At 69.6% G+C, this 53,874-nt stretch carries 63 protein-coding genes (1 of these 63 cut by a window edge); 22 read left to right on the forward strand and 41 right to left on the reverse strand.

The features are described 5' to 3' along the window. A protein-coding gene (gene fahA, locus ACFY2X_RS36985) for a fumarylacetoacetase (RefSeq protein WP_389947733.1) crosses the window boundary here: on the forward strand, positions 1-1,081 show its 3' portion. It extends 128 nt beyond the left edge of the window; the window shows 1,081 of its 1,209 coding nt (coding positions 129-1,209); the start codon falls outside the window, past its left edge; the stop codon is at positions 1,079-1,081. Positions 1,082-1,124: 43 nt separating this feature from the next. Here the strand turns inward: fahA and ACFY2X_RS36990 are convergent, their stop codons facing one another. The 4 genes from ACFY2X_RS36990 to ACFY2X_RS37005 form a co-directional block, all read right to left on the reverse strand. Then, complete coding sequence (locus ACFY2X_RS36990) at positions 1,125-1,391, reverse strand: GlsB/YeaQ/YmgE family stress response membrane protein (RefSeq protein WP_389947734.1); 267 nt, start codon at positions 1,389-1,391, stop codon at positions 1,125-1,127. A gap of 225 nt (positions 1,392-1,616) precedes the next feature. Further along, on the reverse strand, positions 1,617-1,880 hold the full coding sequence (locus ACFY2X_RS36995; RefSeq protein ID WP_389947735.1) for a GlsB/YeaQ/YmgE family stress response membrane protein: 264 nt from the start codon (positions 1,878-1,880) through the stop codon (positions 1,617-1,619). A gap of 166 nt (positions 1,881-2,046) precedes the next feature. Next, the gene (gene ispF / locus ACFY2X_RS37000) at positions 2,047-2,526 is read right to left on the reverse strand and encodes a 2-C-methyl-D-erythritol 2,4-cyclodiphosphate synthase (protein WP_389947736.1); all 480 of its coding nucleotides are present in this window, start codon (positions 2,524-2,526) and stop codon (positions 2,047-2,049) included. 17 nt (positions 2,527-2,543) lie between these two features. Then, positions 2,544-3,026, reverse strand: a complete 483-nt coding sequence (locus ACFY2X_RS37005; protein WP_012887713.1) for a CarD family transcriptional regulator — start codon at positions 3,024-3,026, stop codon at positions 2,544-2,546. A 261-nt stretch (positions 3,027-3,287) separates the two neighbouring features. On the opposite strand from ACFY2X_RS37005, the gene ACFY2X_RS37010 reads away from it, so the two are divergent. Continuing rightward, positions 3,288-3,869, forward strand: coding sequence for a copper chaperone PCu(A)C (locus tag ACFY2X_RS37010; protein ID WP_389947737.1), 582 nt, complete (start codon positions 3,288-3,290; stop codon positions 3,867-3,869). A gap of 82 nt (positions 3,870-3,951) precedes the next feature. Here ACFY2X_RS37010 and ACFY2X_RS37015 read toward each other — a convergent pair whose 3' ends face one another. Both ACFY2X_RS37015 and ACFY2X_RS37020 read right to left on the reverse strand, forming a co-directional pair. After that, positions 3,952-4,641, reverse strand: coding sequence for a response regulator (locus ACFY2X_RS37015; RefSeq protein ID WP_389947738.1), 690 nt, complete (start codon positions 4,639-4,641; stop codon positions 3,952-3,954). Then, a complete protein-coding gene (locus tag ACFY2X_RS37020; protein ID WP_389947804.1) occupies positions 4,638-5,819 on the reverse strand; it encodes a sensor histidine kinase in 1,182 nt (393 codons plus the stop codon). The genes ACFY2X_RS37015 and ACFY2X_RS37020 overlap by 4 nt, the downstream gene beginning before the upstream one ends. A gap of 155 nt (positions 5,820-5,974) precedes the next feature. On the opposite strand from ACFY2X_RS37020, the gene phoU reads away from it, so the two are divergent. Next, the gene (phoU, locus tag ACFY2X_RS37025; protein WP_389947739.1) at positions 5,975-6,643 is read left to right on the forward strand and encodes a phosphate signaling complex protein PhoU; all 669 of its coding nucleotides are present in this window, start codon (positions 5,975-5,977) and stop codon (positions 6,641-6,643) included. A gap of 146 nt (positions 6,644-6,789) precedes the next feature. Here phoU and ACFY2X_RS37030 read toward each other — a convergent pair whose 3' ends face one another. From ACFY2X_RS37030 to mshA, 3 genes are all read right to left on the reverse strand, one after another. After that, positions 6,790-7,533 (reverse strand): phosphoglyceromutase, encoded by a 744-nt coding sequence (locus ACFY2X_RS37030; protein ID WP_389947740.1) that lies wholly within the window; start codon positions 7,531-7,533, stop codon positions 6,790-6,792. A gap of 24 nt (positions 7,534-7,557) precedes the next feature. Next, on the reverse strand, positions 7,558-8,037 hold the full coding sequence (locus ACFY2X_RS37035; RefSeq protein WP_389947741.1) for a YbjN domain-containing protein: 480 nt from the start codon (positions 8,035-8,037) through the stop codon (positions 7,558-7,560). A gap of 63 nt (positions 8,038-8,100) precedes the next feature. Beyond that, a complete protein-coding gene (gene mshA / locus ACFY2X_RS37040) occupies positions 8,101-9,384 on the reverse strand; it encodes a D-inositol-3-phosphate glycosyltransferase (protein ID WP_389947742.1) in 1,284 nt (427 codons plus the stop codon). Positions 9,385-9,483: 99 nt separating this feature from the next. Between mshA and ACFY2X_RS37045 the strand changes: the two genes are divergently transcribed. The 3 genes from ACFY2X_RS37045 to ACFY2X_RS37055 are packed head-to-tail and all read left to right on the forward strand — an operon-like array spanning position 9,484 to position 11,604. Further along, positions 9,484-10,221, forward strand: coding sequence for an SDR family oxidoreductase (locus ACFY2X_RS37045; RefSeq protein ID WP_389947743.1), 738 nt, complete (start codon positions 9,484-9,486; stop codon positions 10,219-10,221). Between the two features lie 2 nt (positions 10,222-10,223). Beyond that, the gene (locus ACFY2X_RS37050) at positions 10,224-11,033 is read left to right on the forward strand and encodes a class I SAM-dependent methyltransferase (protein WP_389947744.1); all 810 of its coding nucleotides are present in this window, start codon (positions 10,224-10,226) and stop codon (positions 11,031-11,033) included. Positions 11,034-11,076: 43 nt separating this feature from the next. Further along, positions 11,077-11,604 carry a GNAT family N-acetyltransferase gene (locus tag ACFY2X_RS37055; RefSeq protein WP_389947745.1) on the forward strand — a complete coding sequence of 176 codons (528 nt, stop codon included), beginning with the start codon at positions 11,077-11,079 and terminating at the stop codon, positions 11,602-11,604. Positions 11,605-11,626: 22 nt separating this feature from the next. On the opposite strand, the gene ACFY2X_RS37060 is transcribed toward ACFY2X_RS37055, so the two are convergent. Next, positions 11,627-12,139, reverse strand: coding sequence for an O-acetyl-ADP-ribose deacetylase (locus tag ACFY2X_RS37060; protein WP_389947746.1), 513 nt, complete (start codon positions 12,137-12,139; stop codon positions 11,627-11,629). Positions 12,140-12,276: 137 nt separating this feature from the next. Between ACFY2X_RS37060 and ACFY2X_RS37065 the strand changes: the two genes are divergently transcribed. The 5 genes from ACFY2X_RS37065 (at position 12,277) to ACFY2X_RS37085 (ending at position 15,310) form a co-directional block, all read left to right on the forward strand. After that, positions 12,277-12,633, forward strand: a complete 357-nt coding sequence (locus ACFY2X_RS37065; protein WP_389947747.1) for a BlaI/MecI/CopY family transcriptional regulator — start codon at positions 12,277-12,279, stop codon at positions 12,631-12,633. A 92-nt stretch (positions 12,634-12,725) separates the two neighbouring features. Then, the gene (locus tag ACFY2X_RS37070) at positions 12,726-13,559 is read left to right on the forward strand and encodes a M56 family metallopeptidase (RefSeq protein WP_389947748.1); all 834 of its coding nucleotides are present in this window, start codon (positions 12,726-12,728) and stop codon (positions 13,557-13,559) included. 74 nt (positions 13,560-13,633) lie between these two features. Beyond that, positions 13,634-14,161 carry a helix-turn-helix domain-containing protein gene (locus tag ACFY2X_RS37075; RefSeq protein WP_389947749.1) on the forward strand — a complete coding sequence of 176 codons (528 nt, stop codon included), beginning with the start codon at positions 13,634-13,636 and terminating at the stop codon, positions 14,159-14,161. 3 nt (positions 14,162-14,164) lie between these two features. Then, entirely contained in the window at positions 14,165-14,644 is a 480-nt protein-coding gene (locus tag ACFY2X_RS37080) for a hypothetical protein (RefSeq protein ID WP_389947750.1), read from the forward strand. A 327-nt stretch (positions 14,645-14,971) separates the two neighbouring features. Next, positions 14,972-15,310: a DUF2516 family protein gene (locus tag ACFY2X_RS37085; protein WP_389947751.1), complete on the forward strand. Its 339-nt coding sequence runs from the start codon at positions 14,972-14,974 to the stop codon at positions 15,308-15,310. 48 nt (positions 15,311-15,358) lie between these two features. Here the strand turns inward: ACFY2X_RS37085 and ACFY2X_RS37090 are convergent, their stop codons facing one another. Both ACFY2X_RS37090 and ACFY2X_RS37095 read right to left on the reverse strand, forming a co-directional pair. Then, on the reverse strand, positions 15,359-15,985 hold the full coding sequence (locus ACFY2X_RS37090) for an SGNH/GDSL hydrolase family protein (RefSeq protein ID WP_389947752.1): 627 nt from the start codon (positions 15,983-15,985) through the stop codon (positions 15,359-15,361). 733 nt (positions 15,986-16,718) lie between these two features. Then, entirely contained in the window at positions 16,719-17,744 is a 1,026-nt protein-coding gene (locus ACFY2X_RS37095; protein WP_389947753.1) for a neutral zinc metallopeptidase, read from the reverse strand. A gap of 172 nt (positions 17,745-17,916) precedes the next feature. On the opposite strand from ACFY2X_RS37095, the gene ACFY2X_RS37100 reads away from it, so the two are divergent. Beyond that, positions 17,917-19,548, forward strand: coding sequence for a DUF2207 domain-containing protein (locus ACFY2X_RS37100; protein ID WP_389947754.1), 1,632 nt, complete (start codon positions 17,917-17,919; stop codon positions 19,546-19,548). 148 nt (positions 19,549-19,696) lie between these two features. Here ACFY2X_RS37100 and ACFY2X_RS37105 read toward each other — a convergent pair whose 3' ends face one another. Beyond that, positions 19,697-20,320 (reverse strand): response regulator, encoded by a 624-nt coding sequence (locus ACFY2X_RS37105; RefSeq protein ID WP_389947755.1) that lies wholly within the window; start codon positions 20,318-20,320, stop codon positions 19,697-19,699. Continuing rightward, positions 20,317-21,540 (reverse strand): sensor histidine kinase, encoded by a 1,224-nt coding sequence (locus tag ACFY2X_RS37110; RefSeq protein WP_389947756.1) that lies wholly within the window; start codon positions 21,538-21,540, stop codon positions 20,317-20,319. The genes ACFY2X_RS37105 and ACFY2X_RS37110 overlap by 4 nt, the downstream gene beginning before the upstream one ends. 200 nt (positions 21,541-21,740) lie before the next feature. Here ACFY2X_RS37110 and ACFY2X_RS37115 point away from each other — a divergent pair, with 200 nt between their 5' ends. Both ACFY2X_RS37115 and ACFY2X_RS37120 read left to right on the forward strand, forming a co-directional pair. Then, positions 21,741-22,295: a heme-binding protein gene (locus ACFY2X_RS37115; RefSeq protein ID WP_389947757.1), complete on the forward strand. Its 555-nt coding sequence runs from the start codon at positions 21,741-21,743 to the stop codon at positions 22,293-22,295. A 106-nt stretch (positions 22,296-22,401) separates the two neighbouring features. Continuing rightward, entirely contained in the window at positions 22,402-22,824 is a 423-nt protein-coding gene (locus ACFY2X_RS37120) for a hypothetical protein (protein ID WP_389947758.1), read from the forward strand. 77 nt (positions 22,825-22,901) lie between these two features. On the opposite strand, the gene ACFY2X_RS37125 is transcribed toward ACFY2X_RS37120, so the two are convergent. The 3 genes from ACFY2X_RS37125 to ACFY2X_RS37135 all read right to left on the reverse strand — a co-directional run bounded on the left by ACFY2X_RS37125 (position 22,902) and on the right by ACFY2X_RS37135 (position 26,327). Then, positions 22,902-23,588 (reverse strand): L-2-amino-thiazoline-4-carboxylic acid hydrolase, encoded by a 687-nt coding sequence (locus ACFY2X_RS37125; RefSeq protein ID WP_389947759.1) that lies wholly within the window; start codon positions 23,586-23,588, stop codon positions 22,902-22,904. Positions 23,589-23,779: 191 nt separating this feature from the next. Further along, positions 23,780-24,964 carry an RNA-guided endonuclease InsQ/TnpB family protein gene (locus ACFY2X_RS37130; RefSeq protein ID WP_389947760.1) on the reverse strand — a complete coding sequence of 395 codons (1,185 nt, stop codon included), beginning with the start codon at positions 24,962-24,964 and terminating at the stop codon, positions 23,780-23,782. Between the two features lie 421 nt (positions 24,965-25,385). Next, positions 25,386-26,327 carry an asparaginase gene (locus tag ACFY2X_RS37135; RefSeq protein ID WP_389947761.1) on the reverse strand — a complete coding sequence of 314 codons (942 nt, stop codon included), beginning with the start codon at positions 26,325-26,327 and terminating at the stop codon, positions 25,386-25,388. Positions 26,328-26,385: 58 nt separating this feature from the next. Between ACFY2X_RS37135 and dtd the strand changes: the two genes are divergently transcribed. Beyond that, complete coding sequence (gene dtd, locus ACFY2X_RS37140; protein ID WP_389947762.1) at positions 26,386-26,811, forward strand: D-aminoacyl-tRNA deacylase; 426 nt, start codon at positions 26,386-26,388, stop codon at positions 26,809-26,811. Positions 26,812-26,991: 180 nt separating this feature from the next. Here dtd and ACFY2X_RS37145 read toward each other — a convergent pair whose 3' ends face one another. The 4 genes from ACFY2X_RS37145 to ACFY2X_RS37160 form a co-directional block, all read right to left on the reverse strand. Next, on the reverse strand, positions 26,992-27,975 hold the full coding sequence (locus ACFY2X_RS37145) for a YgfZ/GcvT domain-containing protein (protein ID WP_389947763.1): 984 nt from the start codon (positions 27,973-27,975) through the stop codon (positions 26,992-26,994). 20 nt (positions 27,976-27,995) lie between these two features. Next, positions 27,996-28,409: a Fur family transcriptional regulator gene (locus ACFY2X_RS37150; protein WP_389947764.1), complete on the reverse strand. Its 414-nt coding sequence runs from the start codon at positions 28,407-28,409 to the stop codon at positions 27,996-27,998. Between the two features lie 500 nt (positions 28,410-28,909). After that, on the reverse strand, positions 28,910-29,215 hold the full coding sequence (locus ACFY2X_RS37155) for a DUF2470 domain-containing protein (protein ID WP_389947765.1): 306 nt from the start codon (positions 29,213-29,215) through the stop codon (positions 28,910-28,912). A 14-nt stretch (positions 29,216-29,229) separates the two neighbouring features. Continuing rightward, positions 29,230-29,739, reverse strand: a complete 510-nt coding sequence (locus ACFY2X_RS37160; RefSeq protein ID WP_389947805.1) for an FABP family protein — start codon at positions 29,737-29,739, stop codon at positions 29,230-29,232. 217 nt (positions 29,740-29,956) lie between these two features. Here ACFY2X_RS37160 and ACFY2X_RS37165 point away from each other — a divergent pair, with 217 nt between their 5' ends. Beyond that, complete coding sequence (locus tag ACFY2X_RS37165; RefSeq protein WP_389947766.1) at positions 29,957-30,319, forward strand: DsrE family protein; 363 nt, start codon at positions 29,957-29,959, stop codon at positions 30,317-30,319. A gap of 165 nt (positions 30,320-30,484) precedes the next feature. Here ACFY2X_RS37165 and ACFY2X_RS37170 read toward each other — a convergent pair whose 3' ends face one another. The 5 genes from ACFY2X_RS37170 to ACFY2X_RS37190 form a co-directional block, all read right to left on the reverse strand. Then, complete coding sequence (locus ACFY2X_RS37170) at positions 30,485-31,201, reverse strand: type 1 glutamine amidotransferase (RefSeq protein WP_389947767.1); 717 nt, start codon at positions 31,199-31,201, stop codon at positions 30,485-30,487. Further along, positions 31,191-32,480 carry a MurT ligase domain-containing protein gene (locus tag ACFY2X_RS37175; RefSeq protein ID WP_389947768.1) on the reverse strand — a complete coding sequence of 430 codons (1,290 nt, stop codon included), beginning with the start codon at positions 32,478-32,480 and terminating at the stop codon, positions 31,191-31,193. Before ACFY2X_RS37175 ends, ACFY2X_RS37170 begins: the two co-directional genes overlap by 11 nt. A 153-nt stretch (positions 32,481-32,633) precedes the next feature. Next, positions 32,634-33,224 carry a thermonuclease family protein gene (locus ACFY2X_RS37180; RefSeq protein ID WP_389947769.1) on the reverse strand — a complete coding sequence of 197 codons (591 nt, stop codon included), beginning with the start codon at positions 33,222-33,224 and terminating at the stop codon, positions 32,634-32,636. Positions 33,225-33,239: 15 nt separating this feature from the next. Next, on the reverse strand, positions 33,240-36,197 hold the full coding sequence (locus ACFY2X_RS37185; RefSeq protein ID WP_389947770.1) for an ATP-binding protein: 2,958 nt from the start codon (positions 36,195-36,197) through the stop codon (positions 33,240-33,242). Positions 36,198-36,381: 184 nt separating this feature from the next. Continuing rightward, complete coding sequence (locus ACFY2X_RS37190; RefSeq protein WP_389947771.1) at positions 36,382-38,325, reverse strand: hypothetical protein; 1,944 nt, start codon at positions 38,323-38,325, stop codon at positions 36,382-36,384. Between the two features lie 165 nt (positions 38,326-38,490). Here ACFY2X_RS37190 and ACFY2X_RS37195 point away from each other — a divergent pair, with 165 nt between their 5' ends. The 3 genes from ACFY2X_RS37195 (at position 38,491) to ACFY2X_RS37205 (ending at position 41,086) form a co-directional block, all read left to right on the forward strand. Beyond that, positions 38,491-39,141, forward strand: coding sequence for a hypothetical protein (locus ACFY2X_RS37195; protein WP_389947772.1), 651 nt, complete (start codon positions 38,491-38,493; stop codon positions 39,139-39,141). Continuing rightward, a complete protein-coding gene (locus tag ACFY2X_RS37200) occupies positions 39,138-39,800 on the forward strand; it encodes a hypothetical protein (protein ID WP_389947773.1) in 663 nt (220 codons plus the stop codon). Before ACFY2X_RS37195 ends, ACFY2X_RS37200 begins: the two co-directional genes overlap by 4 nt. Before the next feature lie 590 nt (positions 39,801-40,390). Further along, positions 40,391-41,086 (forward strand): hypothetical protein, encoded by a 696-nt coding sequence (locus ACFY2X_RS37205; protein WP_389947774.1) that lies wholly within the window; start codon positions 40,391-40,393, stop codon positions 41,084-41,086. Positions 41,087-41,134: 48 nt separating this feature from the next. Here ACFY2X_RS37205 and ACFY2X_RS37210 read toward each other — a convergent pair whose 3' ends face one another. Beyond that, positions 41,135-42,412, reverse strand: a complete 1,278-nt coding sequence (locus ACFY2X_RS37210; protein ID WP_389947775.1) for a hypothetical protein — start codon at positions 42,410-42,412, stop codon at positions 41,135-41,137. A gap of 184 nt (positions 42,413-42,596) precedes the next feature. Then, a complete protein-coding gene (locus ACFY2X_RS37215) occupies positions 42,597-43,166 on the reverse strand; it encodes a TetR/AcrR family transcriptional regulator (protein WP_389947776.1) in 570 nt (189 codons plus the stop codon). A 60-nt stretch (positions 43,167-43,226) separates the two neighbouring features. Here ACFY2X_RS37215 and ACFY2X_RS37220 point away from each other — a divergent pair, with 60 nt between their 5' ends. Next, positions 43,227-44,231 carry a DsbA family protein gene (locus ACFY2X_RS37220; protein ID WP_389947777.1) on the forward strand — a complete coding sequence of 335 codons (1,005 nt, stop codon included), beginning with the start codon at positions 43,227-43,229 and terminating at the stop codon, positions 44,229-44,231. Between the two features lie 143 nt (positions 44,232-44,374). Here the strand turns inward: ACFY2X_RS37220 and ACFY2X_RS37225 are convergent, their stop codons facing one another. The 9 genes from ACFY2X_RS37225 to ACFY2X_RS37265 all read right to left on the reverse strand — a co-directional run bounded on the left by ACFY2X_RS37225 (position 44,375) and on the right by ACFY2X_RS37265 (position 49,257). Further along, positions 44,375-44,671 (reverse strand): DUF1416 domain-containing protein, encoded by a 297-nt coding sequence (locus ACFY2X_RS37225; protein ID WP_389947778.1) that lies wholly within the window; start codon positions 44,669-44,671, stop codon positions 44,375-44,377. Beyond that, entirely contained in the window at positions 44,671-45,510 is an 840-nt protein-coding gene (locus ACFY2X_RS37230) for a sulfurtransferase (RefSeq protein WP_389947779.1), read from the reverse strand. Before ACFY2X_RS37230 ends, ACFY2X_RS37225 begins: the two co-directional genes overlap by 1 nt. Before the next feature lie 14 nt (positions 45,511-45,524). Beyond that, complete coding sequence (locus ACFY2X_RS37235) at positions 45,525-45,920, reverse strand: DUF4395 domain-containing protein (protein WP_389947780.1); 396 nt, start codon at positions 45,918-45,920, stop codon at positions 45,525-45,527. Between the two features lie 61 nt (positions 45,921-45,981). Beyond that, complete coding sequence (locus ACFY2X_RS37240) at positions 45,982-46,071, reverse strand: putative leader peptide (RefSeq protein WP_389947781.1); 90 nt, start codon at positions 46,069-46,071, stop codon at positions 45,982-45,984. An 85-nt stretch (positions 46,072-46,156) separates the two neighbouring features. Further along, a complete protein-coding gene (locus ACFY2X_RS37245) occupies positions 46,157-46,573 on the reverse strand; it encodes a TlpA family protein disulfide reductase (protein WP_389947782.1) in 417 nt (138 codons plus the stop codon). 131 nt (positions 46,574-46,704) lie between these two features. Continuing rightward, positions 46,705-47,499: an anti-sigma factor family protein gene (locus ACFY2X_RS37250; protein ID WP_389947783.1), complete on the reverse strand. Its 795-nt coding sequence runs from the start codon at positions 47,497-47,499 to the stop codon at positions 46,705-46,707. After that, a complete protein-coding gene (locus ACFY2X_RS37255) occupies positions 47,496-48,008 on the reverse strand; it encodes a sigma-70 family RNA polymerase sigma factor (RefSeq protein ID WP_389947784.1) in 513 nt (170 codons plus the stop codon). Before ACFY2X_RS37255 ends, ACFY2X_RS37250 begins: the two co-directional genes overlap by 4 nt. A 176-nt stretch (positions 48,009-48,184) precedes the next feature. Then, entirely contained in the window at positions 48,185-48,865 is a 681-nt protein-coding gene (locus ACFY2X_RS37260; RefSeq protein ID WP_389947785.1) for a DUF2993 domain-containing protein, read from the reverse strand. Between the two features lie 140 nt (positions 48,866-49,005). Next, complete coding sequence (locus ACFY2X_RS37265; protein ID WP_389947786.1) at positions 49,006-49,257, reverse strand: MoaD/ThiS family protein; 252 nt, start codon at positions 49,255-49,257, stop codon at positions 49,006-49,008. Between the two features lie 203 nt (positions 49,258-49,460). Between ACFY2X_RS37265 and ACFY2X_RS37270 the strand changes: the two genes are divergently transcribed. After that, complete coding sequence (locus tag ACFY2X_RS37270) at positions 49,461-50,174, forward strand: winged-helix domain-containing protein (RefSeq protein WP_389947787.1); 714 nt, start codon at positions 49,461-49,463, stop codon at positions 50,172-50,174. Positions 50,175-50,232: 58 nt separating this feature from the next. Here ACFY2X_RS37270 and ACFY2X_RS37275 read toward each other — a convergent pair whose 3' ends face one another. From ACFY2X_RS37275 to ACFY2X_RS37285, 3 genes are all read right to left on the reverse strand, one after another. Next, positions 50,233-50,412, reverse strand: coding sequence for a hypothetical protein (locus ACFY2X_RS37275; RefSeq protein ID WP_389947788.1), 180 nt, complete (start codon positions 50,410-50,412; stop codon positions 50,233-50,235). 208 nt (positions 50,413-50,620) lie between these two features. Then, positions 50,621-51,469 (reverse strand): NAD(P)H-binding protein, encoded by an 849-nt coding sequence (locus ACFY2X_RS37280; RefSeq protein ID WP_389947789.1) that lies wholly within the window; start codon positions 51,467-51,469, stop codon positions 50,621-50,623. A gap of 41 nt (positions 51,470-51,510) precedes the next feature. Next, positions 51,511-52,917, reverse strand: coding sequence for an MFS transporter (locus tag ACFY2X_RS37285; RefSeq protein WP_389947790.1), 1,407 nt, complete (start codon positions 52,915-52,917; stop codon positions 51,511-51,513). 246 nt (positions 52,918-53,163) lie between these two features. On the opposite strand from ACFY2X_RS37285, the gene ACFY2X_RS37290 reads away from it, so the two are divergent. Next, on the forward strand, positions 53,164-53,388 hold the full coding sequence (locus ACFY2X_RS37290; protein ID WP_389947791.1) for a hypothetical protein: 225 nt from the start codon (positions 53,164-53,166) through the stop codon (positions 53,386-53,388). A gap of 37 nt (positions 53,389-53,425) precedes the next feature. On the opposite strand, the gene ACFY2X_RS37295 is transcribed toward ACFY2X_RS37290, so the two are convergent. Further along, a complete protein-coding gene (locus ACFY2X_RS37295; RefSeq protein WP_389947792.1) occupies positions 53,426-53,695 on the reverse strand; it encodes an ATP-binding protein in 270 nt (89 codons plus the stop codon). Positions 53,696-53,874 lie beyond the last annotated feature (179 nt).

The raw sequence follows: 53,874 nt of genomic DNA on the forward strand, positions 1-53,874 counted from the left end.
CCTCAGCCTCCTGACCACCACCGGTGTGCTGGCCAACTGCCACTGGTTCGCCTCGGGCACCCTCAACGCCTTCCTGGCCGCCGGGCCGCGGGTCTGGCAGAACGTGAGGGAGCGGCTGGTCTGGCTGCTCACCGACGCCTCACAGTGCGCGGCGGCCCTGCCCGCGCTCGTCCCGATGAGCGATGTGCGGATGCACCTGCCGGTCGCCGTGGCCGACCTGGTCCGCTTCCAGGCATCCCTCGACCACACGACCAACCTGGGCCGGATGTTCCGGCCGCCGTCCGACCCGCTCCCGCCCAACTGGCCGCGGATGCCCATCGGCCAGTACGGCAGGGCGTCGAGTGTGGTGGTGTCAGGCACGCCGATCATGCGGCCGTGGGGCCAGGTCTGGGGCCTGGAGGAAGCCGACCCGGTCTTCCAGCCGTCCTCCCGAGTGGACCTGTCCGCCGAGATCGGCTACGTGGTCGGCGTCCCGGCCGCCTCGCCGCAGGGGTTGAGCACCCACGCGTTCGAGGATCACGTGTTCGGGGTCGTGCTGATCAACAGCTGGCAGGCGCATGACATCCTGGCCTGGGAGAGCGCCCCGCTCGGCCCGTTCCTCGGGAACTTCGTCACCGCGATCTCGCCGTGGGTGGTCCCGCTCACGGCGCTGAAGTCGGCCCGGGTCGAGCCGCCGGCCCAGGATCCGCCTCCGCTGCCCTATCTGAAGACCGACCAGCCGTGGGGTCTGAACATCACGCTGCAGGTCGAGGTGAACGGTCACGTCCTGTCCAGGCCTTCGTTCTCCTCACAGTATTGGACCGGCCCGCAGCTGTTCGCTCACGCGACGGTGAGCGGCGCCCCGCTGCGGACCGGCGATCTCCTCACCTCCGGGCCCGTTTCGGGATCGGCCAGAAGCCAGTTCGGCACGTTTCTCGAACTGACCTGGAACGGCCGGCACCCGCTCGGTCTGCCGGACGGAACCCAGCGGGTCTTCCTGGAGGACGGCGACGTCGTGCGGATCAGTGCACACGCCTCCGGGCCTGAGGGTGCCCGGGTGAGCCTCGGCGAGGTCGCCGGGATGGTCTACCCTGCCGCCTAGTCTCGGAGCACTGCCGGTGAAGCGCTGCCTGCACCTTGGAGCCCTACACCCTGGAGCGCTTCAGGCCGGCGACCAGGCCGACACCGACGACGGCCAGGACCACCTGCATGACGAGCTCGATCCAGTCGATTCCGCTCGTGGTGGCGACGCCGAGGTACTGGGCGATGGCCGTGCCGATGAGCGCGGCGACGATGCCCACGGCAATGGTCAGGATCCACCCGATCGCCTGCCTACCGGGAAGCAGGAGACGACCGAGAGCGCCGATGACGGCACCGATGACGATGGCCCCGAGGATGGACTCGATAGTCATGTCAACCTCCCAGTGAGGTGAGATCTTCACCCTCACAGGGAGTTGGCTACCCGCCACGTCAGAGATATTCCCGGCAACGGCAAAATTTCCGTTCGCCGGGGCGTGCCTCGTGGATCTTCGCCGTGGCGGGGCGCCGTCCAGGCGGTTGCGGCAACCCGGAGGTTCCGCAAGGCACGCTCAGGTCTTGCGGGCGCTCAGCGCTCAGGTCTTCCGGACGCTCAGCGCTCAGGTCTTCCGGGCGTTTATCTGGACGACGAGCAGCACCCCGAGCACCGCGAGCGCGAGCTGGATGATGTGCTCCCACCAGTCGATCCCCCTGGTGTTGGCGATGCCCAGCGCGGCCGCGATGAGCGTGCCGACGAGCGCGGCGGCGATGCCCACGACGAGCGTCACCCCCAAGGAGAGGTTTTGCCGTCCGGGAATGATGAGGCGCGCCAGCGCACCGATGATGGCCCCGATGACAATTGCGGAAATAATCGACCCAATCATGTCTTGCTCCCCCCGGCGACGAGACATGGTCTATAGGGGGCTACCCAGACATTCTCAGATCATTCAGGAAAAAAGGGGTGGCTCGTACCGCGCCAGGAAACGAGCCACCACCTGAATGCATCGGCGGGCATTCCACTCTGCCCGCCGGAACGCTTTCACGTTCGTACTAGGAGACGTCCGGCAGCGGACCCAGGTTCACCACGATCGCGGTCGCGATGGCCGCCACGCCCTCACCACGCCCGGTCAGTCCCAGGCCGTCGGTCGTGGTCGCGCTGAGGCTCACGGGCGCCCCTATGGCCGCGCTGAGCACTTTTTCGGCCTCGGCGCGGCGAGGCGCCATCTTCGGCCGGTTTCCCACCACCTGGATGGCCACGTTGCCGATTTCGAAGCCGGCGGCGCGCACCTTCCGGGCGGTCTCCTCCAGCAGGGCGACGCCGGAGGCCCCTGCCCATCGGGGGTCGGACGTGCCGAACAGCCCTCCGAGATCACCGAGACCCGACGCGGACAGCAGCGCGTCACAGGCGGCGTGGGCGGCGGCGTCACCGTCGGAGTGCCCCTCAAGGCCCGTTTCGCCCGGCCAGTGCAGACCCGCGAGGTGGAGTTCACGCCCAGATGCGAACGGGTGGACGTCGACTCCAACGCCCACCCGCGGAAATGTCGTGTTCAGGAGTTGAGAACCTCGTCGAGCAGTGCCTCGGCCTTATCTTCGTTGGTCTTCTCGGCGAGCGCGAGCTCGCTGACCAGGATCTGGCGGGCCTTCGCCAGCATCCGCTTCTCACCTGCGGAGAGTCCGCGCTCCTTGTCTCGTCGCCACAGGTCGCGAACGACCTCGGCCACCTTGTTGACGTCGCCGGACGCCAGCTTCTCAAGGTTGGCCTTGTAGCGGCGGGACCAGTTCGTGGGCTCTTCGGTGTGAGGCATGCGAAGCACGTCGAAAACGCGCTCAAGGCCCTCTTGGCCGACGACATCGCGAACACCTACAAGTTCGGCGTTGTCAGCCGGCACCTGGACGGTAAGGTCGCCCTTGTCGACCTTGAGAACCAGGTAGGTCCTTTCCTCACCCTTGATGGTTCGGGTCGTGATTGCCTCGATCCGAGCAGCCCCGTGGTGGGGGTAGACGACAGTGTCGCCGACCTGGAAAGTCATGTGACAAGTACCCCTTCCGCTGTACTCAAGAGTACCACGTATCCACAGCCTCCCGGAACAGTGAAATCACCATAACTGCAGGTCAAAGCCGCATATTAAGGCTTGACAAGCGTTCGTCTCTGTGAATCAAGGGATGGAAAAGCGCCCATGACCTGCATTCCCACCTCCCCGCGATCAGGGTGGGTCGCCGGAAAACCCGGCAAAGTTCACGGATAGGGTTGGCTCTGTCTTACCTCTAGTGTGACAAGGAGAACTCGCACCGTGACCCGCAACAGCCGTCACTGGGCGATCGCCGCCGCCGCGTTCCTCGCAGCCGCCCCGGTCCTGGCCGGCTGTGGGGCCGGATTCGACGCGATTACCAACAAGCCCTACTCCGCCACCGAGGCCGCCACGACCAGGCTCAAGGGGATCGAAGTCTCCCAGGCCTTCTTCCTGGGCCCGGACTCCGGCGCCGTGCTGGCGCAGGGAGGGGCGACGCCGCTCTACCTGTCCCTGGTGAACACCAACGCGAGCGCCGACACGCTGGTCGGCGTCGGCATCGACCCGTCCCTGGGCACCGCGAAGGTCACCGCGCCGATCCCGCTTCCCGTCCAGCAGCGGGTGAGCGTCGGCAAGCCCACGCCCACGGTCCTGGTCGAGGGGCTGAAGAAGCCCCTCAGCGGCGGTGAGAGCGTCAAGGTCCAGCTGCAGTTCGCCAACGCGGGCATCGTCCCCATGGACATCCCGGTCATCACCCGCAGCCGCGAGTTCTCGCAGCTCCCGCAGGCCCCGGGCGCGACCCCGGCGCCCACCCCGACCCCCACGCCCTCCGCCACGACGGAGCACGCCGAGGGCGACCACTGAGGGCACACCCGGAAGCACACCGAAGGGGGTGTACGGCGCGCGCCGTACACCCCCTTCGTGTCTGGAAGGGCCCCTGGAGAGGTCAGTCCTCGGCGGGGTCGAACTTGTAGCCCAGGCCGCGGACGGTGAGGATGCACCGAGGGTTGGAGGGATCGGCCTCGACCTTGGCGCGCAGGCGCTTGACGTGCACGTCCAGGGTCTTGGTGTCGCCCACGTAGTCGGCGCCCCAGACGCGGTCGATGAGCTGGCCCCGGGTGAGCACCCGGCCGGCGTTGCGGAGCAGGACCTCCAGCAGCTCGAACTCCTTCAGCGGAAGCTGCACCTGGTCGCCGCGGACCGCGACGATGTGCCGGTCCACGTCCATGCGGACCGGCCCCGCCGCCAGCACGGCCGACTCCACCTCCTCCACGTCGCCCTGGCGGCGCAGCACCGCGCGGATGCGGGCCACCAGCTCCCTGGAGGAGAACGGCTTGGTCACGTAGTCGTCGGCGCCGAGCTCCAGCCCGACGACCTTGTCGATCTCGCTGTCCTTGGCGGTGAGCATGATCACGGGAACGTTGGAGCGCTGCCGGAGCGAACGGCAGACCTCCGTCCCGGGCAGGCCGGGCAGCATCAGGTCGAGCAGCACCAGGTCGGCGCCGTTACGGTCGAAGGTGTCCAGCGCCTCGGGGCCGGTAGCCGCGACCGCGACCTCGAAACCCTCCTTGCGCAGCATGTACGACAGGGCGTCGGAGAACGACTCTTCGTCTTCGACAACAAGCACGCGAGTCACTGCGCGGCCTCCATGGGGGTGGTGGTACTGGGTACGGCTACCGCCATGCCGCCGAAGGCGGGCAGGCGGAGAGTGAAGGTGGAGCCCGATCCTTCCTTGCTCCACACCGTGACCGCTCCGTTGTGGGCGGCGGCCACGTGCTTGACGATGGCCAGGCCGAGGCCCGTGCCACCCGTGGCGCGCGAGCGGGCGGCGTCGACGCGGAAGAACCGCTCGAAGATCCGCTCCTGGGCGCTCTCGGGAATGCCGATCCCCTGGTCGCTCACGCTGATCTCGACCGATTCGGTGTGAGGACCCGCCGCGCGGGCGCTGACCACGACCCGGGTGTGCTCGGGGCTGTAGGCGACCGCGTTGTCGATGAGGTTGCGCAGCGCGGTGACGAGAAGCTCCTCGTCACCCCAGATCTGCAGGCCCTCGGCGCCTCCCGCGACGAGGGTGATGTCCTTGGCCGCCGCCGTGGTGTTGCAGCGGTCGATGGCCTCGTGCACGGCCTCGTCGATCGGGACCGGCCCGGGGGTGGGGATGGGCTCGGCTCCCTGGATCCGGGAGAGGGTGATGAGGTCCTGGACCAGGTAGGTGAGACGAGCGGCCTCGTGCTGCATGCGCCCGGCGAAGCGGGTGACCGCCTCGGGGTCGTCGGCGGCGTCCTGGATCGTCTCCGCCAGCAGCGACAGCGCGCCCACCGGCGTCTTGAGCTCGTGGCTCACGTTGGCGACGAAGTCACGGCGCACCGCCTCGACGCGCCGGTGCTCGGTCTGATCCTCGGCGAGCACGAGCACCTGGCCGTGAGACCCCAGCGGGGCGACCCTGACCGCGAAGCTGGTCGACTCCTGACCGAACTTGTGCCCGGCCACCTCGATCTCGCTCTCACGGATCTCGCCGTCCCTGCGCACCTGCCTGGCCAGCGCGAGCAGCTCGGCCGCCATCATGTGCTCACCTCTGACCAGCCCGAACGCCCGCGCGGCCGAACTGGCCCGCAGCACCCGGTCCTCCTTGTCGAGCACGACCGCCGAAGAGGGCAGTACGGCCAGCACCGAGGCGACACCCTGGGGCAACGGGCTGAGCTCGACGTCCTCCGCCGGGGTCGTCGACCGCCGCTGTCCCCCACTCTGGCGGACGACCATCACGGCCAGCGCCCCCACGACGAAACCTGCCAACGCGGCCAGGCTCGCCACCAGCTCACTCACGTGGTCCTCCTGTCGGCTTCACGCCCTCGATGTTAGGTGTGGATTTTCACATTCAGGCAGCTCACCAGGGCGTCATCATCTCCTTTCCCACAAAGTTCACTTTACGGTCGAGGTTCGTTCACTGTTACGCGCGTACTTTGAGGCACATGCGCGACGCCTATCATGAAGAACTCGATGCCCTCACTGACCGGCTGGTCGAGATGACCCGGCTGGTGAGATCGGCGATCTCCCGGGCCACGACCGCCCTGCTGGACTCCGACCTCCAGCTCGCGGAAAGCGTCATCTCCCGGGACGAGGAGGTCAACCGGGTCTTCGCGGAGATCGAAGCGTCGATCTTCGACCTGATGGCCAGGCAGCAGCCGGTGGCCGTGGACCTCCGCATGATCATCGCTGCCCTGCGGATGGGCACCGACCTGGAGCGGATGGGCGACCTGGCCGAGCACGTGGCCAAGGTGGCCCGGCTGCGTCACCCGGAGTCCGCGATCCCGGCGGAGATCCGCTCCACCATCCTGGAGATGGGCCAGATCGCCGAGCGTCTGGTCACCAAGGCGGGCAGCTGCATCGCCTCACGCGACGTGGAGTCGGCCATGGAGCTGGAGGGCGACGACGACGCGATGGACAGGCTGCACCGCAGGCTGTTCAAGATCCTGATGGCCGACGACTGGAAGTACGGCGTCGAGCCGGCCATCGACGTGACGCTGATCGGCCGCTACTACGAGCGCTACGCCGACCACGCGGTCCGCGTCGCCCGCGACGTGGTCTACCTCGTGACGGGCTCCCGGCCCGAGGAGATCAGCGCCCTGCAGAACTCGTGAGCCCGATGGGCCGGGCGGGCGCGTGAAAGCCCGTCAGGCCCTCCGGCTCGCCGAGACCCGACGAGAAGGGGGCCCGCCGCCCCGGCGGGCCCCCTTCTCGTCATCACGTCCGGGAGGACCGTGTCCTTCCGCGTCCTTCCGCCGCCCTACCGGCCCTGGTTGGCCACGGCCTCGATGGCTGCCTTGGCGGCCTCGGGGTCGAGGTATTCACCGCCCTTGGTGACCGGGCGGAAGTCGCCGTCCAGCTCGTAGCGGAGCGGGATGCCGGTGGGGATGTTGAGCCCGGCGATCTCGTCGTCGCCGATTCCGTCGAGGTGCTTGACCAGCGCCCGGAGCGAGTTGCCGTGCGCGACGACCAGCACGGTCTTCCCCGCCGCGAGATCCGGCACGATCTGGTCGTACCAGTACGGCAGCATGCGCTCGACGACGTCCTTCAGGCACTCGGTCCTCGGCAGCAGCTCGCTCGGCAGGAGCGCGTAGCGCGGGTCGCCGGCCTGCGAGAACTCGTCGTCGTCGGCGATCGGAGGCGGCGGGGTGTCGTAGGAACGGCGCCAGAGCATGAACTGCTCGTCGCCGAACTCGGCGCGCGTCTGCGCCTTGTCCTTGCCCTGCAGAGCCCCGTAGTGACGCTCGTTGAGCCGCCAGGACCTGCTGACGGGCAGCCAGAGGAGGTCGGCGGCGCCCAGCGCGAGGTTGGCCGTCTGGATCGCCCTCGTCAGCAGGGAGGTGTGAACCACGTCGGGCCGCACACCGGCGTCGAGCAGCAGACGCCCGCCGCGGCGCGCCTCCTCCTCGCCCTTGGCCGAGAGCCCGGCGTCCACCCACCCGGTGAACAAGCCCTTGGCGTTCCAATCACTCTCACCGTGCCGCAGCAGCACCAAAGTCGACATGCGGACAAGTTTAGGGCGGGCCGTTCAGCGCTCGGGGTCGGCGAACCGGGCGAACGCCTGGAGGTTGGCGAGCGATTCGCCGCGTTTGGCGCGCCACTCCCACTCTCGCCGGATGGAGGAGGCGAACCCCAGCTCCAGCGCCCGGTCGAAGCCCTCATCGGAGTAGGTGAGCAGGCAGCCGAGCAGCCGGTCGATCTCCTCCTCGGAGACCGCCGCGAGGGGGACCCGGCCCACGAGGTAGACGTCGCCGACCGGGTCGAGGGCGAAGTGCACGCCGTACATGGACCCGTTCTTGGTCAGCAGCCAGCGGTAGAACTCCGCGTGGTTCTCGTCGGGCTGGCGGCAGAAGAAGGCCTCCACGTGCAGGGCCTGACTTCCGACGATCAGCCACGCCATGGTCGCGAGCTTGTGCTGGCCGGGGAGCTTCACCAGGAAGGCCCCCGGCCGGGGCTGCTCGAAGGAGACCTCCGCGCTCTTCAGCGCCGCCTCGATCACTTCATGCATGCACTCAGCCTATGAGGCGCCGCCGCCGCGGCCCATGAGCCGATCCTCGTCGGGACGCCGCGTTTACGAGCTGACCGCCATCGGGACGCTGTACAGGTGCGTCATCGCCCCCGCGTAGACGTCCGCGAGCCGGGCCGCGGTGGCCGACCAGCCGAAAGCCGCGGCCTGGGCCACCGCCCCCGCCGACAGGACGTCCCGCCAGGCCGGCCGGTGGATCAGCCGGCTGAGCACCTGCGCCCAGTCGTGCGGGTCGTGCCCGTCGACGAGCACGCCGGACACACCGTCGCGTACGGCGGTGCGCAGCCCGCCCACGGAGGCCGCGGCGACCGGGGTGCCGCAGGCCTGGGACTCCAGGGCGACCAGGCCGAACGACTCGCTGTGCGAGGGGACCACGGTCACGTCGGCCGCGCGATACCAGTCGGCGAGCTGGTCCTGGGGTGCCGGGGGGACGATCCTGACCACGTCCGAGATGCCCAGCGAGGTCGCCAGGTCGGACAGGTAGGAGGGGCGGTCCAGGCCGTTGCCGCTGGGGCCGCCGACGCAGGCGACGATGAGGCTCGACCGGAGCGAGGGCTCGTCGACGAGCATCCGGGCCGCGGCGCGCAACAGCACGTCCGGAGCCTTCAGCGGCTGCACGCGGCCCACGAACAGCAGCACGTGGGCGTCCTGCGGAAGGTCGAGCCGGTGGCGGGCCGCGCCCTTGGACGCGGGCTGGAAGACGGTGAGGTTCACGCCGGGGTTGACGACCTCGACGCGGCCGGGGGCGGCGCCGTACAGGTCGATGAGCTCCTGGGCCTCGGTCGGGGTGTTGGCCACGAGCCGGTCGGCGACCTGGACGACCTGTTCCTCGCCCAGGACCCGGGCGGTCGGCTCGGGCCGGTCGTCCTCGGCGAGCAGGAGGTTCTTCACCTTGGCCATGGTGTGCATGGTGTGCACCAGAGGAACGCCCCAGCGTTCCTTGGCCAGCCAGCCCACCTGGCCGGACAGCCAGTAGTGGGAGTGGATCACGTCGTAGCGGCCCGGGTCGTAGGTGGCCTCGGTGCGCAGCACGCCCGACAGGAACCCGCAGAGCTGACCGGGCAGGTCACCCTTGTCGAGCTCCTCGTACGGCCCGGCGGTGACGTGGCGGACCGAGACGCCCGGGGCGATCTCCGCGACCGGGGGCAGGTCACGGGCCGTCTGCCGGGTGAAGATCTCGACCTCCACCCCGAGCTGGGCCAGCCGTTTGGCCGCCTCCACGATGTAGACGTTCATACCGCCCGCATCCCCGGTGCCTGGCTGATCCAGGGGGGACGTGTGCATGCTGATCGTCGCGACCCGGTTGACCCGCCGTCGCCTCACCGACACCACCTCCGAAAGGGCTATAACCACCCAATTGTTCGCAACATTCCCGTCATGTGGACGTGCTGGGATCCGCATCGGGCGCTCCTGGCAGGATGAGGGGCCATGAGGAAGACAGCAGTGGTGACGGGCGCCAGCAGCGGGATCGGCGAGGCGACGGCACGCCGCCTGGCCGCGGAGGGGTTCGACGTGGTGGCGGCGGCGCGACGCCGGGACCGGCTGGACAAACTGGCCGCGGAGGTGCCCGGCATACGCGCGGCGACTCTGGATGTGACCTCCCAGGAGTCGGTGGACGAGTTCGCCTCCTCGCTCGACCGTTGTGACGTGCTGGTCAACAACGCCGGCGGGGCGATCGGCCTTGAGCCGGTGGCGAGCGGAAAAGTGGCCGACTGGCAGAAGATGTACGACACCAACGTGCTCGGCACGCTCCGGATCACGCAGGCTCTGCTGCCCCGTCTCATCGAGTCGGGTGACGGCGTGCTGCTGATGCTGACCTCGGTCGCCGGGCTGGTCTCCTACGAGGGTGGCGGCGGCTACAATGCGGCGAAACACGCCCAGACCTCGATGACCGAGGTGCTGAGGCTCGAACTGTGCGGCGAGCCGGTCCGGATCGTCGAAATCGCCCCTGGAATGGTCCACACCGAGGAGTTCGCCTTGAATCGCTTCCGCGGCGACTCCGCCGCCGCCGGCCGCGTCTACCAGGGCGTCCCCGACCCGCTCTCCGCCGACGACGTGGCCGACGCCATCGCCTGGTGCGTCACCCGGCCCGCCCATGTGAACATCGACCGCATGGTCATCCGCCCCCGCGCCCAGGCCGCCCAGCACAAGATCCACCGCGTCTGACCGTGCCGAAGCCGATCGGGGAGATCACCAGGGGGACGACGGGCCACAACCGGTTGCGACGGGCCGACCGGTGGGTCGGTGCTGCCCACGGCCACCTCCTGCGGTCGGCGGATCGCCCTCTGGTGGTCGACCTCGGCTACGGGGCCTCGCACACCACGACCCTGGAGCTGTTCACGCGGCTGCGGCGGATCTGCCCCTCGGCCGAGGTCGTCGGCATCGAGATCGACCCGGCCAGGGTGGCGGCGGCCAAGCCGTATGAACGCCCGGGGTTGTCCTTCGCGCTCGGCGGCTTCGAGCTGCCGGTGAGCCGGCCTCCGCTGCTGGTGCGGGCCTTCAACGTGCTCAGGCAGTACGGCGAGGCCGAGGCGTGGGACTACTGGGCGATGCTGCGGAGGAAGATCGCCCCGAGCGGGGTGATCGTCGAGGGGACCTGCTCGGAGGTGGGCCACCGTGCGGTCTGGGCCGGGCTCGACGGCGCAGGCCCCCGGACGCTGACCTTCGCCGCCCGGTTCGGCGCCTTCGAGCGCCCTTCCGACCTCGCCGAGCGCCTGCCCAAGACGCTGATCCACCGCAACGTTCCCGGCGAGCCCATCCACGCCTTCCTGCGCGACTTCGACCGCGCCTGGGCGGCCAACGCCCCGTTCGGCTCGTACGGCTCCCGCCAGCGCTGGATCGCGACCGCCGAGACTCTGGCCGGGACGTGGCCGGTGATCGGGCGGCCCCCGCTCGGCGGCCGGTCCCGCTGGCGCCTCGGCGAGCTCACGCTCGACTGGGCCGCCGTCGCCCCCGATCTCGCCGGGTCCCGCGGCTGAGATCGCCCGATTTCGCCGGTGCCCTCCGGCTAAGGTCGATTTCATGGCCGAATTGCACTTTATGGTGGATCCCGAACTCACTCCCGAGCTGATCGACGAGCTCGTCGAATGCTGGACCGACGTGAGCAACGCGGGAGGAGCCGTCGGGTTCGTGCCTCCGGTCACCGCCGACGTGGTCCGCAAGACCGCCGACCCCACATTCGCCCGGTGCGGCGCCCCCGACGGCCCCGACCACCTGCTGGTCGGCTTCGACGCCGGGAACCGGGTCGCCTGCTGGCTGATCCTGGGCGACGCCGGGTCCTGGCTGCGGGCCCACTGGCGCTGGGTCCTGCGCGTGATGGTCCACCCCAGGCACCAGGGCAAGGGCTACGGGGCCGAGCTCATGCGCGCCGCCGACACCGCCGCCCGCGACCTGGGCGTCGAGGCTCTGCACCTGACCGCCCGCGGCGGCACCGGGGTCGACCGCTTCTACGCGCGCCTGGGATACGCCGAGGTCGGCCGCATCCCCCGGGCCATCCGCGTGGCCCCCGGCGACGACCGCGACGAGATCTACATGATGAAGTTCGTCTGAGGTCCGCTCCGCGGAGCGGACCTCAGCCCTCCCGGAGAGCCTCCTCGAAGGCCGCGTAGGCCTCCGCGCCGAACAGCACGAACCTGACCTCCAGCACACCCGTGGGCGTCCGCCGTACCGTCGACAGGGCGATCCGGGCCCCGTCGTCCATCGGCCAGCCGTAGATCCCGGTCGAGATCGCCGGGAAGGCCACGCTCCGCGCGCCCAGCTCGTCGGCCACCCGGAGTGACTCGCGATAGCAGGACGCCAGCAGCTCCGAGCGGTCCTCGGACGCCGAGTGGACCGGGCCGACGGTGTGGATCACCCAGCGGGCGGGAAGCCTGCCTGCGGTGGTGGCGACCGCGTGCCCCGTGGGCAGCCCCCCGCCGTACCGCGACGCCCGCAGGGCCCGGCACTCCTGGAGGATCTCCGGACCTCCGCGGCGGTGGATGGCCCCGTCCACGCCTCCGCCGCCCAGCAGCGAGGAGTTCGCCGCGTTCACCACGGCGTCGACCTCCTGCTCGGTGATGTCCCCCTGAACAAGCTTGAGCTCCATAACGTCCTGGATACCAGGGATTCCGGCTCGCGCCGATCGGGGGCCGGCGCCGCCGCCATGTCGCGCGCGGGACACTTCCGCGTGACTCGACAACCCGTAGTACTACCCCTCGTGGTGCAGGAGCTAGGCTTTCCTGTGTGAAGGGTCTGGGCGAGCTGGAACGCAGCATCATGGACATCATCTGGGCACAGCCATCCCCGGTGACGGCGCGCGAGGTCGGGCGGCTGATCGCCGACCGGGATCTCGCCCCCACCACGGTGATGACCGTGCTCGACCGGTTGACCCGCAAGGGGTTCCTGCTCCGCACCCGCGACGGGCGTGCATGGCGGTACGAACCAGCCGAAAGCCGCGACGCGTACGTCGCAGAGCTTATGCTTGAGGCGTTGGACCTGACCGGAGACCGGTCGGCCGCCCTTACCAGGTTTGCCCAGGCCGTCTCCGGCACGGAGGCCGAGATCCTACTCAGAGCCCTGACGGAGCTGGAGGACGAGTGATAACCGCAGCAGTCCTGGCGATACTCGCCTTGGTCTGCGCGGTCGGAGCCTGGCGGTTCACCCGGGCCCGATGGACTTACCGTGCCCCACACGTGGCCATCGTCTTGTGGCAGGCACTCGGCGTGACCTGGGGGCTCGCCGGGACCGGCGCGCTGCTCGCCTACGCCCTGGAACCCTACGGCCAGGGTGTCCTTCACGGCCTGACGGCCTTCGCCTCCTTCGCACTCGGTGACGACGGGTCGAGCCCGCCCGAGCCGTACGGCCTGCCGAGGGTTCTGGCCCTCATCACGGGGCTGACCGCGCTCGCCGTGCTGATCGTGGTTCTCCTCACCGCCGGCGTGCAGACGTTCCGCGCCCGGCGCCGTCACCGCATCCTGCTCGCCCTCGTCGCACGAGAGGACCCGGTGGTCCCCGGCGTGCGGGTGGTCGACCACCCGGGCGCCGCCGCCTACTGCGTGCCGGGGCTTCGCTCGCAGGTCGTCGTCAGCGCGGGCGCCCTGAAGCTGCTCTCCCCCGCCGAGCTGACCGCGGTGCTCGCCCACGAGACCGCCCACGTGCGCGAGCGGCACGACCTGGTGCTGCTGCCGTTCGCCGCGCTGCGCCGGGCGCTGCCCTGGTCGCGGATGGTCGAGAGGGTGCAGAGCGAGGTCAGCCTGCTGGTGGAGATGGCCGCCGACGACGTCGCCCGCCGCTACTGCTCTCCCCGCCGCCTGGCCACCGCCCTTCTCCGTTTCGGTACGGCCGGCGCCGTTCCGGCCCCGCACGGAGCCCTGGGCGCATCCAACTCCAGCGACGCGGTGATGGCCCGGGTCGAGCGCCTCGTCACCCCGGCCCCCGACCTGCCCCGCCGGGTCCGCTACAGCATCCTCGCCTTCTCCGTCACCCTGACCGTCTCCGCCCCGCTGCTCTGGCTGATGCCTCACTGATCTCACGCCAGGGCGCTTGCAGGTGTTAGCCGACCCGTTTGCAATTGCAAGCAGGGTGGTGCAGACTAAGACACATGGCACTACCCAAGGTCGGCTCGATCGGCGAATACATCCGCGAGCAGCGCACGCTGGCGAAGATCTCCCTGCGCCAGCTCGCAGCCTCCGCGGGGGTCTCCAACCCCTACCTCAGCCAGATCGAACGGGGCCTGCGCAAGCCCAGCGCGGAAATCCTGAACCAGATCGCCAAGGGACTGCACATCTCCTCGCAGGCCCTCTACGTCCAGGCCGGTCTCATCGAAGAGCGGGAGCCGGACAGCGACGTGCTGAGTGCGATCAGGGCCGACCACCACATCACCGAGCGCCAGCGCCAGGTGTTGATCGATATCTACGAGTCGTTCCGCAAGGAGAACCGGGCCGAGGCCCCGGCGAAGGACGCGCAAACCTCCCAGAAAGCGTCTCCCGCGCCGGAGCCCCAAGTGGTCGACGCGGACTCCTCGCCGAACGACGAGGCGCCGTTGCCCGAGGAATATCTCGCCGCGTTGAAGCCCTACGCGGCGCCCTCAAGCAACGGTCACGTCAAACCGGACACCAAGGAAGGCTAACCCATGACCCTCGCTACCGAAGTCAAGAAGCTGGCCGAGTCCAAGCCGTTCTACGCCGTCGCCGGCGCCGGTGACTTCGCCGTCGAGAAGCTCCGCGAGCTCCCCGAACAGATCCAGAAGCTGCAGGGTCGCCGTGAGGAAATCCGCGAGGCCGCCAAGGACCTCCCGGAGAAGGCCCGGGAGTTCGCCGGCAAGGCCGAGAGCTACGCCAAGGACTTCAGCGGCAAGGCCGAAGGCTACGCCAAGGATTTCCCGGTGAAGGCCCGCGACTACGCCGACCAGTTCACCACCAGGGCCGTCGAGCTCTACGAGCAGTTCGCCGACCGTGGCCGCAAGGTCGTCTCCAAGGCGAGCGGCGAGGCCGCCCTGGAGTTGGAGGAGATCTCCGAGGCCGCCGAGCCCGCGATCGCCGCCTCGGCCACCCGCCCGGCCCCCAGGAAGAACGCCCGCGCCCCCAAGACCGGCTCCACCGCGAAGTCCTGATCCGGGATTTCCCGAGAGGCCCGTTTCCCGGGCCGGCGCCCACGGGACACACGGCACGGGGGTGGCCTCTGTGACTCATAGGGCATAAGGCGCGGAGCGCCTGCGACGAGGATCCGTTCCGGCATCGCCGGGACGGATCCTTCGCGTCCAGCCCACGACACCGCCTGAGCGGACCCTTCGCGTCCACCCCGGCGGCGCCCGAACGAACCTTTCACGGCCGACCATGGCACCGCCGTACGGCGGGCGGGTCAGGCGCCGGGGCGACGCGGACCGAGTTTTCGGCATTAGGCTGAGATGCACCAGTGAGGCGAGCGTTTTGGAGAGACAATGATCCAGATCCACGGCGTTCTGGACCTGATCTTCTGGGTCCTGGCCATCGGCGCGTTCGCCATGTCCGTCTGGGCCCTCGTGCACGCCGTGAAGACCCCCGCGAGAGCGTTCGCGGTCACCGGCAAGCAGAGCAAGAAGCTCTGGCTGATCATCCTGGGGCTCTCGACGCTGTTCTCGTTCGCCTCGGCGGCGGGCTACTTCGGGATCGGCCTCGGCCAGCTCAACCTCTTCGCCATCGCCTCCGTCATCGCCGCCGGGATCTACCTGGCCGACGTGAAGCCGGCCGTCAGCGAGGTCGGCAAGGGCGGAAACTCGGGGCCCTACGGCCCCTGGTGAGCCTGGGGTCTGTTTTGCGGATCCCGGCGAGAACGAAAGATCCCCGGCTCACGCGTCCGGCCGTAGCCCCCGCTCGCGCAGTGCGGTGACCAGCCAGCGCGCGAGCCGTTCGTGGCCCTCGAAAGTGGGATGAACGCCGTCACGCAGGATCAGCTTGCGGCTCCAGCGCTGATCGAGCGGGTCGAGGAAAGCCGCCTTCTCCTCCCCGGCGGCAGCGGCGACGGCGTCCCTGACCCGGTAAGCCCATCGAGGAGGCCGCGTCATCCAGATGGGGCCGATCACTATGACCCTGGTGCGCGGCCAGCGGGCGCGGGCCAGCTCCAGCAGCCGCTTCGCGGCCCTTCCGACCCTCTCGGCGCCGACCCGGCGGTCGTTGTGCCCGCCGGAGATGATCAACAGGTCGGGGGCCGGACGCCAGGAGAGCTCCTGGACGAAGGAGCTCCGGAAGGTCCGCCCCACCAGGCCGGGGTTGACGAAGCCCGTCCCGGGCGCTCCCGCGGTGACGAGCTGCCAGCCCAGCTTTCGCGCGGCTTCCGCGGCGTAGCTCCGCCAGGGTTTGACCGGTCCCGACCCGACGGTGAAGCTGTCCCCGATGATCATGACCAGCGGAGCCCCGGTCCTCCGGTCCGCCGGGGCCGGGAGCGACGGCGGGCGAACCGCCACGGGGCCGGTCACCGGCGCGCCCCCTCCGACCGTCCCGGTGCATCCCGAAATAAGCCAGCAAATCACCACAAGAGGGGCGATCGTAGATGCTCGGGGTCGTCCAGGCGCGGGCCCACGCATGCCACCTCAAGGAGAGTTCTAGGCTGCCGACACTAGTAGCCGACCCCTGCGGGCACACGCGGCGACTCGAACTCGCCGGCCGGAACCCGCGCCCCTTCGGAGCGGTCGTCCCAGCGTCGTCACCCGACGGGATCGTCTTGAGCAGGTCGGCATTCTACCCAGGCGGAGACGGCCGGTCGGTGGATCGAGGAGTTCTCCTCCGGCAAGGCATGGAGACCCGCCGACCAAGAGCGGGAGTGAGAGCGGGAGCGGGGGCGGAGGCGGGAGCGGGGGCGGGAGATTTCGTCGTCTCCGCATCGAGGTGACGGGCCGGCTTCCGCACCACGCCCACCTCACTGGTTAACATGCACCCCAACCGCCCCCAATTTGGGGCATTTTTGAGTTTTTGCAGGTCAGCCCCTTGCCGAGAGGTCTATGACATGGGCATTATCTGGCGTTACGGGCCGTCCTATCCCCCTGGCACCCTGCCTAGGAGACCCACACCCAGCGGGGTAGGACGGTACCGTCCAATCCCCGTAGCACCCCCCGCCCACCCCCCGGGCTTCCCGGCCGCGCGGACGTCCCATCCGCACGGGCGCCTTCCTACTCAGGCGCCCCGTCCGCTCGCGGGCCGGGAAGCCCGGGGTCAGCTCACCTGCGAGGCGGGGACGATCCAGGTGTTGCAGTAGCCGACCTTGGCGTACTTCCAGCCCTGGTGGAGCCACGCGGCATAGTGGTCGCCGGTGCCGTGGTCGCGTGCGCTTCCGCCGTTCTGGTCATCACCCCGGCTGTACTCCATGCGCAGCACCTCCTCCCATCGGGCGGTGGTGACGCCGAGCGGGGTCCGGACGGTGCGGGTGAAGGCCCCGGCGAAGCACTGGGCCTGAAGTTCGGACCGGCGGCTGTGGGCCTCCTGGGCGGCTTTGGACCTGCTGGAGACCTCCCACCACCAGGCACCGCCGATACCCGACATGGACTGCACGTGGTGGCCGTACTCGTGAGCGAGCACGGCCAGGTAGGGAACGTGGTTCTGGGCCGGGTCGATCCGGCCGCTCTGCTGGATGACGTGGTTCAGGCCGATGTACATACCGCGGTTCGACGGGCAGTAGTAAGCGGAGAAGCGAGGATTGGGGTAGGTGCCGCAGGGGCCCCGGCCCGGACGGGACCAGTAGACCCTGCGCGGCGGCAGGAAGACCGCTCCCGCCTGGGAGAACTTCTCCGCCCACGCCCGGTCCAGGCACCCGGTGACGTCGTTGAGGTAGTTGAGCATGTCACGGGGCTGGACCGAGGGCCGGGATACGCGGCAGGAGGTGGGACGCATCTGGCCGGTGCCGTACAGCGGGTTGCGCTTGAGCCGGGCGGCGGTGTCGGAGCGGCGCATGTTGCGCAGATCGACCATCATGCGCTTCTGGGCGGCCAGGGTGATGCCGGAGTCGCCCATCGAGCCGAGGTTCAGCTTCTGCGGCGGCTTGAAGCTGGGCGGCGTGATCTCGGCCTCCTCAGCCGGTGGGGGTTCCACGCTTTTGGTCGCTATGGGACCGACCCCGGGAGCAGCCGGAATCTCCGCGTCGTCATCATCCGCCAGACCCGCGATCACCACGATCACGGCGAACGTCATCGCGATGACGCCGAAGACACCAAAGGCCAGGGGGCTCGATCCGCGTGGGCGCATGCGACCGCTCTCTCCAGGGGGGGTGGATCTCCGGGCGGCAATCTAGCGGATATTTACACATGAATGTTTACTGGCCGAAAAATAGCATTGAGGTGCATCCGTCACCTGTCTGCGGTTGTCGATAGGCTCCCGAGCCATGGCGGGATCCTTATTGCATCGAGCGGCCGGCAGCATGGCCGCGGTTGCCACCCTCGCGCTGGCCCTGGGCACCGGCCCGGCCTTCGCGGCCAGTACGGCAAACCTGGCGGCCACCCAGGCGGGCAAGGTGACGAACGACACGGTCAAGCTCGAACTCCGGCAGGACGGCGTGCTGCACGTCAAGGAGACCGTCACCTTCGAAGGCAGCCCTCCGACGCGGAAGCTGGTCGACCGCACGCGCTACGACGACGGCAACGACCGCCTTTACCAGGTCGCCAACTTCAAGGGTGACGGCACGCTGGCCGGTGATTCGATCACCCTGAAGGGCTCGGGCACCGCCACGCTGGAATACGACGTCAAGGGCGCGGTGACCCCGCTGGCCGACGTCCAGGAGCTGCGGTGGTACGCGGTGGGAGGCTGGTCGGTCCCGGTCGACGAGGCCAAGGTCGAGGTGAGCGGCCCGGCCCGGCTCCAGAACCTGTCCTGCTTCGCGGGCGTGCTGACCTCCGCGATCGGCTGCACCAGCGCGTCACCGGACCACACCGGGACCACCGCGGAGTTCGAGCAGCAGCAGATGGGCCCGGACGAGGTGCTCACCGTCGTCATCGGCTACCCGGCGGGCGCCACCAAGGGCGGGCCGATCCTGGAGCGCCGCTTCGAGCTGTCCAACGCCTTCACCCTGAACACGGTCACCGGCGGCGCACTGGCCGGCCTGCTGGTCCTGCTGCTCGGCGGCATCGGCCTGCTCTACTGGACGCGAGGCCGCGACGCCCGCGTGGTCAGCCACGAGTCGGGATCGCTCAACGCGATCGAGAACGGCCACTTCGCCCCGCCGGACGGGGTTCGTCCCGGCCAGATCGGCACCCTCATGGACGAGCAGGCCGACGTGATCGACGTGACCGCCACGATCGTGGACCTGGCCGTCCGCGGCTACATCCGGATCGACGAGCAGCCCCGGCAGGCCTACGACTCGCCCGACTGGATGCTGGTGCGGCTGCCCAGCGCACCGCTCAACGCGCTGATGCCGTACGAACAGGCGCTCTACGGCGCCATCTTCGACGGCCGCGACGCCGTCCTGCTCTCGCACCTGCAGGGCACGTTCGCGTCCAAGCTCGGAGAGGTCCGCGACGCGCTCTACCGTGACGTGGTGACGCAAGGCTGGTTCGCCCGCCGCCCCGACACCGTCCGCACCCGCTGGACGACGTTCGGCGTGCTGCTCATCGTCGCCGGAGTCCTCGCCACCGTCGCGCTGGCCTGGTTCACCACGTACGGCCTGCTCGGCCTGGCCCTGATCATCGCCGGTGCCGCCATGGCCGTCGGCGGCCAGTACATGCCGGCCAAGACCTCCAAGGGAGCCGGAGCCCTGGCCCACACGCTGGGCTTCCGGGAGTATCTCGCCTCCGGCGACATCGGCGGCGACATCCCTCCGGCACAGCGGGTGGAGCTGTTCTCCCGCTACCTGCCCTACGCCGTGATCTTCGACAGCGTGGACCGGTGGGCTCGCGTGGTCTCCTCGATCAACGGCAACGGCCGGCAGGCCGACAACCTGTACTGGTACCACGGCCCGGCCGAATGGGACCTGTCCAAGTTCGCCGCCTCGATGCGGACCTTCACCATGACGACCTCCGGCGCGATCTCCGCCACCCGCCAGTTCCGCTCCCTGTAGAGCGGCGTGGCCGCCCGGCCAGGCGCTCGACCTCCTCGATGGGGAAGAGGAAGACGCGCTCGACGCCGTCGAGCGCGTCGGACGGCGTCGGCGACCGGCCGAGGTCGCCGACGGCACGCTCGATCGGCTCGGGCAGGGCCGTCGCCGGTCAGGAAAGCCGGATGAGGCGCCGCTCGACGGCGGCCGTGACGGCGGCGGTGCGCGTGTCCACGCCGAGCTTGGTGTAGATGTGCACCAGGTGGGTCTTGACCGTCGCCTCGGTGATGAACAGCCGTCTGGCGATCTCACGGTTGCCCGCGCCGCTGGCCAGCAGTTCCAGGATCTCGACCTCGCGGGCGCTCAGCGCGGGGCCGGGGTCGCGCATCCGCTTCATCATCCGGGTCGCAACCTTCGGCGACAGCACCGTCTCCCCTCTGGCCGCGGCCCGGATTCCCTGGAACAGCTCCTCCGGCGGGCAGGCCTTGAGCAGGTAGCCGGTGGCGCCCGCGTCGATGGCCCGCACGATGTCCGCGTCGGTCTCGTAGGTCGTCAGCACCAGGACCTGCGGCGGCGAGGGCAGTCCCCGGACCCGCCGGGTCACCTCCACCCCGTCGAGACCCTCGCCGAGCTGCAGATCCATGAGCACGACATCCGGCTCACACGACGCGATGCCCCGGATCGCCTCCTCGCCGCCCACGGCCTCGCCGACGATCTCCATGTCGCCCTCGCCGCCGATCAGGGCCACCAGCCCTGCCCGAACCACCGGGTGGTCGTCCACCAGAAACAGCCTCATCGCCCTTCCGTCCCGCCCGCGGCGACATCATCGCCCCGCGATCCGGCTTCCCGTACGGCGTGCGGCATCGAGAGGGCCTCCCCGAGCGGGACCGCCGCCGCGACGGCCGTGCCCTCGCCCGGGGCGCTCTCCACGACCAGGGAGCCGCCCACCTCCGCCAGCCGGTCGCGCATCGCGCGCAGCCCGTATCCCCTGCCGGGGGCCGGGGCGGGCTCGGCGAATCCCGCGCCGTCGTCGAACACGTCCAGCGTCACCTCGCCGTCGAGATAGGACAGGGTCACCATGACCCTCTTCGCGCCCGCGTGGTCACGGACGTTGGCCAGCGCGCCCTGGGCCACCCTGAGCAGCGCCGCCTGGACACCCTCCTGGAGCGAGTACGGCTCGCCCTCGCAGCGCAGGCGCACGTCCAGCCCGGTGTCGTGACCGGTCCTCTCGCACAGCCGGGCGAGCGCCTCGGGCAGTGAGGCCCCCTCCAGGCCGGAGGGCCGCAGGTCCCGGACGAACCGCCGGGCCTCGTCCAGGTTCTCCGCCGCGGCCGTGGCGGCCCGCCGTACATGGGCGCGGGCCCGGTCCGGGTCGGAGGCCCACATCCGGTCGGCGGCCTGGAGCAGGATGCCCATGCTGGTCAGCCCCTGGGCCAGGGTGTCATGGATCTCCCTCGCCAGACGTTCGCGCTCCTCCAGGACGCCGGTGCGGTGCCTGGACTCCGCCAGGGTGCCTCGTGTGCTGACCAGGTCGTCGATGAGCCGCTGCCGGGCGGCGCTCTCGCGCTGGAGCTCCCAGAAGATCACCGCGGTCATGGTCGCGACGCCGATCGGCGCCAGGACCAGGCTGGGGTCGACCTCTCGGGCGATCTTGAGCTGGGCCGCGATCACGACGAGCGTGAGCGCGGCGGTGGCCGCCACGACACCGCGCGGGGGCAGCAGCCGCAGGCACAAAAAGAGCAGCGGGACCGCGCACCAGCTGAACGACGGCGCGAGAGCCACCAGCACCAGCCAGACCGCGACCACGGCCCCCAGCCAGACGAGCCGCCGCGGCCCGGGGCCGTCCCACAGGACGACACCGGCGGCGTAGACCAGGGCGAGCACACCGCAGACGACCAGCGAGGCGACGGTCTGCGGGTCCACGCCGTGCCGGGACACCAACCGCGAGGCGGAGGCCGCGAGCAGCAGATAGAACCCCAGATGCATGGCCCGGTTGAGCCAGACGCGTTCTCTCATCACCGCCCCCGTTCGGTCTGTTCCGACGTTATCTCCCGCCGAGGATGGCCCCGCCCGGGGAACGGCACATCAACCGATCGGTTGACCTCCACCTCAACCTCCCGGCGCCGGAGGCTCGCCCGTGCTCCCGATGGCGTACGGCGAGGCCGCGGGCAGCCTTGTACGTACCAGGTTCCACCGCGCTGAACTGGAGAAAAGCGATGAACACCCTTTCCCTTCGTACTCGCGCCATCGTCGGCTCCCTGGCGGGACTCGCCATCGTGACCGGCGCCGTCGGCGCCGCCCAGGCCGCACCCGCCCAGGCCGCGCCCATCACGAGCGCCCGCGTCCCGCAGGCCGTCGTGCAGACCAACGTGCTGTCCGCCGACGCCGCCCTGAAGATCGCCGACGCCGTGCAGAAGGCGGCCGTCAAGCAGAAGCACCGCGTCACCGTCGTGATCGTCGACCGGTCCGGCGCCACCAGGCTGGTGCTGAAAGGCGACGGCGCGGGCCCGCAGACCGAGGAGTCGGCCAGGCGGAAGGCGTTCACCGCGGTCTCCTTCGGCAAGGCGACCAGTGAGCTCGCCAAGGGCCTGCCCGGCAGCGGCCCGACCATCGCCGACATTCCCGGCACCCTCTTCCTCGGCGGCGGCCTCCCCGTCGTCTCCGGCGGTGCCCCCGTCGCGGGCATCGGCGTCGGCGGCGCCCCGGGTGGCGACATCGACGAGGCTCTCGCCCAGGCCGGGCTCGACGCCGTCGCCGACCAGCTCGGCTGACAGTCAGAAGGTCTCACCACGTTCAAGAAATGATCAAGATCGGGTGGCCGGTGTGCCCAGGGGAAGGAATATGGTTCCTGCTCCATCGACCGTATTGCGAGCGCCCATGAGGATCCTGGCTCGTTCACACCAGCTGCCGGTCCGCATCGCCGCCGGCTCCTTCATCCTGAACTCCGGGCTGACCAAGGCCGCCGCCGACGCGGAGACCGCACGCCAGATCCACGGCATGGCGTCGGGGGCCTACCCGTTCCTGAAGGACATGGACCCCGAGGAGTTCACGCGGTGCTTCGCCAAGGGCGAGATCGCCCTTGGCGTGGCCCTGCTGGTTCCGATCGTGCCGTCGTTGCTGGCGGGCGCCGCGCTCACCGCCTTCGCCGGAGGACTGGTCGGTCTCTACCTGAAGACGCCCGGCCTGCGGCAGGAGGGCAGCCTGCGCCCCACCCCGGAAGGCATCGCCATCGCCAAGGACGCCTGGCTGCTGGGAATCGGCACCAGTCTCGTCACCGAAGAGCTCTTCCGCCGCGACTGAGCGAGCACGCCGCACGGCCCGGGCGGCGGCACGACCGGATGCCCGGCCCCCTTCTCCGGGAGCCGGGCACCTGGGGATCAGTCCACCTTGTCCGCGCCGGTGCGGCGGAAGTGGAACGGGCAGTGCGTGCCGCCCAGGCCGATCGTGGTGGCACGCTCGAACCTGAAGCCGTGCTTGTCAGGATCGATCGCGTCGATCCAGCCCTTGTCGAACGCGCACATCACGGGGGTCAGCTCCGTCGCGGAGTTGGCCACGAGCACGTCGTGGTAGAAGCACCGATGCACGTCCAGCAGGTAGCGCCGGTCGTCGTCGGCGGCACGCCCGAACGTGAAGCCACGGCCGAAGGCGTACTCCTCGCGGGACTTGGACAGCGCGACCATGGCCTCGAACGGATCCGGCGCCGTGTCGAGCATCGCCCGGGTACTTTCGCGGAGCATGTCACTGAGCGGTTCGTTGAACGCGGCCCCCACCACGGTGACGGCTTCCTCGCGCCCGAGCCGCGGGAGCAGGAACTCGTACGCGGCGACGAGCGCCAAGGTCATGCGGAGGTTGTAGCGAGCGGGCTCGTCGACGATCAGGTCCGCGTCGGCGATCTCCAGCTCCTCATGTCGCGCCCGCATGGCGACGATGAGCTCCTCGGGAAGGGAGTGCTCGCGCAACGTCACGGCGACGTGCTCGAAAAAGCTGTCGATGATCACCGCGGTGTCGCGGTCGGGGTCGGGAACGTACTCGCCGTCGGCGAGCTTCCACTGGTCGGTGGCCAATGCCTGTCCTTTTCGAACGGGCTCGGTCCCGAAACACGGGCGCGGCGTCACCGGGAGGCAAGGCTGGCCGTGCTCGCGACCGAGCGAGCACCCCAGCGCACTCCACCGACCGACCTGGCGCTGACGAGCTTCAATTGATGTTGACATGATCAGTGTGACTCCTCCGCTCCCTGAAAGGAAGCGGCTTCTCGCTAGGCTGCTTCCACAGCCTCACGAAGGGCAAGCCCTGCCCGGAGAATGTTGGTGGCCGCGTTCACATCGGCATGCGCGGAAAAACCGCACGCCGTACACCGGAACACCGCCTGGGTGACACGGTTCTCTCGCGCGCAGTGCCCGCAGCACGAGCAGGCGCGGGAGGTGTTGGCGGGGTTCACCGCGATCAGCTCGCGACCGGCGCTTTCAGCCTTGTACCCGAGGACCCGCAGGAACACCCCCCAACCCGCATCCAGAATCGACCGGTTCAAACCGGACTTGGCCGCGACGTCCGTGCCGGGCGCGCCGATCGTGCCGGACGCCGAGCGGATCATGTTCGCGATCCGCAGGTCCTCATACACGATCACGTCATAGCCGCCGACCAGCGCGAGCGCGGCCTTGTGCGCGCCATCGAGCCGCTGGCGGCGCACCGTGGCGTGCAGCGCGGCAAGGCGGGCCACCGCTTTACGCCGCCGGGTGGACCCGCGTTTCTTGCGGGCGAGCGCGCGTTGTGCCGCCGCGAGCCGATCCGCGGACGCGGCCAGGTGACGCGGGTTGTCGACGGGGTCGCCATCTGAGGTGGTGACCAGGGAGGCCACCCCCATGTCGATCCCGACCGCCGCGCCCGTGGCGGGCAGCACCTCGGCGGGCACCTCGTCGCACGACAGCACCACATACCAGCGGGAGCCTTCGCGGGTGACGCTGATCGTCTTGACCGTGCCGGGCACCCGGCGGTGCCGGTGCACCCGCACCTGCCCGATGCCCTGCAGCCGCACGAAGGTGGCGGCCGGGTGGTGCGGCTGGGCGTCCCACCGGCAGCCGTCGCCGTCCCTGGGCCAGGTCACCGTGTCGAACCGGCCGCGTCCCTTGAACCGCGGAAACCCCGGCGCGCGCCCGGCCTTGACGCGGGTGAAGAAGGCGGTGAAGGCCGCCTGCAGGCGGCGCAGGGTGGCCTGCTGGGAGGAGAACGACCACCGGCCCTGCCCGTCGGGGTCGTCGGCGCGGATGTGCCTCAGCTCGCCGGACTGGTCGCCGTAGCGGACGGTGACCCCGGCCCTGCGGTAGGCGGTGCGGCGGTGCTCCAGCGCCGCGTTGTACAGGACCCGGTGATCCTCCAGGCAGGCGGCCAGCGCGGCGGCCTGCTTGCTGGTGGGGCGCAGCAGGAATTTATAGGATCTACGCACGGCCGCTCACCGTGACGCCGATCAACTCCTCACCGTTGGCCCGGAGCACCTCCGCACGGCGCGCCGTGACCCGGTCCCCCAGGACCGAGCGGCGGCACCCGGGATAGCACGCATCGCAACATCCGAGGTCGGACGCCGTGCCGGAAAAGGGACGCACCCGAGGAGCCACCCGCTCAATGTAACGGCACCGCCCGCCCCAGGTCCGGGGAAAGGACCGGAAAGACATCAGGCGGGGACGGCATTCCCCCGCCGCCTGAAGGCGGCGGTCCCCTGCCGAGGCTTTGATGGCACGGCGGCGAGCCGAGCTGGGCGTCAACTCGCGGAGGAAGTGGTCAGCGAGACGTTCCTGGTCGCCTGGCGGCGCCCCGGCCTCAGCCCCGCCACCGTCCCCCGGCGGGCTCACAGCGAGCTCACGGCGGGCTCAGCGCAGGCGGATCTCGCCGACCGGGCGGCCTCCTCCGAGCAGCACGCCTGTCGCGAGCTCGTCGAGTTCGGCGCCCTCGAAGCCGAGCGCGCGCAGGGCCGCGACGGTGACCGGGACCCGGGCCCGCTGGCCGCCGTCCTCGATCTTGACGGTTCCGGCGCGTCCGTCCTCGAAGGCGAAGGCGTCGAAGGCCTCGGCGCCGGCCTTGACCATCAGGCCGGGGACCGCGCGCATCAGCCGGGCCTCGGGCCGGTTCGTGCCGGACGTCCACTCGGGGTGGGCGCGGAAGGCGTCGGCGACGCGGCGCTCGGGGGTGCCCTCCCCGGCCCGGACGAGTGCGCGGAACGCCCGGGTCACCCCCACCATCGACACGAAGAACAGCGGGGCCCCGCAGCCGTCCACCCCCGTGGCGGCGACGCGCTCGCCGGTCAGCTCCTCGACCGTGAGGCGGATCGCCTTCTGCAACGGGTGTGCCGGGTCGAGGTATGTCTCCACCGGCCAGTCGTTGATCACGCAGGTGGCGAGCATCGCCGCGTGCTTGCCGGAGCAGTTCATGTAGATCCGGGACCGCCCGCCGCCCGCCCGCAGCACCTCCTCGCGAGAGGCCGTGTCCTCGGGCAGGTCCTCGGGACAGCGCAACGCGTTCTCGTCCAGCCCCGCCTCGGAAAGGATCTTGCGGGCCCCGTCCGCGTGGAACGGCTCCCCCGCGTGGCTGGCACACGACAGCGCGAGCAGTTCCCCCTCCAGGTCGAGTCCGCACCGCACCATGCCCAGTGCCTGCAGCGGCTTCATCGACGAACGAGGCGAGACCAGGGCGTCGACCGCGCCATGCACCCTCACCGGGGATCCGTCCGCACCGACGGCCAGCATCCGCGCCCGATGCGTGGACTCCACGAACCCCGAACGGACGACTTCGACAACCAACGACTCAGCAGACACCTTTGTCTCCTTTCGCCAGGATTCTATGGAGGCCGCAGAAGACGAGATGATGAGGGGCATGCGTGCGGTTGTGCAGCGGGTGAGTTCCGCTTCGGTGACGGTGGATGGCGCGACGGTCGGGGCGATCGACGAACCCGGGTTGCTGGTGCTGGTCGGTGTGACCCACACCGACACTCCCGCGGAGGCGGCCAAGCTCGCCGCCAAACTATGGGGCCTGCGGATCCTGTCCGGCGAGAAGTCCTGCTCCGACATCGGCGCGCCGCTGCTCGTGGTCAGCCAGTTCACCCTGTACGGCGACACCCGCAAGGGCCGCCGCCCCACCTGGCAGGCCGCCGCCCCCGGGCCGGTCGCCGAGCCGCTGGTGGAAGCCGTCTGCGCCGAGCTGCGCAGGCTGGGCGCCCATGTGGAGACCGGGGTGTTCGGCGCCGACATGAAGGTCGGCCTGACCAACGACGGCCCGATCACCCTGATCCTGGAGATCTGAGACGGCCCGGGACCACCGCTCCCCCACGGGAACCCCTGGAGGCCCGCGGGAGAGTGAAAACCCGTGGAGGCCCGTGAGAGCCCGTGGGAACCCGTGGGAGAAGGGACGCCCCTCGCGGGACCCCGATCCCGGCCGCGCCGCCGCACTCTCAGCGGATGCGGCGGCGCGGGCGGCGCGTCCTCAGCGGATGCGGCGGCGCAGGGCGGGGTCGATGGCGACGTTGCGCCCGGCGTCCGGCGGCACGATGACCTCCTGGGTCGCGGCCACCCCTTCGGCCTGCAGCGTGGCGTCCACCGGCACGGTCCGCTTGACCACGGCCAGCGCGATCGGGCCGAGCTCGTGGTGCCGGGCGGAGCTTCCGACGAAGCCGATCTCGGCGTCGTCGTGGACCACGGGGGCGCCGTGCCTCGGCAGGGTGTCCACGCTGCCGTCCAGGTGCAGGAAGACCAGGCGGCGCGGGGGGTGGCCGAGGTTGTGCACCCGGGCCACGGTCTCCTGACCCTTGTAGCAGCCCTTGCTCAGGTGGAGGGCCGGTCCGATCCAGCCGACCTCGTGCGGGATCGTCTTGTGGTCGGTCTCGAAGCCCAGGCGGGGACGGTGGCCCTCGATCCGCAGCGCCTCGTAGGCCCAGAGCCCGGCGAGCTTCAGGCCCAGCCGCCCGGCCAGCAGCTCGCGCGGGAGCAGCACGTCGTCTCCCACGAGGATGGCCCCGGCGGGCGGGGTGATCCGCGTGCCGTCGGCCACGGAGACCACCGCGTAGTCGGCCGTCATGTCGGCGACCTCGACCCGGAGCATGAACCGCATCTTGTCCAGGAAGGCGACGAGCCCGGCCGACGTGCCCGGCTCGACGTGCCCCCACACGGCTTCGCCGTCGTCGACGAGCGTGAGGTGGTGCTCCACGCGGCCTTGGGCGTCCAGGAACAGCGTCTGGGTGGCCTGACCGGGTTTCAGGTCGTCGAGTTTCTGCGAGCTCAGGCTGTTGAGCCAGCTCAACCGGTCGGGCCCGGAAACGCGGACGACCTCGCGGTTGCTTCGGTCGACCATCGCCTCCCCGGCGAGGAACGCGCGCTGCTCGGCGAACGGATCACCGTAATGTCCGGCGACGTCGGCATCGGGAGTCTCGGCCGCGACCGCGCCGGGAGTGTCCAGCAGAGGGCTTCGCATGGACCCAAGCCTACGAGGCCTCAGCGGCACTTACGGCAGCGGCCGAAGACCGTCAGGTGATGCACGTCGATGGCGAAACCGAGCTCCTGGTCGAGCGTCTTCACGAAACCGTCCACCAGCTCCGGGCGAATTTCGTTGATCTCCCCGCACTCGTGGCAGACCAGATGCACGTGGTCGGCGTCGGCGGCCAGATGATAGGTGGGAGCGCCGTGCCCGAGGTGGGTGTGGGTGACCATGCCCAGTTCCTCAAGCAGTTCGAGAGTCCGGTAAACGGTTGAGATGTTCACTCCACGAGCGGTCTCCCGCACCCGGGCACAGATCTCCTCCGGGGTGGCGTGCTCTGCGGCTTTGATCGCTTCGAGCACCAGCTGGCGTTGCGGGGTGACGCGGTAACCGTGCGCTCGCAGTTGCTCATGCCACGACGTCTCGGTCATGACCAGAGTCTAGGAGCATCGCGGCCCGATGGGGTTCACGTCCGCGCGAGCCGACTCCTGAGAACCGGTTCCGCCTGCGGAAATTCGCTCAGCGAAATTCATTTGCGCGACGGAAATCCGTCGCATAACGTACGGATCACGCCGAAAGGAGGTGGTCCGAACAATGGTTGATCATAGTTGGGCTAGCGAGGTGGCTGTCCGCTAGGACGCCGTCGCTCCGGACTCTGTCCGGACGTCTGGCGACGTTCGGCGAATCCAAGACAATCACCGGAACCCCGGGCTGCCGGAGGGCGGGCAACCCCGCTTTTAGTCCATCCGGCCCTCCTGCTCGACAGGAGGAGCAGGCCCGGGGTTCTTCCCTTTTCTGCACTGCTTCGGCATTACTCTTCCAACGCCGCTTCTTCTTTTGAAGCCACCTTGAAGCCGCTCCATCACACGGGATGCGGCCGGTAATCGACCGGAATGCGACCGGCACCCCGCCGGAAACGGGCGAGGCGCGGTCAGTGCTCGCCGCGGGCGGGGAGTCCGAGGGCCGCGCAGGCCTCCCGATAGAGGCGGACCACTTCCCAGCGGACCTGGACACGCTCGGTCAGCGTGGCACTCCACGGGACACGGACCGTGACCTCCCGGCCGTCGACCAGCGCGGCGAACTCGATCCCCCGGTCGTCCACACCCGTCGTCGTCGTACCGGTCGCCTCGGGCTGCCCGCCGAGGCCCCTGCAGATCAGCAGCGCGTCATCGGCATGATCATCGTTCATGTGACGCTTGATGGCATCGACCACATCGGGGGTGAAGGGGGAGCTCATGGTGCAGATGGTATCTAGTCCACCTCGGGCACGAAGTCGCCCACCTTCTTGAGCTCCGCGGAGATGTGAGACTGGAGCGACTGGCCCTCGGCCGCCATGTCGTAGGCCCACATCAGGTTGCCGTTGACCAGGCCGTAGAGGCGATGACCCGCGGTGTATTCCTTGGAGGTGCCGGTGCGGGCGACCACGTCGGTGCGGAGTTCGATCTTGTTGAAGACCACCTCGCCGATATAGATCTCCACGATGCCGGTCGGGTGCGACATGCACACCTCCAGCTGACGGTCGGGCAGCTGCCGCCAGAAACCGGTCTCGGTGGCCAGCGGCCGGACCTTGTTGCCCGCCTCGTCGAGGAGCCAGGTGCGGCTGTTATAGGTCAGGAACGGCTTGCCGTTGTGACCGAAAACGATCTCCTGGCCGAAGTTGAAGCTTTCGATCGTCGGGTATCCACCGACCCCGGCACCTTCCCACCGGCCCAGAAGGAAGGCGATCGGCTCAAGGTCGGGATGCAGCTCGGGAACGTCCATCATGTCTAGCGAGGGTACTGCCGGGTTTACCCGGCAGGGGAATCGCTTCCCTGTTATGGTTTCTTTGTTTGAAACGGTCAGGGCTTGGCCGTCGCCGACCTCAGCCGAGGGAAGCGAGAAGCCGCTCTCTTCAGGGAGCGGAGGAGTCACGACTCCGAGCCTAGGGCCACCCGAGTACGGCTCGCGCCCGTGACACGGGCCCGCATAGGCTTCGGACATGGCACGATCATTGGTGATCAAGGTGACCGCCGGCGCCGACTCGCCCGAACGCTGCAACCAGGCGTTCACGGTGGCCGCGGCGGCGTTGGCGAGCGGGGTTCCCGTCTCGCTCTGGCTGACCGGCGAGTCGTCGTGGTTCGCCCTGCCCGGGCGGGCCAAGGAGTTCAGCCTGCCGCACGCCGCCCAGCTCAGCGACCTGCTGGACGCCGTGCTGGCGGGCGGCCGGGTGACGCTGTGCACGCAGTGCGCGGCCCGGCGGGACATAACGGTGGACGACGTGATCGAGGGCGTGCGCATCGCGGGCGCCTCGACCTTCGTCGAGGAGATCCTCGGCGAAGAGGTCCAGGCACTCGTCTACTGACGCGGGAAGCCGGGCTCGAAAGACGCCCGGCTCAACCTGACGGATCGGGCGCCGAAAAGCATGAGCCGCGGGTGGCCCGCCGTCCACCGCGGGCGGCGTGAGGCTCAGCCCCCTCACTCGGTCTGCTCCGCCGTTCACCTCGCCCGGCGGACGGCGGAGCACCCGTCAGTGGGGCAGCACCGCTGCCAGCCGCTCCTGGCGAAGCCGTTCGAACCAGGTGTCGTCGATCGGCGGCAGTTGCGCGCCGATCGCCCAGCTCAGCAGGAGGTCGGCGAGGCCGGGGTTGCGGGCGAGCGCCGGACCGTGCAGGTAGGTGCCCACGATCTTGCCCACGTAGCAGCCCTCGGTGCCGTCACCGTTACCGGTGCCGACCGTCGTGCGCGCCAGCGGCCTGACGCCGGGGCCGAGCCGGGTGACGCCCATGTGGTTCTCGAAACCGGTGAGCGTCGGGATGCCGAGCACCGGATCCGCCTCGCCGGCCAGTTCCCCGACCGCGCGGCTCGTGCCACGGCCACTGGAGATGTCGATCAGGCCCAGGCCGTCCACCGGCTGGCCCTCCTCGCCGCCGAACGTGGTGCCCATGATCTGGTAGCCCGCGCAGACGGCCAGCAGGGCCGCGCCGCGCGCGATGGCCCGGTGCAGGCCGCCGTCCCGGCGCAGCCGTTCGGACGCCAGGATCTGCGGCCGGTCCTCGCCGCCACCGATCAGATAGATGTCGCCGCCCTCCGGCACCGGGTCGGACGAGCGCAGGTAGAGGGTCTGGACCGGGATGCCTCGGCGCTGGGCGCGCTGCTCCAGGACCAGGACGTTGCCCTGGTCTCCGTAGGTGCTCAACAGGTCTGGATAAATCCAGACAAGACGCAGGGCGCTGTCAGACGGCACGACCGAACTCCGATCGAATCTGCTGGAAGGCGGTGTAGTTGGCGATCACGTCGACCTTGCCCGGAGGCTGCGCGGCGAGCGCCTGTTCGAAGGAGGCGGCCAGCTGGAACGGCACGGCCGCCACGTCCAGCCGGAGCGCGAGGTCGAGCCGCCGCTCCCCGGTCACGTAGACCGGCCTGCCGCGCAGCACGCGGTAGTCCACATCCCACAGCCAGGAGGTGTCACGGCCGTCGGGGCCCTGGGCGTTCACCGAGAGGATCACCGGCAGCGAGCGGTCGAGCACGTCGAACGCCTCCAGCCAACCGGCCGGGTTCTTGGCGAGCAGCAGCCGGGCGTGCCGCCCGTCGCGCTCGACGGTGGTGTAGCGGCCGGCCACGGACGTGACCTGGCGCAGCCGGGGCAGCGCCCGCTGGATCGGCAGGCCGAACGTCTCCGCGGTGGCCAGCGCGATCACGGCGTTGGCCCGGTTGGCCCGGCCGGGAAGCTGGATGTCCAGCACCCAGCGATGCCCGCGCGGGTCGATCACCGCGTCGTCGTCGAGGATCCAGGTCGTCTCGGGCCGCCGGAAGGTGCACTCGCGGCAGGCCCAGTCGTTCTCCGCCGTGCGGGAGACGGCCGCGCCCGAGACGCCACCGCCGGGCGGGGTGTATTCCATGCCCTTGCGGTCGAGAGGTCCGCCGCACTCGGGGCAGCACCAGGAGTCTTCCTTCCACGGCTGCCCGGCCGACACCCAGGTCACCCGGGTGGCCGTGGAGGCGCCCCAGGTCACCAGCGGGTCGTCCGCGTTGGCGATCACGTGGGTGTTCTTGCCCGCCAGCGCCCGCCGCCACTTCTGGGCCAGCAACCAGATCTCGCCCGCCCGGTCCATCTGGTCGCGGCTGAGGTTCATCAGCACGATCACCCCGGCACCGGTGGTGTCGATCACCTCGGGCAGGTATTTCTCATCGACCTCCAGGACGCCGTAAGGGGCGTCCTTGGCCGACGACAGCGCCGAGACGTGCCCGGCGGGCATGTTCGCGCCGAACGCGTTGGTGGCGACCTCTCCGAGCTCCTGCAAGGCGGAGGTGATCAGCCGGGTCGTGGTGGTCTTGCCGTTGGTCGCGCTCACCAGCGCCAGCTTGCGGTCCTGCGCGAGCTTGCGCAGCAGGTCGGGCTCCAGCGCCAGGCCGACCCGGCCGCCGATCACCGATCCGTCGCCTCGGCCGGTGGCCCTGGACAGGGTCGCCGCCGTACGGCCGAGAGCACTCGCGAGCTGCGCCCGCAGCGGAAGCTGAGTCATGCCGTCTCCTCGCCTGGCGATCTGTCGCAGGACGACTCAGCACCCGGACCTGGTTCGCCGGGCCGTAGCCGGACCTGGTTCGCCGAATCGCTCATGCCGCAGATCCTAGCCGCGGTTGGACGCTGTGCCCGTCCGGCGACGCCACGCATCCGCTCATGAGGGGCGCGTGCCGTGCACCGGCGGCCGGGGGTTGGGGCACGTTCCCCACAGCCCCCGGCCCCCGGCACGGGCCTGGTTCACCAGGGCCGTGAACAGGCTCTGGTAGGTGACGTCGGGCTTGATGGCCAGGGCGTACGCCGCGCCCTCGCGCACCATGGCGCCGTTGACGAAAACCTCCTGATCGTTCCAGACGTAACGGAGCCAGCGTCCGTAACGGTCCTTCCTGGTCTTGTCGGGGACGAGCCTGACCGTGGAGCCGGGCCGCGCGAGCCTCCGCAGCGTTTCCGCCGACTGCCTGCCGTAACACTGGGCGGGGCGCAGCTCCGGAGCGTCGATGCCGATCAACCGCACGGGCTGCCCGTCACCACCGCCGGGCGGGACGACCGTCATCGTGTCGCCGTCGTAGACCCGCAGGACCTTCACCCGGTCAGCGGTCGTCGGCGAACGCGGCTCCTGGAGCGCCGGAGCCGGAGCTTTCGCCGGCCCCGGCCGCGGCGCGGACGGCGGGGTGGGCCCCCTGACGAAATACACGACCAGCATGGCCACCAGCGCGGCAGCCAGCACGATCACGACGAATCGCTCCACACAGTGATGATTTCACTACTCACTGAAGGCGAGTTCGGCGGGCTCCGTCGAAGTCTCGTCGAACGGCAGCACGAACCGGCGCGGCCAGGACAGCACGCTCTCCAGCCACCCCGCCCCCATCGTCTGGGCCACGTGCCGGAGCCGCTCCGCCGGATCGATGCCGATCGTGACCGTGAGGACGTCCCGCTCCACGCTCTCGTGCTCGTCGTCGCCGAGAATCACCCGCCAGGCCAGCGCCCGGTTCCGGTCCGCCTCCATGGACAGCGGATGGTGGCGCAGCGCCTTGGCCCGGTGGCCGAGCAGCTCGGTGCCGTTGGCCGGACGGCTGAACAGCGCGTACTCCATGACCGGCGCGGGGCCGCGAGGGTTGGGTGCGGACTGCCCGTAGGGGAACAGCCGGTCCACCTCGTGCAACCAGCGGACCTGCGGAATGACCCAGGTGGGACCGGGCCGCTCACCCGGCTCCCGGTCGGGCCCCAGTGACCGGGTCGCGGTCTTGGCGATCTGCTCGGTCAGCTTCACCGGGTCGCCGATGGTCCGCAGCGACCACGCCCGGCGGCCCACGCCGCGCTCCACCGCCGTGGCCAGCAGGCATTCGCGCCGCCGCAGCGGAAGCTCGGCCCACAGGTCGGCCAGCACCCGCGGCACCCCCGGCACCGGCCGGTTCGTGCAGAACGCCAGCACCATGGTGTCGGCCCAGATCCGCAGCCAGGCCCACTCGGGTGCGTCGGCGAGCAGGTCGGCCTCACGGAGCTCGACGAGCGTGCACGCCCGGCCCGTCCGGCACTCCTGGCCGCACGCCGCGGAACGGCGTCCGCAGATCGGCGGGGTGTGGCCGGGCACCAGGCGCTCGCGTTCCTCCCCCAGCGGCACCTGAATCCGCAGCGGCCGGTCCATCCCGTCGGCGAAGACCGCCGCGACGCCCGGCTGGAGCGAGACGACCTGCCGGGACTGCTCCTCGCTCAGGTTCATCGCCGCCCCGACCAGCTGGCGGTCGTCCTCGGCCGGGAGCCGGTGCACGACCTTCAGCGCGGTGTTCTTCACGACGTCGGAGACGAGCTTGGTGGGGATCTGCTCGGCCACCACGATGCCCTCGCCGTACGCGCGGATCTCCGCGAGCATGCCCGCGAGGAGCTCGACCGCGTGCGTGCTGGCCCGCCCGGCGCCGCGGTCGCGGAGCAGCCGGTGCGCCTCCTCGATCACGATGACGTGCCGCAGCCCGCTGCTCCGCTCCTTCCTGGCCCGCATCCGCAGGTGCTCCACGATCCGGATGATCAGCGTGCCCATGAGGAACGCCTTGTCCTCGTCGTTGGCCACGTCCTCGATCGCGAGCACCACGTTGCGCTGGAGCAGGTCGCCGATGTCGGCGGGGTGGCCGCCTTCGAAGAACCGGCCCGCCGAGCCGACCCGCAGCGACCTCAGCCGCAGCGAGATGAAACCCTCGACGTCGGCCTGGACCTCCCGGCCGTAGCCGATCTCCTTGATCACGTCCATCGCGTGCTGCTGCAACTGCTCAAGAGTCGGTACGGCAGGCCGCACGGCCGCCCCGGGCGCCGCCCAGCCGGTGACCACGTCCCAGCCGTTGGCCTCGTACACCCGTTGCAGGGCGAGGGACATGATCTGCGGGAACGGCTCCTCGGCGTCGAAGGCCGCCATGAACAGGGCCCGGACCATGTCGATGTGGGCCTGGACCGGATAGCCGGGCTCCGGGGCGAGCGGGTTGACGCTGAACGGCACGTTGTCCGGCGCCGACGGGTTGATCACGGTGACCGGGCCGAGATGCTCGATCCGGCCGCCCATCGCGGCGTACTCGGACTTGGCCGGCTCGATGGCCAGCCACGGGATGCCGACGCCGGTGAGCTGCTCCAGCAGGTGCCTGACGGTCTGGGACTTGCCCGAGCCGGTGGCCCCGGTGACGAACGCGTGCCTGTTCAGGGTGGCGAGCGGGACCTTGAACGAGCCGACCGCCCGGTCCTGCCCGTCCAGGACCGACCCGAGGTCGATGGTCAGGGCGCCGGGAGTGACGTCCGCCTCGCTGGTCACGTCGAAGAAGCCCGCGTCGAGCACCCGCACCCCCGGAACCTCCCGGCGGGGCAGCCCGGCGAGCGCGGCGAGCGTCCCCGCGGTCGCCGCGAACGGCGCCGCGGCGCCGTCGGCCGGGTCCTGCAGGGTGACCGAGAGCGCGTCGGCGAAGCCGTACACCGGGCCGGACAGCGCGCTGCGCAGCCGGTAGGGATGGTGGCTCATCTCTGCCGAGCCGACCAGCACCGGGGCGATCTGGCGCAGTTCCTCGGGCCCGGCGGCCCCCGCCAGCACCCGCACGTTCCACAGCCCCGCCTCGCGGAAGGCGTCCAGCTCCTGCATGCGCCGCTCGGCCCGCTCCGCGTCGTAGCGGGAGCGCTCCGAGGCGTCGCCGTACTGCCTGAGCACGTTGAGCTGGGTCCGCAGGTGCGCGACCTCGGCGTCCAGCATGTCGGTCTGCTCGGCCACCACCAGCCAGGCGAACGGCCGGGACATGAGCGTGACCAGCGCGGACTCGAAGAGGGTGGGGCGCTTGATCTCGTCGGCGTCCGGCTCCCGGCGGCCTCCCAGCGGCGGCGCCTGCCGTCCCGGGCAGATGGTCCAGGCCAGGTCGGACAGGTCGCGGAGCCACTCGTCGCCGATCCGCACGCCCCGGGCTCCGCTGGGGAACAGCAGCGGCTCGGGGCCCGCGGGGATCGGCTCGGCCTCGGTGGCGGCCCGGCGAGGCGGGCGCGGCGACGTCAGCGGCCCGGCGTTGGTGATGAGCTCCAGCGGCGCGCCTGAGCCGCGGGAGAGCCAGCCGACCACGAAGGGCCGGTTGCGCTGGGCCGCCGAGAGCACGGCGGGCAGAACGGTGACGAAGTCCCACTCCGCCGACGAACTGCGAGAGGGCGCCGTGATCGCCTGAATCCGGTACCAGGGACCGGTCAGGGTGTTCGGAGGACGGGACACGCTTGGTTGCATTTTGCCTCCACCCGGGGGACCCGGCTCAAGGCCGGGGGGTTGACGCTTCACGGATCGCTCCGCCGTACCGGACGGCGGGAACCCGGGGGCGGGTCACCCCAGCAACCACGGTCGAACCTCCCTCCGGGATCGCACCTCCGCATTGACCATGCCATTACCACAAACGGACGCTTCATTGGCGTCTGCGCCAGTCGAGCCGGGCCGGCGGCGGTCCGAGGTTGGGCGGTGCCTCGTGGAAGAGAGTCGTCTCGACGAACTCCTCCTCCTCGGTGCTTTCCAGCGCGGCCTCCTTGATCTCGTCGAACTCCCCCAGCGTGGTCTTGGGGAAGGTCAGTATCGCCGGGTTGGCGTCGGCGAGGCGGACCCGGCGGCCCTGAGCGGTGGCGTCGGTGACGATCACCGAGGTGGTGGGAAGCTGCTGGAGCTGGTGAGGCTCGACGAGGAACTCCCGGGAACGGTGCAACACCCGCTCGGTCTCCCCCATCGCCTTGGTCGCGCGGCGGCCCCACTCGGTGGACTCGGTGATGTCCTCCTTCAGGTCCGTACGGCTCACGCTCGGCTCGTCCTCGCCCTCCTCGGTATGGCCGATGGTGGAGACGTAGCCGCCGTCCAGCCCGGCCCCGGCGGCGCTGATCGTCTCGGTGAGCTGGGCGAGTTCCAGCCGGTGCTCGGTGCCGACGTGCTCGCTGGCCACCCGGGCGTCCTCGGCGTTGCCCAGCCGCATGAACGCCACCGCCGCGTGCCCCCGGCCGAGCCGCTCCCGCACGGTCGGGGTGAGCGACCGGTAGGTGAGCACCAGCCCGGTCCTGGAGGTCTCGCAGGCGTCCATCAGGCGGTCGAGGACGTCACCGCGGAGCTTGTCCGCGCCCGCGACGATGATCGTGTGGTACCAGGGCCGCTCCGAGGCGGGCGACTGGCGCAGGATGTGGGTGAGCGCGGTGGCCACGTAGGTGCCGAGGACCCGGTTGCCGAGCACGCCCGCCTGCCGGTCCATGGACACGACCCGCAGTCGCGCGGGCGGCAGCCGTACCGCCTCCGAGCCGAGGGTCTCCAGCTTGCGCAGCTGCGACTCCAGCGCCCACGCCCGCTCGATCACCACGCGGTCGCTGACCCCCCGGCCGAACAGCGTGCCGATGCGCTCCAGCTGGGCCGCGGTGATCAGGCCGAACCTGAGGTCGTCGCGAGGGTCGCCGACCTGGGCCAGTGCCCGGAGCGCGGCGGTGACCTGGTTGATCGTGGCATTCTCGCCGAGGACCTCCAGCACCCGCTCCAGGATCGCGTTGTCGAACGACAGGTCCCTGGTCGTGCGGTGCTCCTCGCTGACGCTCACCACGTGGGCGAGCACGTCGGCGAAGGCCTCGGGGGCCAGCGTCGCGCCCAGGTCGAGCTTGGGGAGATCCACCGGCAGCACCCAGACCAGGGGATCGTCCCCGCCCCTGCGAGCCAGCTCGATCAGGTCCTTGGCGATCGCGCCCTCGGACAGGTCGAGCACGGTCAGGTGACCACCGCTGTAGAGCCTGGTCGCGCCGAGCAGGGTGATCAGCGCCGACCAGCCGGGCAGGGTGCCCCCCGCCACGTCGATCCGGTCGATCTCGTCCGGCACGGCCACGGCATACCAGGTGAGCTGGCGGTCGTAGCGCTCCTTCTTCTCCGCCCACTCCCGGTAGCGGGCGGCATGCTCCTCCTGGGCCTGGAAGAGGTCTCTGTCACGCTCTTTCCGCCGCCGCTCGCCGACCGCCTGACGCTCCCGGACGCGGTGACGGACCGCCCGGTCGCCCTGGTGGATCGCGTGCGTGCAGAACACCGCCACCCCACCGGTCGCGATCAGCCCGGCGACGGCGAACGACCAGCTCAGCACCTGGGTCAGGCCGAGCATGAGGATCAGCGCGGCCAGCCCGGTCATGAAGGTCCTGAAGATCCTCACCGGCCGGTTCAGCAGGGCTTCGTTGAGCCGTTCCCTGCGCTCCCACTCGGGGTCGACCTGGTCGACGGGGTCGTCGACGGGAGAAGGTCGTTTGGGCGCCGGACCCGGGTCCGGGTGCAACAGGGCATACTGCCAGCCCAGGTAGATCCGGTCCGCCTGGAGCTGCGCATGCTCGGGATGCACGTCCGCCACGGAACCTCCGCCATAGGGCTCTCGCCGCCTCCGTCACAGCGTAAGAGTTAGACCTCCTACTGGGGCAGCGTTCCCGCCAATCTGCTGTATTTTCCCCATGTTCATTGTCACTTAAGGGACGAACGAGTCGGGTGGGGCGTAGATCAGCGATTACCATCCTTTGTCATGACGTCTCCCGCCGATGGCGCATCCAGACGACGGCGCCCGGTCGCGGTGCCGGTCGCCACCCTGGTCATCGCCACCGGCCTGGGAATCACCGCGGCCCTGGGCGGCCTCGGAGAGGTCCCTGACGAGCCTCCCAAGCAGCTCGGTCCCGGTGCGAGCCTCGACCAGGGCCAGTTCATGACCACGTTCGTGGAGTCCCGGTCCCTGTTCAAGCCCGACCCGTTCGGCGGCGCGGGCAAGCGTTTCCTGGAGATCGAGTTCAAGGTCGCCAACAAGGGCGACGAGACCGCCGGAGTGGGGCTCCCGAACCAGGGGAAGGCACCGGGCTTCTCCTTCGCGAAGTCGCTGCTGAAGATGACCCCGGAGATCAAGAACGACTTCGGCCCGATCATCTCCGTCCCCGGTGACGGGGTGCCGAGCAAACAGTTGCATCCGGGGATGACGTCCACCGTCGTGGTCAGATACGAGCTGCCCCAGGGACAGCGCCCGCCGAAGAAGGTCCAGTTCGACATCGGCACCTTCGAGTTGTCGGAGGGGTTCCTCCTCGATCCGGAGTGGAATCTGGTGACGGACGGCGACGAGGACGACGCTCCGCCCAAGGTGGCCGCGCAGGTCACCCTTCCCGTCCGGCAAGGGGGAACGATCTCATGACGTCGACCTCGACCTCGGCCCCGGCCAGGCCCGAGGCTCCCGCCCGCCGCGCTTCCCGATCGCCGAACCGGCTGCGCCGTGCGGGCGTCCTGGCCGCCGGTGTGGCGCTGGCCGCCGCGGCGGTGGGCGTGCAGTCCCTGGGGCTGACCCGCGAGGAGCGCACCGCCCATCTGACCTGGACCGGCGGCGTGGGAGAGGAGATCTCCGCCTCCCGGTTCTCCGCGCGGGTGAAGGCCGTGCACGCCGCCAAGGCCGTCGAGACCACGGATGTGACCGGCCAGGTGAAGAAGGCCACCACCTCGCAGATCTTCCTGATCGCCGAGGTGGGGGCGACGGCCAACCGGGGCCCACAGAAGCTCGGCATCCCGACTCTGCTGACCGAGGACGGCAAGCGCTACGCGGCCACCGACAAGGTCGAGGCCTCGCTGACCATCACCAACCCCTACATCCAGGTGGGCTGGTGGACCGAGAGCGTGACGGTGTTCGAGGTTCCGGCCACGGCCCTGACGGGGTCCCGGATCGTGCTCGCCCCGCAGAGCGGATTCATCGCGGAGTCATTCCTGCCAGAGGTGGAGGTCGACCTGGGCCTCGACGAGGCCGCCACTCAGCGCCTGATCTCGAACGCGAAGGACGTCTACCAGTTGGCGAGCAAGAAGTGACGGACACGCCGCACCCGGAGAACGAGGGTCACCAGAACTGGTTCGCCCCCCAGGAAGAACGCCCTCCTGCGGACAACCGGCCCTACCCGGAGAACTCGCCTTTCCCGGACACACGACCCCCTCTGGACAACCGGCCTCACGCGGATAATCCGCACTTCTCGGGCAACCGACCTCGCCCGGACAACCCGTACCCCCCGGACAACCGGTTCCGCGCGGAGGAGCGGCCCCCTGTTCCTCCTGCTCCTGCTCCCGCTCAGCCGCCTTATCAGGGTGCTCCCCAGCCCGCCACCGGCACCTGGCCCGTGCCCTCCCCCGGTCCCGGTGTCCCTCCCACCGCCCCAGGTACCCATCCCGCCGCCGGACCCATGCCCACGCGGCCTCCCGCCGATTCCGGCTGGGCCCCCGCCCCCCGGCGGGCGTTCTCCGACGAGCAGGTCTGGCCTCCCGCTCCGAGGCCCATGAGTGAGCCCCCGGGTACCTCGACCCAGCCGTTCCCCGCCGTCCCGACGCCTCCGCTTCCCCGCACCGTCACCGGAACCGGGACAGGAGCCGGAACAGGAGCCGGGGCCGGGAATGCCTTTCCCGGGGCCATGGCCACCGTTCCAGGGACCGGGGCCGCCGCTGCGGGGACCGGGGCCGCCGCTGCGGGAGCCGGGGCTACGGCCTCCGCGGCGCAGGAGGAAACCGCCCCTGCCCCCGGTGCCGTTCCGCCGTCGCGGCGCCGTACGGCCCTGCGAACCGGCGCCCTGGTCCTCGCGGTGGCGCTGGGCGTCGGAATCCCCACCTGGCACGGGTACCGGCTCTACCGGTCAGGCAATCCCGACTACCAGATCCACACCGTGGCCGCCGGGGGAACCGGGACGCTCATGAACGTGGCGTGGAAGGTCAAGGTGGAGCAGGCGGACAGCCTGCCGGGCGCGCGCCCGATCAAGGCCGACCAGCAGTGGTTGAAGATCACGGTGACCAGGACCTCCCTGAACACCGAAGGCGTGATGCGGCGTGGTGAGCCCGACGTCAAGGTCGAGCATCCCGACGGCCGCGAGTGGAAGGCCGAGATCATCGAGAGGGGTCTCCCCCCGGAGGTCAAGGACCACAAGATCGGCACCGGTTACGACTACGACGTGATCAGCCTGGTCCCCAAGGCGGTCGCCGGCCAGGTCGAGGTCCGCGTCATCCCGAGCACGATCCGGGCACCGCTGAAGGAGGAGTCCGTGGCGGACATGTTCAAGCGGGCGGGCACCGAGGAGACCGAGCCGCAGGATCAGGTGCTGCTGTTCAAGCGATGAGGCCCGCCTGGTGCCGCTCAGACGGTGGCCTTCCCCACCTCGTGCCGTTCAGGCGGTGATCACCTCGCCCGCCTCGCGGCTGCGGGTGGCCGCTATGTCGAACGTCGCGGCCAGCAGGCAGGTCGTCAGCACCGCCACGACCAGTTCCTTGACGAAGGTCAGGGGCGGGCCGATGATCAACCAGAAATAGGGCTCCTCGCTGCCGATCAACGTCTCCGCTCCCCGGGTCGCGTAGTCGGCCCCCACCCGGAGCGCGACGTAGCACAGGCAGAACGTGCCGAACAGCGCGGCGCCGCCGCGGGCGGCGAGCCGGAAGGCGTTCGCGGGCGGAACCCAGCGCTCCTGGAACCCGGTCGTGGCCCGGGTCATGGTGGAGCGGGTGAGCGAGTGGGCCTGTTCCATCCGGTCGGCCACGGCGTCCAGCCTGGTCCCCCGCACGACGGCCCGGGTGTCCTCGGCGAAGGCCCCATAGACGAGCGAGGCGACCGTGAGCCAGGTCAGCGGCACGATCAGCCCGTCCACGACGTACGGCCAGACCTCACCGGCCCATTCCCAGAACGCCGTCCACCACGGGACGGCCTGCTTGACCTGCTCGATCCAGTCGCCGGCCACGGCCACGACGGCCCGGTGCTCCAACCAGTCGGACCGCGCACCGGTGAAGGTGAGCATCGCGTTGACGCTGTAGAAGGCGAAGGCCAGCTCGAAGAAGGTGGTGAGCATGCCGCTGCCCTTGCCCCTGCCGTTGGCGTGCAGCCAGCCGAACAGCGTCTTGAGCAGGTAGGCGGCCACGGCGATCCCGAGAGAGAGCCGCACGTCCAGGTCGACGAGTCCCCTGCCGCCTTCGCCCTGGATTCCGGAGAAGGCCCCCTTGAGATCCTGGTCGACTCGTTTCATGAGGTCCAGCGCGGCGAACTCGCGGGCGTCCTCCCGGTGGAAGCTCCAGGCCATGTAGATGGTGGCGAAGACCAGCGTGGCCCGGTTGAGCGCGCCGAACATGCTCTCGTCGGCCTCGCCGCCCTCCCTCCGCACCCGGATCTCCTGGAGCGCGCCGCGCACCGAGTGCAGCATGCCCACCATGACCACGAGCTCGTTCAGCACGATCAATGTGAAGATCAGCATTGTGATGACGAGTCGGACCTGCCGGTAGTCACCGTGGGAGACCTCGGTGCCCGCCCACATCAGACCGGCGCGGACGGCTCGTCCCGCCGAGAACCAGAGCACCAGCGAGACGGCACAGGCTCCGAAGATCCTGAGCGCGTGCAGGGGGAGGGAGTACGCCGTGAGCGCGGGCGGCCTCCGGCCAGCGGCGCGCGATGGCTGGGGCATAACAGACGTTCCGGACACTCGATGAATCGTAGCGATCCCCATCACCAGCCACACCGAAACACAGGAAGGTCATCGCAGCCGCCCCGGGGCGCCGGCTTCCCCCGGTTTCCCTCCCGTTCCTCCTGGTTCCTCTCCCGGAGCCGGAACTCGGGATCCCGCGCTCAAGGAGTTTCGACGAGCGTTCTCACTCGTCTCTCCGGCGGGAGTCGAGCAGGCTCCACATGAACGCCGCGATCTCCCCGGCCGGACGAGGCGGGTGCTCCTGGAGCCAGTAGGTGATCACCCCGATCAGCGCGCCCGCCACGTGGTGGGCGTGGATCTCCGGCGGCACGTCGTCATGGCCCGGCGGACGCGAACCCGCCGCGAACGGGCCGCACAGCCCGGTGACCAGCGCCTCGCGCAGGCGGGCGCAGAAGCGGGCGCTGCCGTACGGCCCGAGCATCCGCCGATACAGCGACGCCCTGGCGCCGACGTGCTCGAAGAGCATGACCAGCGAGGCCGGAACCGGCCCCGGCTCCCGGTAGGGGCAGCGTACGGCCTCGGCGGTCAGCTCGCCGATGGCCGTCTCCATCGCGTCGAGCACCAGGTCGTCGCGGTCGCGATAGTGGACGTAGACCGTGGCCCGGTTGACCTCGGCCAGCTGAGCGATCTCGGCGACGGTGATCGACTCGGGGTCGCGTTCGGCGGCCAGTTCCAGGACCGCCGCACGCAACCGGGCACGAGTCCGGCGAACTCTCGGATCGTCATGGGACACGACCACAAGATTAAACGACACATGTCGAATAAACGACAGGTGTCGTTTGTTACACCGACCATGAAGCGCATCGAAGTCTGGGCCGACATGGTCTGCGCCTGGGCCTACATCGGCAAGCGACGTCTGGAGAAGGCCGGCCTCGGCGAGGACGTGGAGATCGTCTGGCGTCCCTTCCAGATCGACCCGATGGCCCCGAGCCCTGCCGAGCCGCTGTACGAAGCGCTGCGCGACCCGGTCGCCGACGGCGCCCTGCAGGCCTGCCACCCCGACCTGACCCCGGCGGAGAACCGGGTCCGCGTCTCGCTCGTCGCGGCCGAGGAAGGCCTCGGGCCGCCCTGGGGCGCCGTCTGGCGTCCGAACACGTTCGACGCCCACCGGGTGATCGCCCTCGCCTACGAGCGAGGCGGCCCGGCCCTCCAGGACGCGGTCGTGGAGCGGATCCTGCGCGCCCACTTCGTCGAGGCCTCCGACATCGGCGACCGCGACACCCTGGTGGCGCTCGCCACCGAGGCGGGCCTGAACGGCATGGCCGAGGCGCTCGACGCCGGGCAGGGGGCGAGCGAAGTCCGCGCCCAGCTCCTGCGGGGCAAGGCCATCGGCGTGGCCACCTCGCCGACCTTCGTGGCGGGCGGCACGGCGGTCAAGGGCGCGCAACCGCCGGAGGTCCTCCAGGACCTGGTACGGCAGGCCGCTCCCGAGCGCGAGCTGCCCGAGGAGGTCAGGCTCCTTCGTCACGCGGAATCCCTGCTGGAGGCCCGAGACCCCCTCGGCGCCCTGCGGATCCTGGAGCCACTGCTGGCCGATCACGGAGACGACCCTGCCGTCCGGCTGCTGGCCGCCCGCGCCTACTTCGGCTCGGCCCAGCTCGGACGGGCCAGGCAGACCCTGGAGTCCATGGTCGAGCACTCCCCCGGCGACCACTACGCCAGGTTCCTGCTCGGCAGGACCCTTGAGCGATCCAACCGGCACGCGGAGGCCCTGCCCCATCTCCGGCTGGCCGCGGTGATGTCCCCGGAGCCCGACTACACCGACGCGGTCCACCGCGTCGAAGCCCGGCTCCGCTGACCTCATTCCAAGGCTGAAGGCCGGGGGGCATCCGACGGCTCGCCCGCCGGAAGCGTACGGCCCCGCGGCGGAGAACACCCCGCAACGACCGAGGGCCGGCACCCCGCGAACGGGATTGCCGGCCCTCGGCCGCGAAAAGAAGGTCAGACGGCTACGGCGAGCTGGGTGACCTCGCCCAGACGGGCCTGGGCGGGAATGTCCTTGGTGACGCCGCCACCCGCGATGATGCGGACGGTCCAGTCACCGGGAGCGGCGAAGAAGCGGAAGATGCCCTCGTCGGACACCACGACCTCGCCGGTGAATTCGCCGGAGTGATCCAGCAGGCGAGCGTAAGCCGTGCTCGTGCCGGAGACCACCCCCTGGATGACGGCCTGGGTCGAAAGGTCGATCCCCGCCGGAAGAGCAACGGTCTGCTCCGGAGCAGCGCAACCCTGAGTCATTATCGAGCCTCTCCCAGTTCGATCGGCACGCCCACGAGCGAGCCGTATTCGGTCCACGAACCGTCGTAGTTCTTGACGCTGGCCTGGTCGAGGAGCTCGTGCAGGACGAACCACGTGTGGGCCGAGCGCTCGCCGATGCGGCAATAAGCGATGGTGTCCTTGGCGAAGTCGACGCCCTCCCCCGCGTAGAGGTTCTTCAGCTCCTCGTCGGACTTGAAGGTGCCGTCGTCGTTGGCCGCCTTGGACCACGGGATGTTACGGGCGGTGGGCACGTGGCCGGCGCGCTGCGCCTGCTCCTGCGGCAGGTGCGCCGGAGCGAGCAGCTTGCCGGTGAACTCGTCGGGCGAGCGCACGTCGACCAGGTTGAGCTTGCCGATCGCGGCGACGACGTCGTCGCGGAAGGCACGGATGGACAGGTCCTGGTCCTTGGCCTGGTAGCTCGTCGCGGGACGGTCGGGGACCTCCTTGACGAGCTCGCGGGAGTCGAGCTCCCACTTCTTGCGGCCACCGTCGAGAAGCTTGACGTTGTCGTGGCCGTAGAGCTTGAAGTACCAGTAGGCGTAGGAAGCGAACCAGTTGTTGTTGCCACCGTAGAGAACCACGGTGTCGTCGTTGCCGATGCCGCGGGACGACAGCAACGCCTGGAAGCCCTCACGGTCGACGAAGTCACGACGGACCGGGTCCTGAAGGTCCTTCTTCCAGTCGATCCTTACGGCACCACGGATGTGGCCCTTGTCATAGGCACTGGTGTCCTCGTCGACCTCGACGAGGACGATGCCGTCGGTGTCGAGATTGGCCTCAACCCAGTCAGCATCCACCAGAACGGCGGAGCGGCTCATGGAATCCTCCGGAATTATCTTGCGGGCAGTAGGCGGCGAATTATCAAGAACATCTCGCAGCCGAGGCAGAAGCCGAAAGCGGCGTTGAGAAAAGCGGCGAAAAGGGCCGCAGCGGTGGCGCCGAGGGCCAACGGCGTGGTCTGTGTGACGTATCCGACCAAGCCCCCCAGGGCGAAGGCGAGACCCACCCCCTGCGCGAAGCGCGGCGGGGCGGCATCTTCCAACTCCTTGGGAGGGCTTTTCACTATCCCTTTGAAGATCATCCCGTAGGGCGAGGCGCCAAAGACGCCCAGTGCGAACACCACGGCCTGTGCGGCCAGCAACCACGCGCTGCCTGTGACCAAGACGAGTGCGAGGACGACTGTCGTCAGAATCGCGGCGAAGCGGAGGGCCCGGGGATCGGCTTGCATCGCTTGATGCTCCTGAAGGGTCGTGCAGATCGGTGCGGCTCGGGGCCGCTTGAGATCGCCCTCAGGAAGCGCGACAGAGCGCGGTGGTCACGCGGCAGAAGTCAACCGCGCGCCGCTTCGTGAGCAGCTCTGTCGTCGGATTCATGTTCATGACATTACCCCGACGTTCCGCCCTCTGTCACATCCTTGCTCAATTACTGAGACAAATTCTCTCGGGCAACGGTAGGGTTCCCTGTTCACTCGCCGACCACGAGCCCCAGAGCTCCGATGACGTCGGCCTTCCTCGGCTGGCCCGAGGCGCGTTTCGCAACGCGGCCCGACGCGTCGAGGATCAGCACCGTCGGGGTGCGAAGGATGTTCAGCGACCGGACCAGATCGAGACGGGACTCCGCGTCGATCTCCACGTGCGCCACGCCGGGCACCATCTCCGTCACCTCCGCGAGGATCCGGCGGGTCGCCCGGCATGGCTGGCAGAAGGCGCTGGAGAACTGCACGAGCGTGGCCCGCTCCCCCAGCTCGGCACCGATGTCGCCGGATGTCAGCCGCTCCACGTCGCCCCCAACCTCGCGTGGCACACCGCTACGCCACCGCAGCACCACGCCCACCAGCACGGCCGCGGCAAGCGTGAGGAGCACCACCGTCAAGCCGGTCACCAAGCACCTACCGTGTGGAACAGTGTGGATGCCCGTCCTTCAGGGCGGGAGGAAGCGCCAACGGTCCCTGATTTTAGCCCCCCGCGCCGTGACGGGGTGAGGATGCCGGCCCACCCCGCCTCGGGAACGCCTCAGGGAACCGGGATGCTGAGCAGCAGCCGGCCTGTGGCGGTGACGATCTCAAACCTCGTGATGTTCGACGGCGGGATCGTGGTGGTGCCGGTGAAGGCGCCCGACTTGTCATAGGCGGCCTTGTCGACGATCCAGTTTCCGGCCGTCTCCCGCAGCCCGTCGGCACCGATCACGTTCAGCCTGCAGGGAGTGCCCTTGGCGACCCCGGAGAGCATGACCTTGACAACGGTCGCTCCCTCCCCTGCCGACGCCGTCACCGTGGCCCGGACGGGACCGTTCTCAGCCTTTTTCACGATCTTCTGATCACCGGGGGTGTCCAGCAGGATCTGGGCGTCGCTCTCGGGCGCCGCCGACGCCGAGGGGAGAGCCTTCCTCTGTGGGGCGTAGCCGCTGTCGTTCTGCGCGGCACCGTCGTTCTGCGCGGTGGCCGACTCGGGCGCGGACGCGGCGGTGACGTTCTCGGTGGTCCGGTTCGCCATCCAGACGGTCCCGCCGAGCCCGATCACCAGGACCGAGGCCGCCAGCGAGAGCAGCACCCGGGTCATCCGGCGCCGCTTGGCCTTGGCGCTCAGCAACCGATCCAGCACCACCTGGGGTGGGCTGGACACCTGCGCCACGTCTTCCTCCGACACCCGCCCGAGGAACGCGGCCACCCCGGTCAGCTCCTCGAACTCCGCCTGGCAGCCGGCGCACTCGGCGAGGTGCGCCTCGACGAGCACGCACTCATCGGGCTCCAGCGCCCCGAGCACATACGCTCCGAGCGACATCCGCACTTCGTCACAGGTCATCATCATGGCGCGAGCCCCCGCTCCTCCAGCGCCAGCTTGAGCGCTCGAAGCGCGTAATACGTGCGCGACTTCACCGTTCCGGCGGGAATGCCGAGCGCCTCGGCGGCCTCCTTGACCGACTTCCCCTGGTAGTAGACCTCGGTGAGCACCTCACGGTGCTCGGGCCGCAGCGTGGCCAGTGCCTCGGCCACCCCCCAGGACTCCATGGCCCGTTCCAGCTCGTCGTCCGCGGGCACCACGGCGAGCGCCTCGGCGCTCGTCTCCGGGGGGCGCGACTTGCGCGCCCGGTGCTGGTCGACGACGAGGTTGCGGGCCACCGTGAACAGCCACGCGCGGATGGGACGCCCGCTGAGCGCGTCAGGATGCCGCCAGGCCCGCAGTAGCGTCTCCTGCACGACATCCTCCGCTCTCCCCGGGTCGCCCGTCAGCCGCAGAACGTAACCGTAAAGTGGCCCGCCGTGCTCGTCGAAGAGCGCTCTGACGAGCTGCTCGTCGGCGGTTCCGGCTTGGCTCACATCCCCACGACGTACGGCGGGGCGGATCGGTTCAGTCACGGGTCGGTTCGGCTCGGTTCGCTCACGGGTCGGTCGGTCACGGGGTCGGTCACGGCCGGTCGGTCACGGCCGGTCGGTCACGGCCGGTTCGGCCAGGGCCCGGTTCGGTCGCGGTTCGGCTCAGCCACAGCTCGGCCTCAGCCGCGGAGGGGAACGTCGGTCGCCTCGCCGGAGATCTGAACCCCGTCCGGCACGGTCTTCACATCGGTCACCTTGAGGTTGAACGGCAGGTTCTTCATCGGGATCCGGTAGGAGATGAACCGCTCGGGCCGGGGCACCGAGATGCCGCCGCCCAGCGTGATGTCCTCGGGGACGAACCGCACCTGGTCCTCGACCAGCTCGATCTTCATCTTCGCCTTCGCCGGGACCTTCCGGCCCAGCACGGTGATCTCCCCGTCGACGTTGAGATCGTCGCCGTCGACCGCGAGCTTGATCCCCGGCGGCGCCTTCTGGTTCAGCGTCTCCAGGGGCACCACCACGGTGCCCGCCACACGCTCGGCGCGGATGTTCACCCGGTCGGCATGGAGCACCATGTCCTCCAGCGACGCGGTGACCCCGTACAGGGTGAAGTTCACACCGGACAGCCGGACACCGGCGACGGTCATCGGCCCCGCGGCGACCTTGACCTCGTCATACCGTCCGGCGACCGCCTGGGTCAGGAAGGGGATCCCGGGGATGGTCACCTCGGGCGTGGTGGCGAGGTCGTATTTGGCGGTCGCCCGCATGGCGATCTCCTTCTCCACCCCGGAGACCGCGACCCGGTCCAGAATCGCCACGAGAACGAGCAGCAAAATCAGAAAAGCGGCCAGCTTACGCATCCGACTCCCTGTTCATTCTCCGGATTCGGCCAGAGTGCCACCGCGGCACATCCCCCGGCAATCTTCCCCGAAACTCCACCCGATGATCGCATCCGTCCGGTGTTCATTTTCCTCACCGCGCCCTTCCCCCCGCGGTGAGATCAACCTCCCGCGAACGGGGGGAGGACCTCGACCGTCACCCCGTCGGCGAAAACGATGCTCTCGTGTGCCCGCCTGCCCACCGGATCCCCGTCCACCAGGAAAGACGAACGGCGGACGACACGGGCCAGCTCGTCGCGGCCCAGTGTGACATTCGTCATCAGCTCGGCCAGCGTGACCGCTTCGAAGGGCTCCTCGGCGACGCCCGCGGCGTCCTTCGCCGCCGCCCAATAGCGGATCATGCCCTTTGCCATCTGTGAATCAACTCCTTCGACATACTTACAGTTACCGCACCATTACGGTCAATCCACAGGGGAAACCTATGTTCACCAGGTGGACGCTCGCTGGACGCTTCATCCTTGTGGGCTATCCTCACCTACACGGGACCTGGGCGACGTAGCCCCCGGGTCCTTACGTGTTTGTACGGCCATCGCCGACTGACGCGGGAAGGAGCATCGTGAGCAATCTCCTGCTGCTCACCAACGCCCTTGAGCCCTCAGCCGAGGTGCTTCCAGCGTTGGGGCTGCTGCTGCACTCGGTCCGGGTCGCGCCCGCGGAGGCGTCCGCGCTGATCGACGCCCCACCCGCGGAAGCCGTCCTGGTCGACGCCCGCCGCGAGCTCGTCCAGGCCAAGAGCCTGTGCCGGTTGCTGCGGACCACGGGCATCGCCTGCCCTCTCCTGGTGATCGTCACCGAGGGCGGCCTGGCCGCGATGACCGCCGAGTGGGGCGCCGACGACGTCATCCTCGACAGCGCGGGTCCCGCCGAGGTCGAGGCCAGGCTCCGGATGGCCGTGGGCCGGCTGAACATGTCCGCCGCCGAGGAGGCACCGGACGAGATTCGCAGCGGCGACCTCTCGATCGACGAGGCCACCTACACCGCCCGGCTCCGTGGCCGCGCACTCGACCTGACCTTCAAGGAGTTCGAGCTCCTGAAATACCTGGCGCAGCACCCGGGCCGGGTCTTCACCCGCGCCCAGCTCCTTCAGGAGGTCTGGGGTTACGACTACTTCGGCGGCACCCGGACCGTGGACGTCCACGTCCGGCGGCTGCGCGCCAAGCTCGGCGCCGAATACGAATCGCTGATCGGCACCGTACGCAACGTCGGCTACCGGTTCGTTCCCGAGCGCGGCAACGAGTCCGCCGAGGAGCGCGAACACGCTCGCGGCTAGGGACTGCGGCGTTGCCTGCCGCCGGTGCGCACCTCTGGCAGGGACGGATGACCCCTCGTTACCGGACGGGCATCTCAAGGTCGCGGAAGGAAGCGATCTCGACCTTGAGGATTGTGGCGTTGTCCGGGAGAGCTAACAGTGCCCGGAAAACGCGGGTCTGGCCCGGGGCGAAGGCTTTGACCTCGACCAGCTGGTCGTTGTAGCCGAGAACAGTGACGCCGAGCAGGGTGCTGGACACGCCGCGCTCGCCCATGTACTCGCGAATGGGTTCGGGTACCGGTCGTCGGCCCCTTTGGCTCCGCTTAATGATCAGCTGGTCATGGTCTGAAGGCGAGTCTTGGTACCACTATGAAGGGTGTTGCAATTTTGAGACTGTCGTGGTGGGAATGGGCACGCCCGCGAGTCGGAGAACGTTGTCTCGGTTCTCCGCGAGTTCTGGTTGCGGGTTACCGGAAGATGTGAATGTTCTCGCGGACCCAATCATGCAGGGTCAGCGGTGCGGTGCCGGTGAGTTTTTCGACGGTGTCGAAGACCTGCCAGTCCCAGGCTGCGGATTGACGCTTGAGTTCCAGCAGCGCCTCCAGGCGCGGGCCGGACCAGCCGAGGCGGTCGAATTCGGCCTGGGTTTCGGCGGGGGCGCGTTCGATGAGTTTGATCGGCTGGCCGAGAATCTGGCCGATGATGTCGGCCTGCTGTTGGGGTGAGTAGGCCTGGCCACCGGTCAGGGTGTAGATGTGGCCGTCATGGCCGGGGGTGGTAAGCACGTGGGCGGCGACGGCGGCGATGTCGCGGGGGTGGATCATGGCGGAGACGGGGTCGCCTTCGGTGACGTACATGGTCTTGTCGGTGGCGATGGTGGGCGCGTAGCCGTACAGATAGACCATGAACGTGCCGGGGCGCAGGATCGTCCAGGCCAGGCCGGAGTCCTGGATGACCTGTTCGCCGAGTCGGTGGCCGGTGCTGATGGGGTCGGTGGCGTTGAAGGTGACGCCGCTGGTGGACAGCTTGACCAGGTGGGAGACGCCGGCCTGACGGGCGGCGGCGGCGAGGGCGCGTTCCTGGACGGGGCCCTCGGGGCCGTAGCCGGGTGGGAGGACGAAGACCTTCTCGATGCCGTCGAGCGCGGCGGTGAGGCTGTCGGGCTGGTCGAAGTCACCTGCGACGACCTCGACGGTGGAGGGGAAAGATGCCTTGGCGGGGTTGCGGGTCATGGCCCGGACGGGGATGTCGCGGGCGGCCAGGTGGGCGATGAGTTCGGTGCCGACGTTGCCGGTGGCGCCGGTGATGAGAAGCATGGGCTGTCCTTTCGAAATGGGTCAGGTTGAATTGATCAAGATCAGGAGAGCTTGGTGTCCTTGAGAAGCAAGGAGAGGGCCAGCCCGATCAGCGCGATCGGGATCATGACGAGGAAGATGAGGTGCAGCGCGTCGGCGTAGGCGGCCGGGCTGGGCTGGGCTGGGAGCTTGCTGGTCAACACGGCGGCGAAGAAGGTGGTGCCGAGGGCGGTGCCCATCTGACGAGCCATGGTGGCGGTACCTTGGACGGCGCCGATGTCGTCGCGGGTGGCGGTGTTACGGGCGGCCAGGCTCAGAGCCTGGGAGTTGAGGCCGCCGGCGATGCCGTATAGCAGCAGGAAGACGGCGGCCAGGGCGGGACCGGCATCGGTGAGGGCGCACAGGGTGGCGGTCAGGGCGAATAGAGCCATGCTGGCGGCCGGGTAGCGCCGGTAGGAGCCGGTGCGGGCGATCAGCTTGGTGGACAGATAAGAGCTGAGCACCACGCCGAGCATCATCGTGGTGAGCAGGTAGCCGGAGGTCTGGACGCCGAGGGAGAGAGCGTCCTGGAGCCACAGCACCAGGTAGTTGACGATGCCAAGACCGAGGAATCCGGCGATGAAGCCGAGCGCGACGACGATGGCGAAGGTGCGGTCACCGAACAGGCGCAACGGGATGATCGGGTCGAGGGCACGTCGCTGGGCGCGGATGAACAGGGTCAGCAGGAGCACGGTGGCGGCGGCCAGGCCGATGGTGACCGGGGAGGTCCAGGCGTAGGTGGTGCCACCCAAAGCGGTCAGCAGGTTGACCGCGACGACCGCGGCGGTCAGCAAGACGACACCGAGGTAGTCGATGTGGGCCTTCTTCCGCTGGACGGGCAGGTGCAGCCGGGTAGCGATGACGGCCGTGATGAGAGCGCCAAGGGGCAGGTTGACCAGGAAGATCGAGCGCCAGCCGGCCAGATCGGTGAGCAGGCCGCCGAGGGTGGGGCCGACCAGGGAGGCGGCACCGAAGGTGAGGGAGAACCAGCCGTAGTAGCGGGCGCCCTGCTGGGGAGTGAACAACTCCCCGATGATGGCAAGCACCGAGATGAACAGGCCGCCGCTGCCGATGCCTTGGACGATGCGGAAGGCGATCAGCTGGGTCATGGTCTGGGCCAGGCCGCAGGCTGCCGAACCGGCCAGGAAGATCAGAATCGAGATGAGGAAGATGCGCTTGCGGCCGAACAGGTCACCGAGCTTGCCGTAGAGGGGGACGGCAGCGCTGCCGGCGATGAGGTAACCGGTGGTGACCCAGGCGAACTGCATCAGGCCACCGAGGTCGGCGGTGACGCGAGGCAGCGCGGTGGCGACGATCTGGGAGTCGAGCAGGGACAGGAAGACGGCGGCCATCAAGGTGGCCACGACGGTGGTGGCACGAGCCGGGGTAGAGGATGTGGCCGCGGCGGGCGCGGCAGGGGGAAGAGCCATGAAAGATCCTTGCGATGGCGGGGGCGGACTCCCGAGGGAGCCTGCAAACGAACGGACGAAGAACGCCGCCCTCCAGTGAGGCGACGGAGAAGGATCTGCCAAGCACTCGCTTGGCACAGACCGGCCTGTTCGGCCCTCTCAACCCTGATCCATCCGGAAAAACCGGGATTACCGATCAAGGTTCTTGTCGTGGTCGTTTGTTCTCGAGGCTCCTGATAGGTCGCAAGGACACGGATTGTCCGATAAATGATCAACCGGACAGCGGCGAGGCTAGCAGTGCGGGTTGAGCGGGCGCAACCCGGGATCGGCCGGCATGCGCCTGCCCATATCCGGGCCAGCGCCGAAGGCGTCAACGACTGCCTTGAGGGCCGCCACACCGACCTGGGCAACCCGGTCAACCGGCTCACCCACGGCCGCGTCGCCCAAACCCTGCTGGTCACCCTCATCGGCACAGAAGACGGCCCTGGATGAACCGGGCACATGGATATCCGGGAAGAGCACTCAGCGATCAGCCGGATGCCGCCTGCCGGGCGGCCCTAGCGGCCTGAGTCCGGGTGTAGCGGTAAGCCACGACGCCGGTCTCGATGACGTTGCCGCCATAGGTGAGCCGATCGACGATCGCTGCGCACAGCCTCGGATCAGTGAATGTCTTAGTCCATCCAAAAAACGCCTCATTTGAGGCGATCGCCGCGCTGTTCTTCTTCTCCCACTCGGTGAGAACCTGGAACAGCAGTCCGGCGCCACACCGGTCAAGTTCTATGTGTACAGCCCAGCTCATCGATACAGAGCAGGTCGACGCGACCGTAGCGGGCGATGCTCTTGGTGAGCACCTTCTCGCCGACGGCCTCGACAGACCACGTGGCGCACGCCGTACAGGACATGAGGAAGGCCCACCGGATCTCTCCGGTGGGCCTTTTCACTTCACACTGGTTCGAATCACACTGGTTTCGAATCACA

Source organism: Streptosporangium sp. NPDC000396, assembly GCF_042898655.1.
Taxonomy (GTDB): domain Bacteria; phylum Actinomycetota; class Actinomycetes; order Streptosporangiales; family Streptosporangiaceae; genus Streptosporangium.

Excerpts from the sequence above, each read along its gene's own strand:
- ACFY2X_RS36990 (WP_389947734.1), bottom strand. The coding sequence starts at position 1,391 with ATGACTATCGAGTCCATCCTCGGGGCCATCGTCATCGGTGCCGTCATC.
- ACFY2X_RS36995 (WP_389947735.1), bottom strand. The coding sequence starts at position 1,880 with ATGATTGGGTCGATTATTTCCGCAATTGTCATCGGGGCCATCATCGGT.
- ACFY2X_RS37005 (WP_012887713.1), bottom strand. The coding sequence starts at position 3,026 with ATGACTTTCCAGGTCGGCGACACTGTCGTCTACCCCCACCACGGGGCT.
- phoU (WP_389947739.1), top strand. The coding sequence starts at position 5,975 with ATGCGCGACGCCTATCATGAAGAACTCGATGCCCTCACTGACCGGCTG.
- ACFY2X_RS37030 (WP_389947740.1), bottom strand. The coding sequence starts at position 7,533 with ATGTCGACTTTGGTGCTGCTGCGGCACGGTGAGAGTGATTGGAACGCC.
- ACFY2X_RS37035 (WP_389947741.1), bottom strand. The coding sequence starts at position 8,037 with ATGCATGAAGTGATCGAGGCGGCGCTGAAGAGCGCGGAGGTCTCCTTC.
- ACFY2X_RS37045 (WP_389947743.1), top strand. The coding sequence starts at position 9,484 with ATGAGGAAGACAGCAGTGGTGACGGGCGCCAGCAGCGGGATCGGCGAG.
- ACFY2X_RS37055 (WP_389947745.1), top strand. The coding sequence starts at position 11,077 with ATGGCCGAATTGCACTTTATGGTGGATCCCGAACTCACTCCCGAGCTG.
- ACFY2X_RS37060 (WP_389947746.1), bottom strand. The coding sequence starts at position 12,139 with ATGGAGCTCAAGCTTGTTCAGGGGGACATCACCGAGCAGGAGGTCGAC.
- ACFY2X_RS37075 (WP_389947749.1), top strand. The coding sequence starts at position 13,634 with ATGGCACTACCCAAGGTCGGCTCGATCGGCGAATACATCCGCGAGCAG.
- ACFY2X_RS37080 (WP_389947750.1), top strand. The coding sequence starts at position 14,165 with ATGACCCTCGCTACCGAAGTCAAGAAGCTGGCCGAGTCCAAGCCGTTC.
- ACFY2X_RS37085 (WP_389947751.1), top strand. The coding sequence starts at position 14,972 with ATGATCCAGATCCACGGCGTTCTGGACCTGATCTTCTGGGTCCTGGCC.
- ACFY2X_RS37095 (WP_389947753.1), bottom strand. The coding sequence starts at position 17,744 with ATGCGCCCACGCGGATCGAGCCCCCTGGCCTTTGGTGTCTTCGGCGTC.
- ACFY2X_RS37100 (WP_389947754.1), top strand. The coding sequence starts at position 17,917 with ATGGCCGCGGTTGCCACCCTCGCGCTGGCCCTGGGCACCGGCCCGGCC.
- ACFY2X_RS37105 (WP_389947755.1), bottom strand. The coding sequence starts at position 20,320 with ATGAGGCTGTTTCTGGTGGACGACCACCCGGTGGTTCGGGCAGGGCTG.
- ACFY2X_RS37110 (WP_389947756.1), bottom strand. The coding sequence starts at position 21,540 with ATGAGAGAACGCGTCTGGCTCAACCGGGCCATGCATCTGGGGTTCTAT.
- ACFY2X_RS37115 (WP_389947757.1), top strand. The coding sequence starts at position 21,741 with ATGAACACCCTTTCCCTTCGTACTCGCGCCATCGTCGGCTCCCTGGCG.
- ACFY2X_RS37120 (WP_389947758.1), top strand. The coding sequence starts at position 22,402 with ATGAGGATCCTGGCTCGTTCACACCAGCTGCCGGTCCGCATCGCCGCC.
- dtd (WP_389947762.1), top strand. The coding sequence starts at position 26,386 with ATGCGTGCGGTTGTGCAGCGGGTGAGTTCCGCTTCGGTGACGGTGGAT.
- ACFY2X_RS37145 (WP_389947763.1), bottom strand. The coding sequence starts at position 27,975 with ATGCGAAGCCCTCTGCTGGACACTCCCGGCGCGGTCGCGGCCGAGACT.
- ACFY2X_RS37150 (WP_389947764.1), bottom strand. The coding sequence starts at position 28,409 with ATGACCGAGACGTCGTGGCATGAGCAACTGCGAGCGCACGGTTACCGC.
- ACFY2X_RS37155 (WP_389947765.1), bottom strand. The coding sequence starts at position 29,215 with ATGAGCTCCCCCTTCACCCCCGATGTGGTCGATGCCATCAAGCGTCAC.
- ACFY2X_RS37160 (WP_389947805.1), bottom strand. The coding sequence starts at position 29,739 with ATGGACGTTCCCGAGCTGCATCCCGACCTTGAGCCGATCGCCTTCCTT.
- ACFY2X_RS37165 (WP_389947766.1), top strand. The coding sequence starts at position 29,957 with ATGGCACGATCATTGGTGATCAAGGTGACCGCCGGCGCCGACTCGCCC.
- ACFY2X_RS37175 (WP_389947768.1), bottom strand. The coding sequence starts at position 32,480 with ATGACTCAGCTTCCGCTGCGGGCGCAGCTCGCGAGTGCTCTCGGCCGT.
- ACFY2X_RS37195 (WP_389947772.1), top strand. The coding sequence starts at position 38,491 with ATGACGTCTCCCGCCGATGGCGCATCCAGACGACGGCGCCCGGTCGCG.
- ACFY2X_RS37200 (WP_389947773.1), top strand. The coding sequence starts at position 39,138 with ATGACGTCGACCTCGACCTCGGCCCCGGCCAGGCCCGAGGCTCCCGCC.
- ACFY2X_RS37205 (WP_389947774.1), top strand. The coding sequence starts at position 40,391 with ATGGCCACCGTTCCAGGGACCGGGGCCGCCGCTGCGGGGACCGGGGCC.
- ACFY2X_RS37210 (WP_389947775.1), bottom strand. The coding sequence starts at position 42,412 with ATGCCCCAGCCATCGCGCGCCGCTGGCCGGAGGCCGCCCGCGCTCACG.
- ACFY2X_RS37220 (WP_389947777.1), top strand. The coding sequence starts at position 43,227 with ATGAAGCGCATCGAAGTCTGGGCCGACATGGTCTGCGCCTGGGCCTAC.
- ACFY2X_RS37225 (WP_389947778.1), bottom strand. The coding sequence starts at position 44,671 with ATGACTCAGGGTTGCGCTGCTCCGGAGCAGACCGTTGCTCTTCCGGCG.
- ACFY2X_RS37230 (WP_389947779.1), bottom strand. The coding sequence starts at position 45,510 with ATGAGCCGCTCCGCCGTTCTGGTGGATGCTGACTGGGTTGAGGCCAAT.
- ACFY2X_RS37235 (WP_389947780.1), bottom strand. The coding sequence starts at position 45,920 with ATGCAAGCCGATCCCCGGGCCCTCCGCTTCGCCGCGATTCTGACGACA.
- ACFY2X_RS37240 (WP_389947781.1), bottom strand. The coding sequence starts at position 46,071 with ATGAACATGAATCCGACGACAGAGCTGCTCACGAAGCGGCGCGCGGTT.
- ACFY2X_RS37250 (WP_389947783.1), bottom strand. The coding sequence starts at position 47,499 with ATGATGATGACCTGTGACGAAGTGCGGATGTCGCTCGGAGCGTATGTG.
- ACFY2X_RS37260 (WP_389947785.1), bottom strand. The coding sequence starts at position 48,865 with ATGCGTAAGCTGGCCGCTTTTCTGATTTTGCTGCTCGTTCTCGTGGCG.
- ACFY2X_RS37265 (WP_389947786.1), bottom strand. The coding sequence starts at position 49,257 with ATGGCAAAGGGCATGATCCGCTATTGGGCGGCGGCGAAGGACGCCGCG.
- ACFY2X_RS37280 (WP_389947789.1), bottom strand. The coding sequence starts at position 51,469 with ATGCTTCTCATCACCGGCGCCACCGGCAACGTCGGCACCGAACTCATC.
- ACFY2X_RS37285 (WP_389947790.1), bottom strand. The coding sequence starts at position 52,917 with ATGGCTCTTCCCCCTGCCGCGCCCGCCGCGGCCACATCCTCTACCCCG.
- ACFY2X_RS37290 (WP_389947791.1), top strand. The coding sequence starts at position 53,164 with ATGATCAACCGGACAGCGGCGAGGCTAGCAGTGCGGGTTGAGCGGGCG.
- ACFY2X_RS37295 (WP_389947792.1), bottom strand. The coding sequence starts at position 53,695 with ATGAGCTGGGCTGTACACATAGAACTTGACCGGTGTGGCGCCGGACTG.